This window comes from Ruegeria sp. AL3, assembly GCF_056536065.1.
The window spans coordinates 1,389,984-1,445,516 of sequence record NZ_JBQFJG010000001.1 but is presented as its reverse complement, the minus strand read 5'-3'; the positions used below and the strand labels follow the sequence as shown (position 1 = coordinate 1,445,516).

58 protein-coding genes (2 of these 58 running past the window's edge) are annotated in these 55,533 nt (G+C 58.8%); 25 read left to right on the top strand and 33 right to left on the bottom strand.

Going from position 1 to position 55,533, the window contains the following annotated elements; all coding sequences use genetic code 11:
• The 3 genes from ACR3E6_RS07270 to ACR3E6_RS07260 form a co-directional block, all read right to left on the bottom strand.
• On the bottom strand, positions 1 to 1,701 hold the 5' portion of the coding sequence (locus ACR3E6_RS07270; RefSeq protein WP_480486504.1) for a DNA translocase FtsK. Its footprint begins 1,221 nt before the window's first position; 1,701 of the gene's 2,922 nt are visible here — the first part of the coding sequence; it begins with the start codon at positions 1,699 to 1,701; its stop codon lies off the left edge, out of view.
• Between the two features lie 14 nt (positions 1,702 to 1,715).
• Positions 1,716 to 2,897: an aminotransferase class I/II-fold pyridoxal phosphate-dependent enzyme gene (locus ACR3E6_RS07265; protein WP_480486502.1), complete on the bottom strand. Its 1,182-nt coding sequence runs from the start codon at positions 2,895 to 2,897 to the stop codon at positions 1,716 to 1,718.
• A 108-nt stretch (positions 2,898 to 3,005) separates the two neighbouring features.
• On the bottom strand, positions 3,006 to 4,334 hold the full coding sequence (locus ACR3E6_RS07260) for an amidase (protein ID WP_480486500.1): 1,329 nt from the start codon (positions 4,332 to 4,334) through the stop codon (positions 3,006 to 3,008).
• An 89-nt stretch (positions 4,335 to 4,423) separates the two neighbouring features.
• Here ACR3E6_RS07260 and ACR3E6_RS07255 point away from each other — a divergent pair, with 89 nt between their 5' ends.
• Entirely contained in the window at positions 4,424 to 5,650 is a 1,227-nt protein-coding gene (locus ACR3E6_RS07255; RefSeq protein ID WP_171724944.1) for an FAD-dependent monooxygenase, read from the top strand.
• Here ACR3E6_RS07255 and ACR3E6_RS07250 read toward each other — a convergent pair.
• From ACR3E6_RS07250 to ACR3E6_RS07235, 4 genes are all read right to left on the bottom strand, one after another.
• Entirely contained in the window at positions 5,647 to 5,832 is a 186-nt protein-coding gene (locus ACR3E6_RS07250; RefSeq protein WP_171119907.1) for a Trm112 family protein, read from the bottom strand. The genes ACR3E6_RS07255 and ACR3E6_RS07250 overlap by 4 nt on opposite strands.
• A complete protein-coding gene (locus ACR3E6_RS07245; protein ID WP_209835452.1) occupies positions 5,829 to 6,470 on the bottom strand; it encodes an LON peptidase substrate-binding domain-containing protein in 642 nt (213 codons plus the stop codon). Before ACR3E6_RS07245 ends, ACR3E6_RS07250 begins: the two co-directional genes overlap by 4 nt.
• A 27-nt stretch (positions 6,471 to 6,497) precedes the next feature.
• Positions 6,498 to 7,412: a thioredoxin gene (trxA, locus tag ACR3E6_RS07240; protein ID WP_171637754.1), complete on the bottom strand. Its 915-nt coding sequence runs from the start codon at positions 7,410 to 7,412 to the stop codon at positions 6,498 to 6,500.
• A gap of 75 nt (positions 7,413 to 7,487) precedes the next feature.
• Complete coding sequence (locus ACR3E6_RS07235) at positions 7,488 to 8,276, bottom strand: exodeoxyribonuclease III (protein WP_480486497.1); 789 nt, start codon at positions 8,274 to 8,276, stop codon at positions 7,488 to 7,490.
• 243 nt (positions 8,277 to 8,519) lie between these two features.
• Between ACR3E6_RS07235 and ACR3E6_RS07230 the strand changes: the two genes are divergently transcribed.
• The gene (locus ACR3E6_RS07230) at positions 8,520 to 9,338 is read left to right on the top strand and encodes a DUF2189 domain-containing protein (RefSeq protein WP_171637758.1); all 819 of its coding nucleotides are present in this window, start codon (positions 8,520 to 8,522) and stop codon (positions 9,336 to 9,338) included.
• A gap of 217 nt (positions 9,339 to 9,555) precedes the next feature.
• On the opposite strand, the gene ACR3E6_RS07225 is transcribed toward ACR3E6_RS07230, so the two are convergent.
• Complete coding sequence (locus tag ACR3E6_RS07225; RefSeq protein WP_117872957.1) at positions 9,556 to 10,242, bottom strand: response regulator transcription factor; 687 nt, start codon at positions 10,240 to 10,242, stop codon at positions 9,556 to 9,558.
• 162 nt (positions 10,243 to 10,404) lie between these two features.
• Between ACR3E6_RS07225 and ribA the strand changes: the two genes are divergently transcribed.
• Positions 10,405 to 11,496 (top strand): GTP cyclohydrolase II, encoded by a 1,092-nt coding sequence (ribA, locus tag ACR3E6_RS07220; RefSeq protein ID WP_480486496.1) that lies wholly within the window; start codon positions 10,405 to 10,407, stop codon positions 11,494 to 11,496.
• Positions 11,493 to 11,993 carry a L,D-transpeptidase family protein gene (locus ACR3E6_RS07215; RefSeq protein WP_171637761.1) on the top strand — a complete coding sequence of 167 codons (501 nt, stop codon included), beginning with the start codon at positions 11,493 to 11,495 and terminating at the stop codon, positions 11,991 to 11,993. The genes ribA and ACR3E6_RS07215 overlap by 4 nt, the downstream gene beginning before the upstream one ends.
• On the opposite strand, the gene ACR3E6_RS07210 is transcribed toward ACR3E6_RS07215, so the two are convergent.
• Positions 11,977 to 12,636 (bottom strand): YggS family pyridoxal phosphate-dependent enzyme, encoded by a 660-nt coding sequence (locus ACR3E6_RS07210; protein ID WP_480486495.1) that lies wholly within the window; start codon positions 12,634 to 12,636, stop codon positions 11,977 to 11,979. The genes ACR3E6_RS07215 and ACR3E6_RS07210 overlap by 17 nt on opposite strands.
• Before the next feature lie 101 nt (positions 12,637 to 12,737).
• A complete protein-coding gene (locus ACR3E6_RS07205; protein WP_480486494.1) occupies positions 12,738 to 13,787 on the bottom strand; it encodes a porin in 1,050 nt (349 codons plus the stop codon).
• Between the two features lie 285 nt (positions 13,788 to 14,072).
• On the opposite strand from ACR3E6_RS07205, the gene ACR3E6_RS07200 reads away from it, so the two are divergent.
• The 4 genes from ACR3E6_RS07200 (at position 14,073) to holA (ending at position 18,668) form a co-directional block, all read left to right on the top strand.
• Complete coding sequence (locus ACR3E6_RS07200) at positions 14,073 to 14,555, top strand: DUF3576 domain-containing protein (RefSeq protein ID WP_152459265.1); 483 nt, start codon at positions 14,073 to 14,075, stop codon at positions 14,553 to 14,555.
• A gap of 72 nt (positions 14,556 to 14,627) precedes the next feature.
• A complete protein-coding gene (gene leuS, locus ACR3E6_RS07195) occupies positions 14,628 to 17,165 on the top strand; it encodes a leucine--tRNA ligase (RefSeq protein WP_480486492.1) in 2,538 nt (845 codons plus the stop codon).
• Positions 17,152 to 17,643, top strand: coding sequence for an LPS assembly lipoprotein LptE (gene lptE, locus ACR3E6_RS07190; RefSeq protein ID WP_480486490.1), 492 nt, complete (start codon positions 17,152 to 17,154; stop codon positions 17,641 to 17,643). Before leuS ends, lptE begins: the two co-directional genes overlap by 14 nt.
• On the top strand, positions 17,640 to 18,668 hold the full coding sequence (gene holA, locus ACR3E6_RS07185; protein ID WP_210093829.1) for a DNA polymerase III subunit delta: 1,029 nt from the start codon (positions 17,640 to 17,642) through the stop codon (positions 18,666 to 18,668). Before lptE ends, holA begins: the two co-directional genes overlap by 4 nt.
• A gap of 1 nt (position 18,669) precedes the next feature.
• Here the strand turns inward: holA and ACR3E6_RS07180 are convergent, their stop codons facing one another.
• A complete protein-coding gene (locus ACR3E6_RS07180) occupies positions 18,670 to 19,854 on the bottom strand; it encodes a TIGR03862 family flavoprotein (RefSeq protein WP_209835445.1) in 1,185 nt (394 codons plus the stop codon).
• A 48-nt stretch (positions 19,855 to 19,902) separates the two neighbouring features.
• On the opposite strand from ACR3E6_RS07180, the gene ACR3E6_RS07175 reads away from it, so the two are divergent.
• Positions 19,903 to 20,199 carry an HNH endonuclease gene (locus tag ACR3E6_RS07175; RefSeq protein WP_171637775.1) on the top strand — a complete coding sequence of 99 codons (297 nt, stop codon included), beginning with the start codon at positions 19,903 to 19,905 and terminating at the stop codon, positions 20,197 to 20,199.
• Here ACR3E6_RS07175 and ACR3E6_RS07170 read toward each other — a convergent pair whose 3' ends face one another.
• Genes ACR3E6_RS07170 through ACR3E6_RS07160 form a run of 3 tightly spaced genes read right to left on the bottom strand, consistent with a single transcriptional unit; the run spans position 20,200 to position 22,282 of the window.
• Entirely contained in the window at positions 20,200 to 20,937 is a 738-nt protein-coding gene (locus ACR3E6_RS07170; protein WP_480486488.1) for a VOC family protein, read from the bottom strand.
• The gene (locus ACR3E6_RS07165; protein ID WP_171637777.1) at positions 20,934 to 21,542 is read right to left on the bottom strand and encodes an enoyl-CoA hydratase/isomerase family protein; all 609 of its coding nucleotides are present in this window, start codon (positions 21,540 to 21,542) and stop codon (positions 20,934 to 20,936) included. The genes ACR3E6_RS07170 and ACR3E6_RS07165 overlap by 4 nt, the downstream gene beginning before the upstream one ends.
• On the bottom strand, positions 21,539 to 22,282 hold the full coding sequence (locus ACR3E6_RS07160) for an SDR family oxidoreductase (protein WP_480486486.1): 744 nt from the start codon (positions 22,280 to 22,282) through the stop codon (positions 21,539 to 21,541). Before ACR3E6_RS07160 ends, ACR3E6_RS07165 begins: the two co-directional genes overlap by 4 nt.
• A 107-nt stretch (positions 22,283 to 22,389) precedes the next feature.
• On the opposite strand from ACR3E6_RS07160, the gene ACR3E6_RS07155 reads away from it, so the two are divergent.
• The 5 genes from ACR3E6_RS07155 (at position 22,390) to lpxK (ending at position 28,466) form a co-directional block, all read left to right on the top strand.
• Entirely contained in the window at positions 22,390 to 23,937 is a 1,548-nt protein-coding gene (locus ACR3E6_RS07155) for a DUF2125 domain-containing protein (protein WP_480486484.1), read from the top strand.
• A gap of 172 nt (positions 23,938 to 24,109) precedes the next feature.
• Entirely contained in the window at positions 24,110 to 25,456 is a 1,347-nt protein-coding gene (locus ACR3E6_RS07150) for a TldD/PmbA family protein (RefSeq protein WP_210093833.1), read from the top strand.
• Positions 25,443 to 26,243, top strand: coding sequence for an inositol monophosphatase family protein (locus ACR3E6_RS07145; protein WP_480486482.1), 801 nt, complete (start codon positions 25,443 to 25,445; stop codon positions 26,241 to 26,243). The genes ACR3E6_RS07150 and ACR3E6_RS07145 overlap by 14 nt, the downstream gene beginning before the upstream one ends.
• Positions 26,240 to 27,478 (top strand): 3-deoxy-D-manno-octulosonic acid transferase, encoded by a 1,239-nt coding sequence (locus ACR3E6_RS07140; protein ID WP_480486480.1) that lies wholly within the window; start codon positions 26,240 to 26,242, stop codon positions 27,476 to 27,478. The genes ACR3E6_RS07145 and ACR3E6_RS07140 overlap by 4 nt, the downstream gene beginning before the upstream one ends.
• Positions 27,465 to 28,466: a tetraacyldisaccharide 4'-kinase gene (gene lpxK / locus ACR3E6_RS07135; protein ID WP_171637784.1), complete on the top strand. Its 1,002-nt coding sequence runs from the start codon at positions 27,465 to 27,467 to the stop codon at positions 28,464 to 28,466. The genes ACR3E6_RS07140 and lpxK overlap by 14 nt, the downstream gene beginning before the upstream one ends.
• Positions 28,467 to 28,505: 39 nt before the next feature.
• Here the strand turns inward: lpxK and ACR3E6_RS07130 are convergent, their stop codons facing one another.
• Positions 28,506 to 29,168: a DsbA family protein gene (locus ACR3E6_RS07130; RefSeq protein ID WP_171724901.1), complete on the bottom strand. Its 663-nt coding sequence runs from the start codon at positions 29,166 to 29,168 to the stop codon at positions 28,506 to 28,508.
• Between the two features lie 13 nt (positions 29,169 to 29,181).
• Positions 29,182 to 29,688, bottom strand: a complete 507-nt coding sequence (locus tag ACR3E6_RS07125) for a DUF721 domain-containing protein (protein ID WP_171637788.1) — start codon at positions 29,686 to 29,688, stop codon at positions 29,182 to 29,184.
• Between the two features lie 81 nt (positions 29,689 to 29,769).
• On the opposite strand from ACR3E6_RS07125, the gene mutY reads away from it, so the two are divergent.
• Both mutY and ACR3E6_RS07115 read left to right on the top strand, forming a co-directional pair.
• Positions 29,770 to 30,825: an A/G-specific adenine glycosylase gene (gene mutY, locus ACR3E6_RS07120; protein WP_480486478.1), complete on the top strand. Its 1,056-nt coding sequence runs from the start codon at positions 29,770 to 29,772 to the stop codon at positions 30,823 to 30,825.
• A gap of 61 nt (positions 30,826 to 30,886) precedes the next feature.
• Positions 30,887 to 32,023 carry an alkane 1-monooxygenase gene (locus ACR3E6_RS07115; protein WP_480486476.1) on the top strand — a complete coding sequence of 379 codons (1,137 nt, stop codon included), beginning with the start codon at positions 30,887 to 30,889 and terminating at the stop codon, positions 32,021 to 32,023.
• Between the two features lie 79 nt (positions 32,024 to 32,102).
• Here ACR3E6_RS07115 and ACR3E6_RS07110 read toward each other — a convergent pair whose 3' ends face one another.
• From ACR3E6_RS07110 to ACR3E6_RS07095, 4 genes are all read right to left on the bottom strand, one after another.
• Positions 32,103 to 33,485: an adenylate/guanylate cyclase domain-containing protein gene (locus tag ACR3E6_RS07110; RefSeq protein ID WP_171637795.1), complete on the bottom strand. Its 1,383-nt coding sequence runs from the start codon at positions 33,483 to 33,485 to the stop codon at positions 32,103 to 32,105.
• Between the two features lie 140 nt (positions 33,486 to 33,625).
• Positions 33,626 to 34,726 (bottom strand): site-specific DNA-methyltransferase, encoded by a 1,101-nt coding sequence (locus tag ACR3E6_RS07105; protein ID WP_170427508.1) that lies wholly within the window; start codon positions 34,724 to 34,726, stop codon positions 33,626 to 33,628.
• A gap of 107 nt (positions 34,727 to 34,833) precedes the next feature.
• A complete protein-coding gene (locus ACR3E6_RS07100) occupies positions 34,834 to 35,451 on the bottom strand; it encodes a ribonuclease HII (protein WP_480486474.1) in 618 nt (205 codons plus the stop codon).
• Between the two features lie 110 nt (positions 35,452 to 35,561).
• Complete coding sequence (locus tag ACR3E6_RS07095; RefSeq protein ID WP_480486472.1) at positions 35,562 to 36,020, bottom strand: hypothetical protein; 459 nt, start codon at positions 36,018 to 36,020, stop codon at positions 35,562 to 35,564.
• 176 nt (positions 36,021 to 36,196) lie between these two features.
• On the opposite strand from ACR3E6_RS07095, the gene ACR3E6_RS07090 reads away from it, so the two are divergent.
• From ACR3E6_RS07090 to ACR3E6_RS07080, 3 genes are all read left to right on the top strand, one after another.
• The gene (locus tag ACR3E6_RS07090) at positions 36,197 to 36,484 is read left to right on the top strand and encodes a hypothetical protein (protein WP_171637803.1); all 288 of its coding nucleotides are present in this window, start codon (positions 36,197 to 36,199) and stop codon (positions 36,482 to 36,484) included.
• Positions 36,456 to 37,157, top strand: coding sequence for a winged helix-turn-helix domain-containing protein (locus ACR3E6_RS07085; protein ID WP_171637805.1), 702 nt, complete (start codon positions 36,456 to 36,458; stop codon positions 37,155 to 37,157). The genes ACR3E6_RS07090 and ACR3E6_RS07085 overlap by 29 nt, the downstream gene beginning before the upstream one ends.
• A 106-nt stretch (positions 37,158 to 37,263) precedes the next feature.
• The gene (locus tag ACR3E6_RS07080) at positions 37,264 to 38,838 is read left to right on the top strand and encodes a DUF427 domain-containing protein (RefSeq protein ID WP_480486470.1); all 1,575 of its coding nucleotides are present in this window, start codon (positions 37,264 to 37,266) and stop codon (positions 38,836 to 38,838) included.
• A 101-nt stretch (positions 38,839 to 38,939) separates the two neighbouring features.
• On the opposite strand, the gene ACR3E6_RS07075 is transcribed toward ACR3E6_RS07080, so the two are convergent.
• From ACR3E6_RS07075 to ACR3E6_RS07050, 6 genes are all read right to left on the bottom strand, one after another.
• Positions 38,940 to 39,734 carry a DUF1217 domain-containing protein gene (locus ACR3E6_RS07075; protein WP_480486468.1) on the bottom strand — a complete coding sequence of 265 codons (795 nt, stop codon included), beginning with the start codon at positions 39,732 to 39,734 and terminating at the stop codon, positions 38,940 to 38,942.
• Entirely contained in the window at positions 39,731 to 40,132 is a 402-nt protein-coding gene (flbT, locus tag ACR3E6_RS07070; RefSeq protein ID WP_480486466.1) for a flagellar biosynthesis repressor FlbT, read from the bottom strand. The genes ACR3E6_RS07075 and flbT overlap by 4 nt, the downstream gene beginning before the upstream one ends.
• A complete protein-coding gene (flaF, locus tag ACR3E6_RS07065; RefSeq protein ID WP_480486464.1) occupies positions 40,132 to 40,506 on the bottom strand; it encodes a flagellar biosynthesis regulator FlaF in 375 nt (124 codons plus the stop codon). Before flaF ends, flbT begins: the two co-directional genes overlap by 1 nt.
• A gap of 77 nt (positions 40,507 to 40,583) precedes the next feature.
• Positions 40,584 to 41,795: a flagellin N-terminal helical domain-containing protein gene (locus ACR3E6_RS07060; RefSeq protein ID WP_480486462.1), complete on the bottom strand. Its 1,212-nt coding sequence runs from the start codon at positions 41,793 to 41,795 to the stop codon at positions 40,584 to 40,586.
• Positions 41,796 to 42,003: 208 nt separating this feature from the next.
• On the bottom strand, positions 42,004 to 42,363 hold the full coding sequence (locus ACR3E6_RS07055; protein ID WP_152459294.1) for a flagellar biosynthesis protein FlgN: 360 nt from the start codon (positions 42,361 to 42,363) through the stop codon (positions 42,004 to 42,006).
• On the bottom strand, positions 42,353 to 42,628 hold the full coding sequence (locus ACR3E6_RS07050) for a rod-binding protein (RefSeq protein WP_171637817.1): 276 nt from the start codon (positions 42,626 to 42,628) through the stop codon (positions 42,353 to 42,355). The genes ACR3E6_RS07055 and ACR3E6_RS07050 overlap by 11 nt, the downstream gene beginning before the upstream one ends.
• 110 nt (positions 42,629 to 42,738) lie before the next feature.
• Between ACR3E6_RS07050 and ACR3E6_RS07045 the strand changes: the two genes are divergently transcribed.
• From ACR3E6_RS07045 to ACR3E6_RS07035, 3 genes are read left to right on the top strand one after another with little or no spacing between them, the layout of a single operon-like run.
• Positions 42,739 to 43,962 (top strand): flagellar hook-length control protein FliK, encoded by a 1,224-nt coding sequence (locus tag ACR3E6_RS07045; RefSeq protein ID WP_209835433.1) that lies wholly within the window; start codon positions 42,739 to 42,741, stop codon positions 43,960 to 43,962.
• Positions 43,963 to 43,965: 3 nt separating this feature from the next.
• Complete coding sequence (locus ACR3E6_RS07040) at positions 43,966 to 44,628, top strand: flagellar hook capping FlgD N-terminal domain-containing protein (RefSeq protein WP_171637821.1); 663 nt, start codon at positions 43,966 to 43,968, stop codon at positions 44,626 to 44,628.
• 53 nt (positions 44,629 to 44,681) lie between these two features.
• Positions 44,682 to 45,548, top strand: coding sequence for a phosphotransferase (locus ACR3E6_RS07035; protein ID WP_480486459.1), 867 nt, complete (start codon positions 44,682 to 44,684; stop codon positions 45,546 to 45,548).
• A 9-nt stretch (positions 45,549 to 45,557) separates the two neighbouring features.
• Here ACR3E6_RS07035 and ACR3E6_RS07030 read toward each other — a convergent pair whose 3' ends face one another.
• From ACR3E6_RS07030 to ACR3E6_RS07010, 5 genes are all read right to left on the bottom strand, one after another.
• On the bottom strand, positions 45,558 to 46,859 hold the full coding sequence (locus tag ACR3E6_RS07030) for an NAD(P)/FAD-dependent oxidoreductase (RefSeq protein WP_210093843.1): 1,302 nt from the start codon (positions 46,857 to 46,859) through the stop codon (positions 45,558 to 45,560).
• A complete protein-coding gene (locus ACR3E6_RS07025) occupies positions 46,856 to 47,674 on the bottom strand; it encodes an ABC transporter permease (protein WP_152459300.1) in 819 nt (272 codons plus the stop codon). The genes ACR3E6_RS07030 and ACR3E6_RS07025 overlap by 4 nt, the downstream gene beginning before the upstream one ends.
• Entirely contained in the window at positions 47,671 to 48,561 is an 891-nt protein-coding gene (locus tag ACR3E6_RS07020) for an ABC transporter permease subunit (protein ID WP_480486457.1), read from the bottom strand. Before ACR3E6_RS07020 ends, ACR3E6_RS07025 begins: the two co-directional genes overlap by 4 nt.
• Complete coding sequence (locus ACR3E6_RS07015) at positions 48,561 to 49,688, bottom strand: ABC transporter ATP-binding protein (RefSeq protein WP_171205253.1); 1,128 nt, start codon at positions 49,686 to 49,688, stop codon at positions 48,561 to 48,563. The genes ACR3E6_RS07020 and ACR3E6_RS07015 overlap by 1 nt, the downstream gene beginning before the upstream one ends.
• Before the next feature lie 75 nt (positions 49,689 to 49,763).
• On the bottom strand, positions 49,764 to 50,849 hold the full coding sequence (locus tag ACR3E6_RS07010) for a polyamine ABC transporter substrate-binding protein (RefSeq protein WP_171724889.1): 1,086 nt from the start codon (positions 50,847 to 50,849) through the stop codon (positions 49,764 to 49,766).
• A gap of 140 nt (positions 50,850 to 50,989) precedes the next feature.
• On the opposite strand from ACR3E6_RS07010, the gene ACR3E6_RS07005 reads away from it, so the two are divergent.
• Positions 50,990 to 51,673, top strand: a complete 684-nt coding sequence (locus ACR3E6_RS07005) for a GntR family transcriptional regulator (RefSeq protein WP_480486455.1) — start codon at positions 50,990 to 50,992, stop codon at positions 51,671 to 51,673.
• A 77-nt stretch (positions 51,674 to 51,750) separates the two neighbouring features.
• A complete protein-coding gene (locus ACR3E6_RS07000; RefSeq protein ID WP_171724888.1) occupies positions 51,751 to 53,148 on the top strand; it encodes an aspartate aminotransferase family protein in 1,398 nt (465 codons plus the stop codon).
• A 53-nt stretch (positions 53,149 to 53,201) separates the two neighbouring features.
• On the opposite strand, the gene ACR3E6_RS06995 is transcribed toward ACR3E6_RS07000, so the two are convergent.
• On the bottom strand, positions 53,202 to 54,494 hold the full coding sequence (locus ACR3E6_RS06995) for a lytic murein transglycosylase (protein WP_480486453.1): 1,293 nt from the start codon (positions 54,492 to 54,494) through the stop codon (positions 53,202 to 53,204).
• An 86-nt stretch (positions 54,495 to 54,580) separates the two neighbouring features.
• Positions 54,581 to 55,294, bottom strand: coding sequence for a helix-turn-helix transcriptional regulator (locus ACR3E6_RS06990; protein WP_209835428.1), 714 nt, complete (start codon positions 55,292 to 55,294; stop codon positions 54,581 to 54,583).
• An 85-nt stretch (positions 55,295 to 55,379) separates the two neighbouring features.
• On the opposite strand from ACR3E6_RS06990, the gene ACR3E6_RS06985 reads away from it, so the two are divergent.
• Positions 55,380 to 55,533 carry the 5' portion of a glutathione S-transferase family protein gene (locus ACR3E6_RS06985; RefSeq protein ID WP_480486451.1) on the top strand. The gene runs 545 nt beyond the window's last position, so only the first 154 of its 699 coding nucleotides appear in the window; its start codon is at positions 55,380 to 55,382; its stop codon lies off the right edge, out of view.

Below are 55,533 nucleotides of genomic sequence, written 5' to 3'. Positions count from 1 at the left end.
GATAACCGAACGGCCCGGTAGGGTCGAAACCCGCGCCGACAGGGCCGACATCGAACGTGCGATGTCATCGGCCAGGCCGATCACGCGGCTTGCCTTCAGACCCGGAGCGGGCTCCAGTTCGTACATGGTGACGACCGGGCCCGGGCGAACGCTGACGATCTCACCCTTCACGCCATAATCATCCAGCACATTTTCCAGCATCCGCGCGTTTTCTTCCAAGGCTTCATCGCTCAGATGGTGGCGCTGAATGCTGGCCGGATTCGACAAAAGGCCCAGAGGTGGCAGTTCGAAATCCGAGTGCCGCTCTTCAAAGGATAGTGCAGGCTGTGCCTCGGCCTGTGCGCGGCGAGACGGTTGCGGTGTACGGCGTACCGGTTGCGCGACCACGGGCTTGCGCGGTTCGGCTACCGGGATTTTCATCGCCGGGCGCGGTTGCAAAACAGCTTCTTCGACATCCTCGAATACCTCGTCCTCCACATCCGGCTCGGGCGCATAGGGGGTCTGCATAGGCGCGGGCGCGTTTTCAACCGGCGTGGATTCTTGCCATTCTGGCTTATCACCCGCTGTTACGGGTGGCTCGGGCGGCAGTCCTGCTGCTGTCACCGGCGGTTCCGCCGGCAAGCCATCGGGCTGGCTTGTGTTCAGGATCAGCGGCCCCGGGCGGCGGCCACGGCCTTTGGTCAGCGGAAGGTTCGGGTCGGGTTCGGGCGTCAACTCACCTGTGGCCACTTTGCGATTGCGCACAGCAGCCGAGATTTTCGAACGGATGCGATCCTCGCCCGGCATTTCGTCGAAACCCGCGATTGGTTCCGGATCGACCAGCTCTGGCTCAGGCATGGGATCGGGGCGCCTGATAAGTGACGGCATGCGCGCCAACAGACCGGACTTGACCGGAGGTTCGGGGCTTTCCAGTTCGGGTTCTTCAAAGATTGGATCGGCATAAGCCAGATCATCCTCGAACACGGCTTCGGCCGCTGCGGTTCGCGCAAGTTTGCGCTCTTCCCATTGCGCGCGGCGATCTCGTGCTGCCTGCGCAGCCGAGGCTGCACCACGGCCCATCAGGGTCATCAGCATGTCATATGCCATCACCAGACCCAGCAAGAAGGCGCGGAAACCCCGCTTGACATCGGTTTTGGTGAAACCCAGCACAAAAATACCCAGCGCAATCATCCCGACCGCCATGGCCAGCGACATCAGCTTCACCAGAAAATGTGACGAAATCGGCAGCAGCGTCAGCAATGCGCCCATGACCGTATCGCCGAACAAACCGCCCAGACCATAACTGTGGGTCGCGCGCCAGTCTGCATCAGGAACGAGCGTCGCGGCATACACCGAGACGACGGCGATCCAGATCGGGGCAAAAATCAGACGCGCAATGGCGCGATCTTCCCCGAAATGGCCCGCAAACCGAAAACCCCAACCAATCAGAACCATTGCGATGCCCCAGCTTCCCCAGCCGACGATCATGAACAAGGGTGCGGCGATCGAGGCCCCAATCCGCCCCATCCAGTTCTGCACCGGCGCGTCAGTGGACACCATCCAGTTGGGATCATCGGGCGTGTAGGACCAGATCATCGCGGCCGCTGCCAAACCCAGCAGGATCAGGGCGATGCCAATCAACTCCTTGCTGCGTCGCTCCAGGGCTGCCTGCGTTGTGCTGTCCAGCAATGGATCGCGGTTGCGCGCGTTATATGATGCCATTTTGCCCTCGTACCTCACGAATAGATGCAGTCGCGGAGTGTGATCAGACCACGCTGCAACTCTGTTTTTGGGGCCACCAATGCAGCCCGGATAAATCCTTCGCCCGGGTTCTTTCCCGGATCGCCTTGTGAAAGATATGCGCCCGGCAGGACCCGGACACCGGTTTCCTTCCAGACTTTCAATGCGGTGTCTTCACCATTCTCGACCGGCAGCCACAGAAAGAATCCGGCCTCGGGCGCCATATAGCCCTGCACGCCTGCGAATACCTCATCCGCAATGGCGTATTTTTCCTGATACAGCGCGCGGTTTTCGCGAACGTGTTCCTCATCCGCCCAAACCTTTGCTGCGGCGGCTTGCAAGGGCAGAGGCAGAGGCGACCCGGCATAGGTGCGCAGCTGCTTGACCTGTTTGATCGTCTTTGGACCACCGGCGATAAGCCCCGACCGCAAGCCAGCCAGATTCGAACGTTTAGAAAGTGAGTTGAACAGCGTGATCCGTTCAGGATCAGCGCCCAGATCCTGCGCGACAGTCAGAATACCTGTCGGGGCTTCTTCACGGTAAATCTCGGAATAACACTCATCCGCAAAAATACGGAAATCGTACTGCTCGGCCAGACGGATCAGGTCGGCCCAATACTCGCGCGAGGCAACGGCCCCCTGCGGATTGGCGGGTGAACAGATATAGGCCACGGCGGTGCGGTTCAGCACGTCCGCAGGCAGGCCGGCATAGTCCGGCAGATGGCCCGTCGCGGCGGTGGCGGGCACAAAACAAGGCTGCGCGCCCACCGACAGCGAGGCGACCATGTAGACCTGATAAAACGGGTTCGGGCACAGGATGATCGGCTGCTGACCGTTCTTCTGTTCCGGGCACAAAGCCATGGCCGCGTTGTATAGCCCCTCGCGCGTGCCGTTCAGCGCCATCACGTTGGCATCAGGGTCCATCTGAACCCCATATCGCCGTTTGATCCAATCCGTGATCGCCGTGCGCAGGTCATCCGACCCTTCGTTCGGGGGATACCCTTGGAACCCGGCGGCGTTTTCCAAGATGACATCCGTCACCCAAGCCGGAAAATCATGTGTCGGCGCACCAATGGTCATGTGAACGACATCACCGCCCGGCTGGTGGTGATCCAACAGGGCGCGCAGACGCGGGAATGCATAAGCCGGTAGGTTCGAAAACCGCTCGGGGAAATCCATAATACTGCCTCAATATCGGGGTCATTGGCGCCCCGTTTTTTTGGCAGATTACAGCCCGGGTCCCTCTTCGTCCAGACAAAGAGGTTCCGAATCAGGGGATTGTGGCATTCAGGCCAGCACCGTTTCCGCTGCCGAACCCAGCCGCAACAACGCCTCTTCCGAGCCGGGATAGCCCAGCATCATCAACCCGCAGCCGGGAGTTCCGGTGGGCAGGCTCAGCGCCGCCAGCCCCATCAGGTTGCCAATCCGCGTGTTCCGCAGGGCCAGAAGATTCTCGGTTACGTAATAGTCATGATCGCTGAGCAAGCGCTCCAGATTGGGCGGCAAAATCGGCGCTGTCGGTGCCAGAACCGCATCAAACCCGGCGGTTGCCGCGTCCCAGGCGCTGCGGCATGCCTTGAGTTTGGCCCAGGCCGCCACATAGTCGGGGCCCGAATAACCCATGCCAATGCGGAAGCGTTCGAGAATCTCGGGATACATTGCCTCGGGATTGGCTTCGATGACATCGCGCCACAGCCCATAGGCCTCGGTCGTGTATACGATGCTGGTCAACGTCATGGCCTCGTTCAACTCGGGCACTTCCAACGGCACGATCTCGGCCCCCGCGTCGGCAAGTTTGGCCACGGCTTCGTCATATGCTTTGCGCGGTGTGTCGCGCAGGTCGTCCTTGGCAATGTTCTGCAAATCGGCAAAACGGCGCCCTTTCAGCGAAGCACCACGCAGATCGGCAGGTGTTCCCCCCTCGAGCAGAGCCAGCACATGCGCCGCGTCCTCGACCGAACGCGCCACAGGTCCAACCGTGTCGAAACGCAGGCACAGCGGCACCACACCTTCCAGGCTGAGCCGTCCCGCAGTGGTTTTCAGCCCCACCAGATCATTCCAAGCCGCCGGGATACGCACCGAACCACCCGTGTCCGAGCCGATGCCACACGCCGCCAACCCCCACGCGACCGAGGCCGCCGCCCCCGAAGACGACCCTCCGGGCACTGCTGCCTCGTCATGAATGCAGGGCGGGGTTTCGGTGATCGGATTCAACCCGAGGCCGGAAAAGGCCAGCTCGCTCATATGTGTTTTACCCAGGCAAACGGTGCCCATCTGAGTCGCATTGCGCAGCACCAGCGCATCCGCATCCGGCACGCGATCCTTCAACAAAGCCGAACCCGCCTCGGTCACGGTGCCGGTGGTGTCGAACAGGTCTTTCCAACTGATCGGGACGCCATCCAGCAGCGACCGGCGCAGGCCCAGTTGCGCGCGATGCCGAGCGGCTTCCGCTTCGGCCCGGGCGCGGTCGTGGGTGACGCGGGCATAGATGCGGTCCCGATGCGGATGAGCGTCAATAGCGGACAGGTAGGTTTCTGTCAGTTCGACCGGATCGATCTGCCCCATGCCAATGCCACGGCCCAAATCACACGCGGTCATTGTCAACCAATCCTGCATCTCATCCCTCCTGGTTTTTTCGGCTGTGGGTGACGGTAGCGACAGGACTGCACATGGACAATCCCGAAAGGGCGCGCATATTGCAGGGCATGACACAGGCTTCTGACATACTGATCGTGGGCGGCGGGTTGAACGGCCCTGCTTTGGCGCTGGCACTGGCACAGACCGGTCATTCGGTCACGGTGATCGACGCGCTGGTCGAAAAGGTACGCAAGAACGCGGCATTCGACGGGCGCGCCTATGCGCTGGCTCTGGCCTCACAGCGGTTGTTGGATGCCATCGGTATTTGGGACCGCGTCGCGCAGCACGCCCAACCGATGCTGGAAATCAAGGTCACAGATGGCCATGCCGGGACAGGGCCATCGCCGTTTTTCATGCATTTCGACCATGCCGAGATCGAAGAAGGCCCGATGGGGTATATGGTCGAGGATCGCCACCTGCGCCGTGCTTTTCTGGACGCGATGGCCGAAGAGCCGCGCATCACCCAGGTAAGCGGCAAATCCGTCGTTTCGCAACAGACCGACACGGCCAACGTGACCGTGACGTTGGATGACAGCAAAACCCTGGGCGGCAGCCTGCTGGTTGGTTGTGACGGTCGCCGCAGCGGAACCGCGTCACGGGCCGGCATCAAACGCACCGGTTGGGATTACGGCCAGACGGCATTGGTCTGCGCCATCGAACATGAGCTGCCACATAATGGCATCGCGCATCAGTTTTTCATGCCACCCGGTCCGCTGGCAATTCTGCCGTTAACTGGCAATCGCAGTTCCATCGTCTGGAGCGAACGCACCGACAGCGCACAGCACATCAACGCCCTGCCCGAGGATGACTACGTGCAAGTTCTGCGCCCGCGATTTGGCGATTTTCTTGGCAAAATCAGTCTGGCGGGAGATCGTTTCACTTATCCGCTGAACCTGACCATAGCCAATTCCTTCATCAGCGATCGCATGGCGCTGGTCGGAGATGCCGCGCACGGAATGCACCCCATTGCCGGTCAGGGCCTGAACGCTGGCCTCCGCGATGTCGGCGCTCTGGCTGAGGTCCTGACTTTGGCGGGACGGCGCGGCGAGGATATCGGCTCGTTGATGGTACTGGAGCGCTATCAGGAATGGCGCCGTTTCGACACGGCCTCGCTGGCGATGGCGACGGATGTCTTCAACAAGCTTTTTTCCAACGACAACCCGCTGCTGCGGCTTGGACGTGACATTGGCATGGGGGTTGTCGGCGCTTTGCCCGGCCTCCGTCGCGGTTTCGTTCGCGAAGCGGCCGGGCTGACCGGGGATCTGCCCAAGCTGTTGCAAGGGCGCCCGATTTAATCCAGCTGTCGGGCCTCGTCGACCAGCATGACCGGAATGCCGTTGCGGATGGGAAAAGCCAAACCCGCCGCTTTTGAAACAAGCTCTCGCTTTTCGGCGTCATAGTGCAGGGTCGTATGTGTCTGCGGGCAGATCATCGCCTCGAGCATGTGGCGATCAAAGGCGTGTTCAGGGTCGGTCATTGCAGTTTTTCCTCGTTTGATCCGCCGCGCATGGCGAATTCAATCAGCGTCACCAACGTTTCGCGCCGGGTGCGCAGGCAGGGGGCTTCCAGCAGGGCCTGTTTGTCCTCGGGGTCGAAATCCAGAAGCATCGACAGGGAATTCACCAAAAGTTCATCCTCTGCGTCCTTGAGCGAATCCCAGTCGGTAGACAATTGACGGGATGAAAAGAAACGCTCCAACAATGTCAGGAACGCATTGCGGTCAAACCCGTTGTCTTTCTCGGCCTTTCCCAGATCACGGTCGAACCCGTCCCACGAGACCGCGCACCTCCGGTAGGGCGTGAACGAATCCAGCTCTGACATGACCCTGAACCGGGATATACCGGTCAACGTGATCAGGTACCGGCCATCTTCGGTTTCCGAAAACTGCGTCACCCGCCCTGCGCATCCGATACGGTGCAGCTTGTCTTCGTCATTGACCGAAGGATTCGGCTGAACCATTGCGATCAACCGTTCCTTGGTTTTCAGCGCGTCGTCCAGCATCTGAAGATAGCGCGGCTCGAATATGTGAAGCGGCAAGCGCGAACGCGGGAGCAGCAGCGCCCCGGGCAATGGAAAAACAGATACCGTTTCCGGCAGGTCGGCGGGATGCATCATGTACCCGACTCTAGCTCTGATGAGAGATTAGGCAAATATCATCGAACTGAGTTTGCGACGTCCGTTCAGAACAATCGGGTCATTGGGCTTGAGCGCATCGAAGATGGTGAAAAGCTGTGTCTTGGCTGCACCTTCATTCCATTCACGATCCCGGTGGAACAGTTCCAGCAATTGTGCCACGGCTTCTTCCACATTGCCGTTCGCGTGCAGCGCCTGCGCCAGATCAAAGCGGGCTTGATGGTTGTCCGGATCCGCCTCAACCGCTGCCGTCAGCTCGGCGACGGGGCCGGCATCTGCTGCCTGCTTTGCAAGCTCCAGCTGCGCATGTGCAGCCTCCAGCTCGGCCGATGTGGAGATCTCGGCCGGAGCGCCGTTCAGGATCGCTTCTGCCTGCTCCAGATCACCGGTGGCGATATGCGCCCGCACCAGACCACCATATGCAGCGGCGTGGTTCGGATCTTCGCCCAGAATTGCGGCAAAGGTCTGAGCCGCGTCCGCAGCCGCGCCTTCGGCAAGCATTTCCTCGGCAGCCTGCACAGCATCATCCAGTTGGCCCCCGGGGCTTTCCCCCCCTGCGGCTTCGATCACGCGGTCCACGAAGGCCTTGATCTCGGATCCCGGCAACGCGCCTTGAAACCCGTCCACAGGCTGGCCCTTGAAAAAGGCATAGACGGTCGGGATCGACTGGATGCGCATTTGCGCAGCAATTGTCTGCGCCTCATCCACATTGATCTTGACCATCTTCACCGCGCCTTTCGCGGCTGTCACAGCCTCTTCCAGCATCGGTCCAAGGGTTTTGCACGGGCCACACCAAGGTGCCCAGAAATCGACGATCACAGGTGTTTCCTGCGAGGTTTCCACCACATCGGCCATGAAAGTGGCCTCGGTCCCGTCTTTGATCAGATCGGTTGCTGGGGCGTTTCCGCCGTTCAGAAGGTCCATGGCAATCACTCTTTCGTTCGAACTTGCGCCCTATATGCAGCCGCTTGTCGCGGAAACCAAGGGCTGAGTTGCGGATCAGATGTCGAAACTGGCAAAGACCGGAGCGTGATCGCTGGGTTTTTCCCATCCACGGGCGTCCCGCAGAATACGGCTGGAATGGCCCGCGTTCGAGATATCGGCAGTGGCCCAGATATGGTCCAGCCGGCGCCCCTTGTCCGCCGCATCCCAGTCCCGGGCGCGATAGGACCACCAGCTGTAAAGCTGCCCTTCCGGGATGTCCTGACGGGTGATATCAACCCAGCCACCTGCTTCCTGTGTCTCGGCCAGATGCTCGACTTCGATGGGCGTGTGCGAGACGATCTTCAGCAGTTGTTTGTGTGACCACACATCATCCTCACGCGGAGCGATGTTCAGGTCGCCGACAAGGATGGATTTAGCCGGCTTTTCCGCACGGAACCAATCGCGCATATCAGTGAGATAGTCGAGCTTCTGGCCGAATTTCTCATTCACCTCCCGGTCCGGCACGTCGCCGCCCGCCGGGACATAGAAATTGTGGATCGTGACACCATTTTCCAACCGCCCGGCAATATGGCGGGCATGTCCGAGACCGGCGAAATCCTTGTCGCCCACCTCTTCCATCGGCAGGCGCGACAGGATGGCGACGCCGTTGTAACCCTTCTGCCCCCGCGCGATCATGTGGGTGTAGCCCAGTTCGGAAAACCCTTCGGTCGGTATCTTCTCAACCGGTGATTTGCACTCTTGCAGGCACAATACATCAGGGGCTTCTTCTTGCAGCAATTTCAGCACGATAGGCTCGCGCAGGCGAACAGAATTGATGTTCCATGTGGCAAGGGTGAAAGGCATGTCGGGGATTCCTTTGTCGCGATTGGCGCAGGTTAACGTGGCACAACGCCAGTTGCCACGAGAAAAGGCAGCCCCGATGCCAGGACCACAGACCGGCAGTTAGGCGGGCGTCACATTCGTGCTTTCCCTTGCCCTGATTTCTCGCCTGATGCAGACTTGTCTGCGAATGAGGAATGTCTGTTTCACCGCTGGGTCTGTTCGCGAACAGACCGGCCCGGCACCATGCTTTGGGAGGAGTGTGTCATGGCATCCGAGACCGCAGGTTCCACGCCACCGGAAAACCTGACGCCGCAGCAGCGGGACATGCCGCAGGTCAACAAGATCACGACGGATGACATCAGGGCGTCGCTGAAAGCCGGGTTTTCCGACTTTCTGGCCCGCCCTGTCCTGAGCGGCTTTTTCGGTCTGTTCTATGCAGTATTCGGAATTCTGCTGGTTTGGGTCCTGATCTGGCTTGGCCAGATCTGGATGATCATTCCCGCCATTGTCGGCTTTCCGCTGGTCGCACCTTTCGCCGCCGCCGGGCTTTATGAAATGTCGCGCCGCTTGCAAAAAGGCGAAAGCTTTGGCTGGGCTGAAATCCTCAGCGTCATGGCCAATCAACGCAAACGCGAATTGGGCTGGATGGCCTTTGTCACACTTTTCATTTTCTGGGTGTGGATCTACCAGGTTCGGCTTTGGCTGGCGATCACCCTTCAGAACGCATCTTTCTCGGATTTCGACGGGTTTTTGAACACCGTTTTCTTCACGCCGCAGGGCTGGATCTTCCTTGCCATTGGCACCTGTGTCGGCGCGTTCCTGTCAGCCGTACTGTTTTCGGTGACCGTCGTCGCCATGCCCTTGCTGCTGGACCGGGAAACCAACTTCATCTCTGCCATGTTGACCTCTTTGCGCGTCGTATCCGAAAGCCCGGCGGTCATGCTCGGCTGGGCGGCGATCATCTCGGTCACCATACTGCTGTCGCTGGTTCCAGCGTTTCTGGGCCTGATCTTTACCCTTCCGATCCTTGGCCACACCACGTGGCACCTTTACCAGCGCGCCGTTGCCCCGGCGGAAGGGTGAACCGCGGCAGAGCTCACCTCCGTCATTGGGCGAATATCGGTCAGTGCTGCTGTCTGCCTTCGTGTGGAAACCGCCCCTCAGCAGCGAAAAAAAGCCGGGCCATTCGGCCCGGCAGTCCAACAGGGAGGTACATGTCATAACCCGGACATGCACGGGTTGGGAGTAACCTAATTATGAGTACAGAGTATCACTTTGATCCACATCAATCCACAACCAGTTAAGACACGAGCCTATATCCACCCGATTCTGTGACCAAAAGGCGCGCATTGGACGGATCGGGCTCGATCTTCTGACGCAGACGATAGATGTGGGTTTCCAGCGTGTGGGTCGTGACCCCGGCATTGTATCCCCACACTTCGTGCAACAGCACATCCCGCGCCACGACACCATCGGTTGATCGGTACAGGAACTTGAGGATGTTGGTTTCCTTCTCGGTCAGACGGATCTTGCGGTCTTCTTCCGTGATCAGCATCTTCATCGCCGGCTTGAACGTATAGGGGCCAAGAACAAATACCGCGTCCTCGGATTGTTCGTGCTGCCGCAGCTGAGCGCGGATACGGGCCAGCAATACCGGAAATTTGAAGGGTTTGGAGACATAATCGTTCGCGCCGGCGTCCAGGCCCAAGATCGTATCGGCATCGCTGTCATGACCGGTCAGCATCAGAATCGGGCTTTTCACGCCCTGTTTACGCATCAGGCGGCACAATTCCCGCCCGTCGGTATCCGGCAGACCCACATCAAGAATGACCAGATCATAGATCGCTTCGCGTGCGCGCTCCATTGCGGACTGGCCGTCTGACGCTTCGAAAACGTCAAAGTCTTCGGTCATGACAAGTTGCTCGCTGAGCGCCTCACGCAGATCCTCGTCATCGTCCACCAACAGGATTTTCTTGAGTTGAGCCATTTCCCGATCCTCCAAACGCTTTTCCATCACTTGCGCGCGGAATATGCAATCAACAAGATTTGCTGCAACGGTTTCACGCCATCGTGTCAGAGTTGGCAGAAATGTTTCACATTTCCTTTCGAAACAGCTAGGAGAAGGGCTGAGCGTTATAGGGTAACATAGATGAGCCTCATTCCCGATATCACCGAACTTCTTGCCCGGGCCCGGGCCGATCTGCGCATGGGCGTTCCAGTGGTTCTGACCGATGACAGTGGCTTTAGCGTTGTGGCGATCTCTGCGGAAACGCTCAACCCGCAGCGCCTGGCCGATCTGAAAAAGCTCGGAGACCCGGTGGTGGCCATTACCGGGCGGCGGGCCGAAACACTCAAGGCGCGGGCCTATGACGGCGATCTCGCGCGCGTTTCAATTCCCGCCGATGCAGACATCACTTGGGTGCAGGCGGTTGCTGATCCCTCTGACGATCTGAACGCGCCGATGAAAGGGCCGTTGATGACCGAGCGCCACGGTAACGCCAATTTGCACCGCATCGCGATTGCGTTGGCCAAGTCCGCGCGCATTCTTCCTGCCGCGGTCGTCGCGCCGGTCGAAGATGGCCGGGCCTTTGCGGTATCGCACGGCCTGACCTGCATTGACCACACGCGCGCCGCCCCGCATCTGGCGGACCGCAGCGCCCTGCACGAGGTGGTTGCCGCGCGTCTTCCGATGGAAGTATCCGAGGCCGGCCGTCTGCATGTTTTCCGCCCCGAAGATGGCGGAGAAGAACATTACGCAGTCGAAATAGGCCGCCCGGATCGGGACAAACCAGTGCTGGCCCGATTGCATTCCGCCTGTTTCACGGGCGATCTGATGGGCAGCCTGAAATGCGACTGCGGTCCGCAATTGCGGGGCGCACTGGCGCAAATGGGGGCCGAAGGGGCTGGCGTTCTTCTGTATCTGAACCAGGAAGGGCGTGGTATCGGGCTAGCCAACAAGATGCGTGCCTATTTTCTTCAAGATCAGGGTTTTGACACGGTAGAAGCAAACCACAGGCTGGGTTTCGAGGATGATGAGCGCGACTTCCGACTCGGGTCGGATATCCTGAAATCTCTGGGTTTCAACTCGGTGCGCCTGCTGACCAACAACCCTGCCAAGATCTCGATGATGGAACGCACAGGGATCGCCGTGACCGAGCGCGTTCCTTTGAAAGTGGGTGAAACCGCGCATAACCGGGGATACCTGGCCACGAAAGCCGCGAAATCCGGGCACCTGTTGTGACCCCAGACGATCTTGTGCTCACCCCGCGTGGTGTTCGCTTTCGTGGCAGGACGTTCCCCTGCTCGATTGGAAAAGGCGGATTGAGCAACACGAAACACGAGGGCGATGGGGCGACACCTACCGGATGCCATCGAATCGTCGGCATGCTCTACCGGCCCGACCGGCTGGTCGCCCCCAACTTCTGGGCGATCCCGATTGGGCCGCAGGACTTGTGGTCTGATGACGTCGAAGACAGCCACTATAATCACTTGGTGCTTGCCCCTTATGCGTTCAGTCATGAGAAACTGCGCCGGGCTGATCCGCTTTATGATCTGGTCCTGTTGACCGACTGGAACTGGCCGAATGCCGTTCCCGGCAAGGGATCGGCGATTTTTCTGCATCAGTGGCGCAGGCCCGGCTACCCCACCGAGGGCTGCATTGCCTTCCGTCGGGACCATCTGCACTGGATTGCAGGGCGAATTTCCCTTGGAACGCGCCTGATTATTCCTGAGGCTTGACCCGCTCGCCGAAAATGGCCGACCCGATACGAACATGGGTCGCGCCGAAGGCGATGGCCTGCTCGAAATCACCGCTCATCCCCATCGACAACCCCTCAAGCCCATTGCGGGCTGCGATCTTGGCCAAGAGGGCGAAATGCAAAGTGGGTTCTTCATCGACCGGCGGGATGCACATCAGCCCGCGTACCGGTAGATCCAGCGATCGGCATTCCGCGATAAACCCGTCCGCATCCGCAGGAAGAACGCCTGCCTTCTGGGCTTCTTCCCCCGTATTGACCTGAATGAAAAGGTCGGGGCAGTATCCCACCTCTTGCGCCAGCCGCGCCAGGGTTTTGGCCAGTTTGGGGCGATCGACCGAATGGATCGCATTGCACAGTTCCATCGCCTGCCTGGCCTTGTTGGTCTGCAACGGGCCGATGAGATGCAGATCGACGGCATCGAACTGCTCTTTGAAAGCGGGCCATTTGCTGGCCGCCTCCTGTACGCGATTCTCACCAAAACACCTGTGGCCCTGCTCCAGCACCGCCTGAACCCGCTCATTCGGTTGTACTTTGGATACAGCGATCAGTTTGACGGAACCGGCAGGGCGGTCCGATCTGGCTTCGGCATTTGCAATGCGTGCGGTGATTTCTTGCAACGACATGGGCCCCTCAATCTGTCTTTGGCGCAGAAAAACACCAAGTCGACGCAAAAGAAAAGGGCGAGTCCGAAGACCCGCCCTCAAACCTTGCGGTTCAGATCAGCTTAGAAGTTGAACTGAGCACCGAAGTCAGCAACGATTGTGTCGCTTGCGCAGCTGTCACAGTCGTTGCGGCCGATACCACCGCGCAGCGATGCACCGCCACCCAGGTCGTAGATCGCACCGATAGCAACCTGCTGAAGGTCAGCAGAGGCGTTACCGTCACCATAGGTGAACAGCAGGGTGGTTGCAGCGCCCAGGTTGTAGGCGGCCGACAGACCCCATGCAGTACCGTCGGTCGCTGCAACATTGGTTGCGTCGTCCGCGACAAACAGAGTACCCGAGAAGTCGCCCCATTCGCCACCCAGGGTCAGAACGGTCAGGCTCGGATCGCTGCCTGCACCTGCGTCGGTCTGACCATAGGCCAGAGCGGCAGTGATGTTGTTGAAGGTGTAGGTTGCGCTGATGTCCCAGCGGTCTGCGTCAGCGGTGGTCGAAGTGGTACCACCAGCTGCAACAGATGTAACCTGCGCTTGGTCATAAGATGCACCAAACGAGAAGTCACCAACCGAATACTGGAAGAACACAGCGTTCGAACCCGAACCGGTCGACGAGTAACCCAGGAAGCTGTAGTCAACGCCCGAGTACTGACCTGCGAACAGTTCCAGACCTACTTCGTTGCCGTAGTAGTTTGCCAGGTTGTCAAACGAACCTGCGACGTTACCCGCGTCAACACGCAGACCGCCGTAGATGACCGAGAAGCGTGCGCCGTTCAGGCCGGCCGAGTTTGCTTCACCGGTGCTGCTGTTTTCGTCGGCTTGCAGACGAACACGACCTTCAAAACGAACGCCGCCGTCGGTTTCTGCGATGCCGTCGATGTTCAGACGGAAGCGCGAGACCAGGATAGCGTCGTCAGACTGCGCGGTCGAAGTTGCGGAGACGTCATCGGCTGTACCCATCAGGCCGTCTGCACCAGGTCCGTTAACGGTTGTGGTTGCGGTACGGTCTTCAACGTAGCCGATACCAAAACGGCCGTAACCGCTGAAGTTAATCTCAGCTGCCGCAACGCCTGCGGTCGCGATCAGCGCCGTCGATGCGAAGAGAACTTTTTTCATCTTGTTTCCCTCGGTTTCATTCAAAAGAGTTATCTACTCGACACATGCCTCGGCATATGTCTCAGCACGGACACCGTTTCGCTCTTTTTGCCCCCATTGCGCAAGCTTGGCATAAACCCGGTCACGTCATTGGGGTCAGATTGGTGCAAGGATGCCACAGTTCGTTTTTGCCCGGATCAGGCTGACACGCTTACATTTCAGAAGAATAGGCTTGTTGCAGCGAGGGTCCTTGGCTAGGAGTATGCCCTGAATACTGCACAACAAGTGAAACAGGACCTGCTGACAATGCGCCTGCCTACGATTTTGGGATTAATCATGCTGACCACCACTATTGCGGCATGCGGGCAGAATCGAAGCACTTCGACATATTCCCCCAATCCCGCCAGCGGTAATTCCGATGAACGCGAGCTGAACGATCCTGAACGTACAACGCTGTGGGACATTTTCGATCGCAGCACGGCCGAGCAGACCACCAATGTAAACCGGTACTTGTGGGCAGCTTCGCTGGACATTTTGAACTTCTTGCCTGTGCAGGAGGTCGATCCGTTTACCGGAGTGATCGTAACAGGTTACGGCACTCCTCCGGGCGGAGGACGGTCATACAGGGCGACCGTACACATCAGTGATCCGGCGCTTGCGGCCCGGTCTTTGTCCGTCGCCCTGCAATCCAGCGGGGGCGCCCCGGTAAGCGCGGCAACAACCCGTGCGGTGGAGGATGCGATTCTGTCCCGCGCGCGTCAGCTGCGCATCGCGGACAACAAGTTCTAGCACTCCGCCGAAAATCACACTAATACCACGCCGGGTTCCTACCCGGCGTTTTCATTCACGAAGGACCGCACAATGTCGCGCTATTCGGCCACCGAAATCGAAGCAAAATGGCAAGAAGCCTGGGACAAGGCAGGAATCTTCACCGCCAACCACAAGGCGGACAAGCCGAAATACTATGTGCTTGAGATGTTCCCCTACCCGTCCGGCCGAATCCATATGGGGCATGTGCGAAACTATACGATGGGCGACGTCATCGCGCGGCACAAGCTGGCCACCGGGCACAATGTTCTGCACCCCATGGGCTGGGACGCGTTCGGGATGCCGGCGGAAAACGCTGCCATGGCGATCGGCGGCCACCCCAAAGAGTGGACTTACGGCAATATCGCCGACATGCGCGCCCAGATGAAGCCACTGGGCCTGTCGATCGACTGGTCCCGTGAATTCGCCACATGTGATCCGGAATACTATGGCCAGCAGCAGGCGCTGTTCCTCGACATGCTCGAGGCCGGGCTGGTCTATCGCAAGAATGCCGTGGTGAACTGGGATCCGGTCGACATGACCGTTCTGGCCAATGAACAGGTGGAAAACGGGCGCGGCTGGCGCTCGGGTGCGCTGGTGGAACGGCGCGAGCTGACGCAGTGGTTCTTCAAGATCTCGGATTATTCCGAAGAACTGCTGAACGCTCTGGACACGCTGGAAAACTGGCCCGCCAAGGTTCGACTGATGCAGGAAAACTGGATCGGCAAGTCGCGCGGCCTGCAATTCGGGTTCGAGCGCACGGATGGTGGGGAACCGATCACTGTCTACACGACGCGCCCCGACACGCTGCTGGGCGCGTCCTTCGTTGGGATCTCGCCCGATCACCCGATCGCCAAACAGCTTGAGACCGAAAACCCGGAAGTCGCTGAATTCATTGCCGAATGCCGCAAGGGCGGCACCACGGAAGAGGCCATCGAAACCGGCGAAAAGCTGGGTTTCGACACCGGCATCCGCGTCAAGCACCCGTTGGACCCGAACTGGGAGCTGCCGGTCTGGATCGCCAATTTCATCCTGATGGATTACGGCACCGGCGCGATCTTCGCCTGCCCGGCCCATGACCAGCGCGACCTTGATTTCTGCCGCAAATACGATCTGCCGGTGATCGATACGTTCTTTGCGCTGGACGACGACACACCGGTCGACAAGATCGCCTTTGTCCCGCCAAAAGAGCAGAAAGTCCGCTGGGTGAACCATTTCGCAGGCCTGACCGAAGCAACCGGAGAAGAGGCGATCAACACCACCATCGATTTCGCCGAAAAAGCCGGTTGGGGCGAAGGGGTCACGAAATATCGCCTGCGCGACTGGGGCTTGAGCCGTCAGCGCTATTGGGGGTGTCCGATTCCGGTCGTTCACTGCGAAAGCTGTGGTGTGGTCCCTGAAAAGAAAGAGAACCTTCCGGTTCGCCTGCCCGATGATGTCACCTTCGACAAACCGGGCAACCCGCTGGACCGTCACCCGACCTGGCGCGACTGCGCCTGCCCGAATTGTGGCGCCCCTGCCAAGCGCGAGACCGACACGATGGACACGTTCGTGGATTCGTCATGGTATTTCGCCCGATTCACCGCTCCGCGCGCGGAAACACCCACCGATCTGGCCGAGGCGGAATACTGGATGAATGTAGACCAGTATATCGGCGGGATCGAACACGCGATTCTGCACTTGCTGTATTCGCGGTTCTTCGCCCGCGCGATGAACATCACCGGGCATTTGCCGGACAAAGCCATCGAACCCTTCGACGCGCTGTTCACCCAAGGCATGGTGACGCACGAGATCTACCAGACCCGCGATGCCAACGGTCGTCCGGTCTATCACCTGCCCGAAGAGGTCACGGACGGAAAACTGGCTGACGGCACACAGGTCGAGATCATCCCATCGGCCAAGATGTCAAAGTCCAAGAAGAACGTTGTCGATCCGGTCAGCATCATCTCGGCGTTCGGCGCAGATACCGCGCGCTGGTTCGTGCTGTCCGATTCGCCACCCGAACGGGACGTGGAATGGACGGCTGCGGGGGCCGAGGCCGCGTACAAGCATCTCAACCGTGTCTGGAACCTCTGCGACAAGATCGGCGCCATGGACCCGAATGCCACGGGTGAAGGCGATGAGGAACTGCTGCGCGAGATGCACAAAACCATCCGCGACGTGACATTGGGTGTTGAAAGCTTTGGCTTCAACGCGGCCATCGCCAAGCTTTATGCCTTCACCAACACCCTGGCGAAATCCAAGGCAGGTGCTGCGGCCCAAAAGCAGGCCATCAAAACGCTGGCACAGCTGATGTCGCCGATGACACCGCATCTGGCGGAAGATATTTGGGCCCATCAGGGCGGCGAAGGCCTTGTGGCCGTTGCGCCATGGCCCGTCGCCGACGAGGCGATGCTGGTTGATGACACCGTCACCTTGCCGATCCAGATCAACGGCAAGCGTCGCGCGGAAATCAGCGTGGCCAAGGATCTGGACAAAGCCGAGGTTGAAAAAATTGCGCTCAGCACCGAAGCTGTTCAAAAGGCGCTGGAAGGGAATGCGCCGAAGAAAGTGATCGTCGTTCCAGGCCGGATTGTGAATGTTGTCGTTTGATCGCAGAACGTTTTTGCTGATGCCGCTGGCGCTGGCCGCCTGCGGCTTTGAGCCCGTCTATGCACCTGGCGGATCGGGTTCGGCCTTGTATGGCCGCGTCGAGGTGTCGGCGCCCAACACCGTGGAAAGCTATTTGCTGGTGCAAGATCTGGAACAGCAACTGGGGCGAAGCGCCGGGTCGGTGAACGATTTCAAGCTGGACGTTCAGGTTTCGACCGTAACGCGTGGCGCAGCAATCACCACCACGAACGAAACGCAACGCTACACCATCGACGGACGCGCGCAATACACGCTGCGGTCCAACGCAACCGGTCAGATCATCGCCTCGGGCTCGGTGGCGGATTTTGTGTCTTATTCCGCCGCAGGATCAACTGTTTCCACCTTGGCGGATGAGCGCGATGCCAAGAGACGGCTGATGATGATTCTGTCGGGTCAGATCATGAACCGTCTTTACGCCACACCGGATCTGGCCGCATGAAGTTGAGCCCGCGCGAGGCTGAGGGGTATTTTGCCAAGCCGGACGCGGACAAGACCGGGCTGCTTATCTATGGCGCGGATGCGATGCGGGTTGCGCTCAAGCGGCAACAGGTGCTGGCCGCTCTGCTTGGCGCCCAAGCCGAAGAAGAAATGCGCCTGACCCGCATGCCCGGTGGCGATCTGCGTGGTGATCCCGCCCTGCTGCTGGACGCGGTCAAGGCGGTCGGCTTCTTTCCCGGCCCACGTGCCGTTTTCGTGGAAGACGCAACCGAAACCGCCGCGCCGGCAATTCTGGCCGCACTCGAAGATTGGGCCCCCGGAGACGCCCAGATCATCGTGACCTCGGGGCAATTGAAACCCAGCTCGAAAATCCGCAAGGCGTTCGAAGGCCACCCTGCCGCCTACGCAGTCGGCATTTATGACGACCCGCCCTCACGCGCCGAAGTGGAACGGGTTCTTGCCGAGTCGGGTATGAAAAACGTGCCCCGAGATGTCATGTCTGCAATCAGTGAATTGGCCGTCAGCCTCAGCCCCGGTGATTTCGCCCAAACGATTGAAAAACTGTCTCTTTACAAGCGCGGTGACAGCGCTGATTTGACGATCGAAGATATTGAGGCCTGCGCCCCGCGCTCGACCGAGGCGGCGCTGGATGATGTTCTCAACGTCGTTGCCGAAGGCCGCGCCGGTGAGATCGGGCCGCTGATCCGGAGGTTGCAGGCGCAGGGCACCAACGGCGTGACTCTGTGCATCGGAGCGATGCGGCATTTTCGGACACTCTATGCCTGCGCGTCCGATCCCGGCGGTGCTGCGCAGGGCATCGGTAAGCTGCGTCCACCGGTTTACGGCAAACGGCGTGACCGTATCCTGCGGCAGGCACAAGGTTGGGGCGCGACCAAGCTGCAAACCGCGCTGACGGTTCTGACCGATACAGATTTGGCGCTGCGGTCGGCCGGTCAGACAGCCCCTGCCATGGCGCTGGTGGAACGCGCGATGATCCGATTGGCGATGTTGGCACGATCCCGCTAGGTCACTCAGCCTTTTCCAGCCAGTCGGCGGCAGACCGACCGGCCCAGCGCCCGGTCGCAAGGCAAGCCGTGAGCAGATAGCCCCCGGTCGGGGCCTCCCAGTCCAGCATTTCCCCAGCGCAGAACACACCCGGCAGGGCCGTCAGCATCAGCCCGTCATCCAGCGCTGCCTGTTTGACACCACCTGCGGTCGAAATGGCTTCGTCCATCGGGCGAAGGCCGACATGCCGGACAGGCAGCTTTTTCAACATGCTCACTTGCACGGATTGAGGGTGGCCACCGCGTTTTGCCATTTCATGAAACAGGGCGATTTTCTGAGCAGACAGGTTCAGCGATTTCCTCATCCACTGGGACAGCGTTGTTTTCGACCGTTTCGCGGACAACCGCGCCAGCAGAGCCTGTTGGTCCAGATCAGGCGTCAGATCAGCAAACAACGGTGTCCCCGCGCGCAAAGCCGGTGTCAGCTTATACAGCCCTCCGCCTTCCAGACCGGTTCTGGAAATCGCAGCCTCTCCTCGGCTCTCCAAATCGCCTGCCATCCATCGGATCGATTTCAATGCGGCCCCGAAATGGGGCTGCATATGTGGGCTCCAATCAACGGAAATGGCTGAGTTTGCGGGTTCAAAGGGTGCCAAAGCCACGTCTTTTCCGGCCAATATCTGCGCCCAGTGACCGTCCGAGCCTAGGCGGGCCCAGCTTGCACCGCCCAGTGCCAGCACGGTGACATCCGTCGAAACACTGCGCCGCCCGTCCGGAGTGTCAAACACCGGCGCATCACCGTCCCAGCCTGTCCAACGCCAGCGGGTCCTGATTTCGACCCCGGCCTTGCCCAATCGTGCCAACCAGGCCCGCAATAAGGGCGAGGCCTTCATTGCTTGGGGAAACACGCGCCCCGTCGAGCCGACAAACAGCGTCTGCCCCAACCCGCGCGCCCAGTGCTGAACAGCTTCGGCATCAAAGTCAGACATGATCGGACGCAACCAATCTGCCGCTTCACCATAGGCGCGGATCAGGTCATCACGCGGCTCGTCCTTGGTCAGGTTCAGCCCCGATTTCCCGGCCATCAGGAACTTGCGCGCGACCGAAGGTTTGGCCTCGGCCACCAACACGGAATGCCCGGCTGCGGCGAGCTGTTCGGCCGCCATCAACCCGGCGGGGCCTGCTCCGATCACCACTGCCTGCGCCATTCGCACCCTCTTGCCTTCGCCCGTCACAGGCGCAAGTTTCACATCATCATGACGAACAGCGATCCAATCTGCCCGCTTTGCGACCGCCCGATCCCCGACGGGGGTGGCAGCCTGCATCATCTGATCCCAAAACTCAAAGGAGGCAAGGGCGGACCTACCGTTCTGCTGCATCAGATCTGCCACAAAGAGGTGCACGCCACCCTGACCGAAGCCGAACTGGCACGCAGTTTCAACACGGTCGAGGCCCTGCGTGCGCATCCAAGGCTCGAGAAATTTCTGACTTGGGTTCGCAAACGCCCACCCGGATTTCGTTCGAAAGTTCCGGGCAAGCGGCGCGGGCGCTGATCAACCTGGCAGGATCTGGTCCCCGACAATATCTGTAAGAGGTTCGGACAGGCCTTCGATCTCGATACCCCGAAAGTCCGGTACATGCACGAATTGTGCGCCCGCAACATGTTGGAATTCCAACGTCGTACAGGCGCGCTTCCACAGCCATTCGCGGTTTTCAACAGCCCAAAGGTCAGGATTGGGCGGGGTTTCGTCGGTAAAGGCATAAAAATGCAGGTCAAAGCCGTAAGGGGCGACCTCCTGCATCGACAACAACGACATGCCCTGGGCGCGCCAGAACGCGTCTTCGGCGGCAATATCGCCGGTTCGAAGGGTAATCTGACCGATCCGAGCCTGCGCAAAAGGCGCGTCAGGGTCCGCTGCATGCGGCGGTCGGTTGCCTTCGAAATCATGTTGCAGCAGCTCGATGACGAACCCTTCGGGATCCGCAAGATGGCACATGTAGCCGATGTCCAGAAACTGATTCGGCGTGCTCACTGGAACGTCAAACCTGCGCAGATGAGCCGCAGCAAGATCGACATCCGGCACGGTGATTCCTATCTTCCAGTAGCGCTGCCCCTTGTCATGGGTGTACCCTCCTCCACCCGGCAGCAACAAAAAATCTGCGTCTGCACCGTCATAACCGACACGGTGGCCGGTTTCTGTTCGGCCAACGGACATGCCCAGAATGTCGCGATAAAACGCGGCCAGCCGATCCGGGTCAGCGACCCGCAGGCGCAGTGCAGACAACCTCATGAACACAACCTTGCGATTCCCGCCGCGATCTCGGGGTCGGCGTTCACGCTGTCGGCCACCAGATCGCGTGCGGTTTGCATCAGGTGATCGGGATCGACAATCCGGTCCACCAGGCCAAATTCATACGCCTCTTGCGCGGTGATCTTCTGACCCGCCATAAAGATCAACTTGGCCCTTGCCGGTCCGACCAGAGCCGCCAGCCGCGCGGGGTCGGACGGTTGTGGCAGAAACCCCAGCTTCATCACCGGATAGAAGAACTTGGCCGACGGCACGGCAATGCGCAGATCGCAGGCCAGTGCCATACCGTTGGCCCCGCCTGCCAAAGTGCCGTTCAGTGCGGCAACGGTCAGACAGGGCAACGCAGCAATGGCGCCGGACAGCCTTTCCCAGACATCCGATTTGGCCAGTCCGGCGCGCGCTTCGTCCAGATCTGCCCCGGCGCTGAACACTTTGCCCGCGCCCGTCAGGATCAACGCCTTGGCCTCTGTCGCGGATTCGGCGATCTCGGCCAGTTCCGCCAGCATAGCCCCCGTCAGGGCGTTCGCCTTGCCGGGATTGTTGATCGTGACGGTCCACAGGCCACCTTCTTTGGTCAAATCGATCATATCAGCCCGGCCCGTTTGCGAATGTCTTCAAGCCGCAGCGAAATTTCAGTGCCAAGAAACTCATCGGCATCATCCGAGCACATCCACAACAGCGCCCGTGCGGGCCAGTCCGCAGGGATATGCACATCCCAGTCCAGCTGACTGACGGGATTTATGCCGCTGGCCTTGATCGACCGCTGCATATCGGTGGCCACCGTCCCCGGTGACAGGCCCATGGCGCGAATACCATTATGGGCTTCTTCCAGATGCAGACATTCCGTGAGCATCTTGGCCCCGGCCTTCGAGGCGCAATAATGGCTCCAGGCTTCGACCGGGTTCGACGCTGCACCGGACGAGATCGTCAGAATGCTCCCTCCTCCCGCAGCCCGCATCACCGGCAACGCCGCGCGCATCCCGTAGAAAATACCTTTCAGGTTGATGTCGATGGCCTTGCTCCACGCCTCGGTGTCAGCATTCGAGAGATGAAAGATCGGATCGATCACACCCGCGTTGCCGATCAGAACATCCAACCCACCGAACCGGTCCACGCATGTGGCCACGGCTTGTTCCACCTGCACGAAATCGCTGACGTCACAGGCCAATGCGATGGCCTGATCGCCCAATGCGGCCGCCAGAGCGTCAATCTGATCCTGACTGCGAGCCACCAATGCGACATTGGCGCCGGCTGCGGCAAAAACGCGCCCTGCCTCGGCCCCAATTCCTCGGCTGGCCCCGGTTATGAGAACAGTTTTTCCCTGCATTTGCCCTTCCTCACGCATTGCAATCTCTGTCGGCTACAGCCGTAACGCGTAAACGGGGAAAGGGTCCAGCCCTTGCCCCCTTGACGATACCCGCCACAAAACCGACCATGCGCCACAAATTGATCAAGAAGGGTTACCTTATGTCCGTTTTCCTTCGCCGCAGCTGCGGCGCTGCCTTGGCTTATGCCGTTGCCACCCAAGGGGCGTTTGCCGATCTGTCGGCCGATGACGTCTGGTCCGATTGGCAGAGCTATTTCACCTCGATGGGTTACACCGTCACAGGAGACGAAAGCACTTCGGGCGACGTCACCACGATTTCCAACATGACACTTTCAGTGGCCCTTCCCGAAGAGGACGGACAGTTTCAGATGGTCATGCCGGAAATGACATTGACCGAAAATGGTGACGGGACCGTTACCATTGACCTGCCGGAAAGCTTTCCCATGGAAATCACCGGTCAGGCCGAAGACGAAAACTTCGCAGCCACTGTCACCTATTCCCACAGCCAACTGAACATGGTCGTGTCGGGCACACCGGACGACATGACCTATGACTACAAGGCTGACAATCTGGGCGTGAAACTGGATTCGATTGAGGTCGATGGTGAGGCGCTGCCCAATGATGTGTTTGGCATCGATGTCCAAGCAAGCGATCTGTCCGGCAGCTCGCGGATGCAGATCGGCGACAATCGGAACATCAGCCAGACGTTCAACGCAGCCACGTTAACTTATGATCTGAACTTTCAGGATCCTGAAAGCGGCGAAAACGGGTTGATCAACGGTCAACTCGATCAACTGGCATTTGAGGGCAACAACGTCGTCCCGCCGGATTTTGACTTTTCGGACCCAGAAGCCTTTTACAAGGCTGGTTTTTCGTTTGACGGCACCTTCACCTATGCCGCAGGCAGCACGGATCTGAGCGGGACCAGCGAAGGTCAGGCGTTCTCGATGAACAGCACGTCCGAAGGCGGGCGTTTTGCAGCCAGCATCGATGCAGAGCGTATCGTCTATGACATTGACCAGAACAGCACGAAGATGGCCGTTACCACGGCGGGCCTGCCGTTCCCGATCGAACTTTCGATGGCCAAGGCGGGCCTGAACTTCGAATTCCCCATCCAGCAATCGGACGAGGTTCAACCCTTCGGCTTTGGGCTGAACCTGACCGATTTCACCATGTCGGACGTATTGTGGGGCATTTTCGATCCTGCGGGCGCGCTGCCGCGTGATCCGGCGACGATTGCGCTGGATGCGACGGGAACCGCGAAAGTGCTGATGAATATCTTCGATCCTGAAATCGACGTCGAATCCGACGAAGCGCCGGGGGAACTGCACTCGCTGAAGATCAACGAACTGCTGGTTTCGCTGGTTGGCGCCAAACTGACCGGTACCGGTGATTTTGCTTTCGACAACACCAATACCGAAGAGTTTGATGGCCTGCCCAGCCCAAGCGGCGTGGCGAACCTTCAGCTGGTTGGCGCCAACCAGTTGATCGACACCCTGATCGGCATGGGAATCATCTCGGACGAAGACGCGCTGGGTGCCCGCATGATGATGGGTCTGATGGCAGTTCCGGGCGCAGAACCGGACACACTGAACTCGAAGATCGAGTTCACCGAAGACGGCCAGATCCTGGCGAATGGTCAGCGTATCAAGTGACAATCAACGGAAAGGGCCGCGCAACATGCGGCCCTTTCTCTGCCCTGCCAACCCTTGCCCAAACCTCTGAAACGGCACGGGTTCACCGCGATCCTCAACGCACAATCTGGTCACAGGTCTTGCGAGACGGGCGGTCCAAGGCTAGGTCCTTGGCAATCAACCCGGAGGCCTCATGACCTGCTCACCAGAAGAAATCAGCCATCACTTGCTTGACGTGGCCCGCAAGGCAGGCGCGGACGCGGCGGATGCCATCGTTATCGACGGATCCTCTGTTTCCGTCGAAGTGCGGGGCGGCGCGCTGGAACATGCCGAGCGCTCGGAAGGGACTGATTTGGGATTGCGGGTGTTTCTGGGCAAACGATCCGCCATTGTGTCCAGTTCCGACAGCCGCCCTGAAACCCTGCGCGCCATGGCGGAACGAGCTGTCGCAATGGCCAGGGAGGCCCCCGAAGATCCGTTTTCCGGGCTGGCTGACAAGGACCAGCTGGTCACAGACTGGAACATAGAGTCACTGGAATTGTCAGACCCCGCCCCGGCCCCGTCTGCCGAAGCCCTGATGCAGGATGCCCTGACGGCCGAGGCCGCAGCGCTGGCCGTCGCCGGCGTCACCCAGGTGTCGGATGCGGCCGCAAGCTATGGAACCCACCATGTGCATCTGGCCGCGACAAACGGGTTCACCGGCGGGTACGCGCGCAGCAGCCGGTCGGTTTCCTGTGTTGCGATCTCGGGCGAAGGCACCGGGATGGAACGGGACTATGACGGTGACAGCCGGACGTTCCAATCCGACCTGCGCAGCGCGGAAGAAATCGGGCGCACAGCAGGTGAACGCGCCACGCAACAGGTTGGTGCGCGCAAACCTGAGACGGGAAGTTTTCCGGTTCTCTTCGACGAACGGATCTCGTCTTCGCTCATCGGCCACCTTCTGGCCGCCAGCAATGGCGCGGCGATCGCACGGGGCGCATCTTGGATCAAGGATTGTTTGGGGCAGGACGTTCTGCCTGCGCATCTGTCCCTGATCGAAGACCCGCACCGCCCGCGCATTTCGGGCTCGCGTCCCTTTGATGCCGAGGGTCTGCCGACACGACGCCGGGCAATCGTGGAAAACGGCGTTCTGACCGGCTGGACGCTGGACCTGTCAAGCGGGCGAAAACTGGACATGGCGTCCACGGGAAATGCCGCGCGTGGGGTCTCGGGCCCGCCATCGCCCAGCAACTGGAACCTGAGCCTGACACAAGGTGACCAAAGCCGCGCCGACCTGCTGCGCGATATGGGAACCGGGTTGCTGGTCACGTCCATGATCGGTTCAACGATCAACCCCAATACCGGTGACTATTCAAGGGGTGCATCGGGCTTCTGGGTCGAGAATGGCGAGATCACGCATCCGGTCAATGAATGCACCATCGCAGGCAATCTGCGGGACATGCTGCGCCGGATCATCCCGGCGAACGATGCCCGCCCATACCTGTCGCGCGTGGTTCCGTCGCTTCTGATCGAAGGAATGACACTTGCCGGCAACTGATCTGCCCCTGCTGATCGAGGCGGCGCTGGAGGCCGGCAAGATCGCCACGCGCTATTCCGGCACGCAAGCACAGCGCTGGGACAAACCCGATGGCGCCGGCCCAGTGACCGAGGCGGACCTTGCCGTGAACACGATGCTGGAGGAGCGGTTGTGTTCGGCGCGACCGGGCTATGGCTGGCTCAGTGAGGAATCCGAGGATTCCACCGACCGGCTGGACCGCAACAGCACTTTCATCATCGACCCGATCGACGGCACCCGGAGCTTTGCAGAAGGCGCGCGCACCTGGGCACATTCCATAGCCGTCGCCGATAACGGCGTGGTGACGGCGGCGGTCATTTACCTGCCGATGCGGGATTTGCTGTACACGGCGGCCCAAGGTCAGGGCGCGTCTCTCAATGGTAAGACGATCACGACCTCGGACACCGCAGAGCTTTTGCAATCAGAAATTCTGGCCGCCAAGCCGAACCTTGACGCACGGCATTGGCGCGACGCGCAGGCGCCAGAATTCGAACGCGCGTATCGTCCGTCACTTGCCTATCGCATGGCTTTGGTTGCGCAGGGGCGGTTCGACGGCATGCTGACCCTGCGCCCCAGTTGGGAATGGGACATTGCCGCCGGCGACCTGATCATCCGAGAGGCCGGCGGCGTGTGTTCCGACCGTACGGGTCAACGGCTGATCTTCAACAACATGCATCCCAGGTTGAACGGCGTGATCGCCGCCAGCGCCTCGATTCATCAGCAACTGTCGGCACTGCTGGATCCGGCCGGGCCGGGAATTGGAACATGAGCAAACCGCGCTCACTCAGCTTGGCCGCCTACAGGGTGTTGTCATGGGGGTTGCGCAACGGGGTTGCGCCGCAATCCAACCTGCCGCGCCCCAAAGGTGAGTTGCTATGGATCCATGTTGCCACACCGGATCGGCTGCGGGCTGTGACCGACTTCTGCCGTCGGCTGTCGCAGGTCAGGGCCAAGCTGAATTTCCTGCTGACAGCCCCCCCGGATGAGGATCTGTCCAACTGGCCGGACAGCAGGTTCCCTTTGATCAACCTGCCACAGGAACAGAGTGGCGCCGCCCGCGAGTTTATCGAATACTGGCGTCCGAACATGGGGTTGTGGGTCGGTGGCGATCTGATGCCCAACATTGTCACGCGCGCTGACGAACAGGCGATCCCGCTGGTCCTGTTCGACGCCCAATTCAGCGTCACTCTGTCCCGGAACGCCCGTTGGCTGCCGGACATCACACGGGTGACCTTTGACTGTTTCCGCAAGATTCTCACGCCATCCGCCGAGACGGCTCGACAGATCCGCCGCCTCGGAATCCAATCCGGAAAAGTTGCGGAATCACCGCCTTTGCGGATCAGCCCCAACCCTCGGCCCTGGCCAGAAGACGAACTTATCGAGACCACTCATACACTTGCCGGGCGCCCGGTTTGGCTGGCGGCATGGGTTCAGGACAAGGAGTTCATCTCGGTTCTGACAGCCCACCGTCAGGCACTGCGGATGCTGCATCGGCTGGTTCTGGTGTTGCACGTGGCAAACGAGCCGGAAGTCTCGCCGCTGAGACGGCGGCTGGAATCGATGGACCTGCGCTGCGTCAACTGGGATGAAGGGGACATGATTGAAGATACCACGCAGGTCGTCCTGACATCGGACCCCGAAAACCTGGGCCTGTGGCATCGCATGGCACCAGTGACCTTCATGGGCAGTTCACTGGAACGCGGCGCGGGCGGTCAGGATCCGTCCGAAGCAATCGCGCTGGGGTCTGCGATCATGTTCGGACCATATGTGCATCGCCATCAGGAATTCTATTCCAGCCTGCAACAGGTGAACGCCGCCAAAGAGGTTAAAACGGCAACCGAACTGGGCGACGCCGTTGTGCAGCTTCTGGCGCCGGATCAAGCTGCCGACATGGCGTTGGCGGGATGGCAATTGTTGACCGAAGGCGCACCGCAGGCTGACGCCCTGATCGAAATGGTGCAGGATATTCTGGATCAGCGGAGTGCGGATCATGCGGGCACCTGATTTCTGGAACACGACCCCGGACCAACCGGATCTTAGGGCGCGTATGCTGGCACCGTTGGGGCGCCTGTATGCAGCGGCAACCGCCCGTAGGATCGCCTCGGAATCCGGCGAAAAGCCGGGTGTGCCCGTGATCTGTATCGGCAACCTCAATGCTGGTGGAACCGGTAAGACACCAACGGTGATCTGGACCCTTGAACAGCTTCGAGGCGCCTGGCACGAACCACATGTCGTCACGCGGGGGCACGGAGGCTCTTTGGACGGGCCGGTGCAGGTTGATCCGGCCCGGCACACGGCTGCCGAAGTAGGAGACGAGCCGCTGCTTCTGGCGATGTTTGCCGAAGTCTGGGTTGCCAAGGACAGGGCGGCGGGCGCACGGGCCGCCGCAGCGGCGGGCGCCACGGCAATCGTGCTGGATGACGGTTTTCAAAACCCCTCGGTGGCCAAGGATTTCTCGATCATCGTTGTCGATGCTCAACGCGGGTTCGGAAACGGTTTGTGCCTGCCTGCCGGGCCACTGCGGGAACCGGTCGACATCGGGTTGAAACGGGCCGACCTTGTGTTATCTCTGGGCGATGAGGCCGCGCAAATGGCTTTCACCGGTCAGTGGGGCGACAAGTTGTCTGTTCCCCATGTCACCGGAGCAATCGAGCCCCTGCAAACCGGCATGGACTGGACCGGCACACGCGCTTTGGCATTTGCCGGTATCGGCCACCCCGAGAAGTTCTTCAAAACCCTGCGACAGCTGGGCGTAGACCTGGTCCGCGCCGAAGCCCTGGACGACCACCAGCCTCTGACTCAGGCACTGATGGCCCGTCTGGAAAACGAGGCGCGCCAACTGGGTATTCAGATGATAACGACCGAGAAAGACGCCGTACGTCTGCCCCCGGCTTTTCGGAGCAAAGTGATCACTCTGCCGGTTCGTCTGCGAGTGGGCGAAACTGACAAGGTCCGCGACATGCTATTGAATGCAGCACCGGCACCAAAATAGGCCCGGTCGGCCCCTACAGGGCCAACCGGAAAAGGGTTTTTAGCCGCCCAGTTCGTCTTCGATCAGCTTTTTGAAGTCAGCGTAGGACTGGTTGTCGACTTTCTTGCCGTTCACAAGGAACGACGGGGTCGACTGAATACCATCTCGTTCGGCGTTTTCCTGATACCACGCAGCCAATGTCCGCGCCTTGGTACCGTCTTGCAGGCAAGCCTCAAGCTGGTCGCCATCGATGCCGGCCAAACGACCGATCTTGCGCAGCTCGTCCACGATCTCGGCCGGACCACCTGCGCGTGTCCATTCTGCCTGCCCTTCATAGATCAGGTCTGTGATACCGAAGAACTTTTCGGGGCCAGCGCAGCGTGCAACCATCGATGCCCAAAGGCCGTAGCGGTCAAAATACACCTCACGATAGGTAAACTTGACCTTGCCGGTGTCGATGAAGTCTTTCTTGAGCTGCTTATACGCGCCTGTGTGGAAGTTTGCGCAGTGCGGGCAGGTATATGATGCATATTCGATGATTTCGACAGGTGCATCCTCGGCGCCCTGCACCATCTCGACGATCGTCGAAGTATCCAGGTCTGCCTCCTGCGCTTCGGCGGCACTGACCAGTGGAATGGTGACATTGGTGTTCGACCCTGTCAGCCAATAGCCGCCAGCGGCCACGGCGACGGCCGCACAGATTACGGTTGCAATACGGCTCATTTTCAGCCCTTTCTCAGCGTTTCTGTTTGGATAAAACGTTGCGCCCGAGACGTTCAAGAGCCGCGCGCAAATCTACATCATGTACATCGCGTGACATTTTGTCGGCCTCAGCGGCAATGTCAGGCGCAATCTGGGGTTTGGCTTGCTTCGGCTTGTGGTCGAAACTGGCCTGCCCCTCGGCAAATCCGGTCGGAGCGGTCTGGGTGATACGGACACGGCTGATGGCGTTATAGCCATAGACCGCGTTTACCTTGCCGCGCAGCTGTTCCTTCTGCATTTCCAGCATCGGAGCCTGTGGCCCGGTCGTTAACACAGTTAGGGTGGCACCAAATCCGCCCTTGCCATAACCCACTTTGACCGGGCGCGCGATGGCGGCGGTTTCCTGGCCGACAATCTCGGCCCAGTGGGTCAAAAGCCGCGACACGGCAAACCCCCGGCTTTCCCCGGCGCGCCGGATCTGATCGTTCAGCAAGGATGCGGTGCGTTTGAACCCGCGGGTCGAAGAACGTCTGCGTTGCATCTGGTTTCCTGCTCCTACACCTCTATTGTACTGGGCAGGCCACCATGTGCCAGCGAAACCCGACCGGGAGTTGAATAAAACTTGCGTGACTCTGTTGAATTCACCGTCAGTGATGCGTTGCTGGAATGGTACGACCGGCACGCCCGCGAAATGCCATGGCGCATCGGTCCGGCAGATCGCGCCGCCGGGATGCGCCCCGACCCCTATCGGGTCTGGCTGTCCGAAGTGATGTTGCAGCAGACAACAGTTGCCGCCGTTCGCGACTATTTCCTGCGCTTCACCACCCGATGGCCTACGGTTCAGGCTCTGGCCGCCGCACCGGACGATCAGGTCATGGGGGAATGGGCCGGGCTTGGCTATTACGCCCGCGCCCGCAATCTTTTGAAATGCGCCCGGGCCGTCACGCAAGACTACGATGGCCGGTTTCCCGACAGCTTTGAAGCGCTGCTGAACCTACCCGGCATAGGCCCCTATACCGCCGCTGCGATCTCGGCCATCGCGTTTGATCGGCCTGAAACCGTGCTGGACGGAAACGTCGAGCGTGTCATGGCCCGGCTCCATGACATTCACGATCCGCTGCCCGGCTCCAAACCCCTGCTGAAGGAAAAGGCGTCGGCCCTGACCCCGGCCACACGTCCTGGCGATTACGCGCAGGCGGTCATGGATTTGGGGGCAACCATCTGCACGCCAAAGTCGCCGGCATGTGGCATTTGCCCCCTGCGTGACCCCTGTCAGAGCCGCGTCGCAGGCACCCAGGCCGACCTGCCACGAAAAACACCCAAAAAGCCCAAATCCACGCGCTATGGGCACGTGTATGTTGCGCAAAGCGCAGACGGGGCCATGGTGCTGGAACGCCGGCCTGACAAAGGTTTGCTGGGCGGAATGCTGGGCTGGCCCGGATCAGAGTGGAACGATGCCCCGGCCGAACGGCCTCCGTTCCCGGCGAATTGGAAGATGTTGCCGGGCGAAGTCCGCCATACATTTACGCATTTCCACCTGATTTTGCGGATCTGGACCACGGATGCCGCCGATCACGACGTACCCGAACATCTGACAGTTGTAGACAAACAAAGCTTCAGGCCCGGCGACCTGCCAACCGTGATGCGCAAGGCCTATGATCTTTGGCGAGGACAATAAGTCCGCTGTGCAAATCTTCGGGCCATGGCTAGGATATCTCCGTAAAGTCGGAGCAGAAAAGATGATCGCAACAGGCACATTGTCCCGCTGGCAATCTGCATCCCCTTTCTGGGTGTCGCTGCTGCTGATTCCGCTGGTCTGGTTTTCAGCTGCCACCGGTGGATGGTCACTGCTGCTGGTTCCTGCCGCAACCTGGTGGGCTTTTGCAGTGCTGGACCGGATCACCGGGCTCAACACGCAAAACGCCGACCCCGATACGCCGGACACGGCGCTGCAATGGTACATATTACTGACAAAACTCTGGGCCCCGATCCAGTTCGTCACCCTTTTTGGTCTGATCTGGTACGCAACCCACGGCACCCATCTGTCAACGCTTGAGAAAATCGGCCTCTTCTTTGGCATGGGCGTCATTTCGGGCACGATTGGGATCAATTACAGCCACGAGTTGATGCACCAGAAAAGCCGTATGGAACGCTGGCTGGGGGACATCCTTCTTGCCATGGTGCTGTATTCTCATTTTCGGTCCGAGCACCTGTTGGTCCATCACCGCCATGTTGGCACCCCACGCGATCCGGTAACGGCGCGCTACAACGAAGGTTTCCATCGCTTCTATCCCCGCGTTCTGTGGCAATGCTGGGTTTCGGCCTTCAACGCCGAGCGCAACAAGCTGGCCCGCATCGGCAGACCGTGGACAGATCGTTTTAACCCGTTCTGGCGGTACTGGGCGTTGCAAGGTGGGATGCTGGCACTGGCCGGCCTGATCGGAGGATGGTCCGGCGTGGCGTTGTTTCTGCTTCAGGCTGGTGTCGCGATCTGGCAGCTCGAGCTGGTCAATTACGTCGAGCATTACGGCCTGACCCGAAAACACCTGGGCGACGGACGGTACGAGCATGTCCTGCCACGCCATTCCTGGAATGCCTCGCAGAAAGCTTCGAACTGGTTGCTGATCAATCTTCAGCGCCATTCGGACCACCATTACAAACCCAATCGCCGGTTTCCGCTGCTGCAACATCACGCGTCGGACGCAGCCCCACAATTGCCCTATGGCTATCCCGTCATGACCGTGTTCGCTATGATCCCTCCGCTTTGGCGGCGGGTCATGAACCCGCGCGTTCGCGCGTGGCGACGCCACTATTATCCCGAGATCACCGACTGGCACCCCTACAACAAATCTTTGAACCCCATGCCCAAAGCGTGACCGCAGCGCGCACTGGCGCGCTGCTTGACCCAACTGTCAGCACTGCATCTGCGATCCTGTTCTGACGGGCGGGAGGCCCTCAGCTTTTCATCACCCAGACATCCATCGGCGCCTCGACCCCTCGCACGGTTTGGTCGCGGCAGGCACCAAAACCGGCCATGACCTCCGGCGCCTGCGGGTTTTCTTCCTCAACCCGCAAACGCACGGCATCGCTGACAACGATACGCGCCTTGAAATCACGCGTCAGTGCCTCAAGCTTGGCCGCCACATTGACCGCATCGCCAATCACCGCGAATTCCAACCGGTTGGCGCCGATATCCCCAAGTACGACCGAGCCGTAATGCACCCCAACGCCGACATGGATTTCGGGCTCTCCCACCCTGCGACGTTCCAGATTCCAACGGTCGATCACACCCACCATCGCACGCGCGCAGTCCAGGGCATTGCTCGCGTCCAGGGGCGTCGGCACCGGAGTGCCGAAGGTCGCCATCAAACCGTCGCCCAGATACTTGTCCAAGGTCCCGTGGTGCCGGAATACCTCGGTTTCCATACGGGCATGAAACCCGCGCAGAACCTCGATCACTTCATAGGGATCCCGCCCGGCGGCGTATTTGGTGAACCCGACGATATCGATGAAAAGAACGGCCACATCTTCTTTGCGGACCTGTTTCAGCGGTTCATCGTTCTGGCTCAGCTCATCCACCACATTGGGCGAGAAATACCGCGACAGGTTGGCCCGTTCACGTTCCAATCCTGCGTTGTTCATCAACAATTGATTGAGACGCCGCATCGAAATGCCCAGCGTTACCGCGACCATTATGAATACGATCACTTGCTGGATACGTTGAGGGACCATGAAACTGTTGGGGTCCAACAGCTCGGCAACATCCGGATAGCCCTGCAAGGCCTCTGCAACCTTTTCGCTGATCCCCGGAATCGGCGTTGCCACCCACGAGGCAACGATCCAACCGATCGTCCACATCAATGCCGTCCACGAACCGATGGCAATGACCGTTCGCCAGGAATAAGCCAGGGTTCCAGCCGCCAGGATGACGAAAAAGTACTGAAAATTGTCGAACCGGTATTGCATGGCCAGAGGGCGAACATCGTCACTGAACGGGTTGGGCACGATCATTCCAAGGGTCATGATCAGCAGATCCACGAAGATCAAAAGAAGCTCGACCCGCGATTGCCCCACCCGACCGGAACGGCGGATCAGCCAACCGTTGGCGCAGATCAGCAGCAGAATGAAGTGATACCAAAGCACCTCCCATTGCGGGTTCAGGAAAACCAGAAGAACCCCGGTCAGTGCCATCGCCACCCAGCGCGCGCGGACGGCCAGTTCCAACCCTTCTCGCTTGTGCCGCTCCAACGCGGCCTCGGTGTATTTGTTGTCCAGATCGAACGTGTCAGGTTCCGTGAAAAACAGACTGCGGCGGGGCTGCGCGGTTGTCTCGGTCATGGCCGTGATCTTTCTTGCAGTGTCAGGGTCAACAACATGCAATCACTGTTGATCCGAAAACAAAAGACCCCGCCGTAGGATCGGCGGGGCAAGGCGTAGTGCCTTGTGTCAGGCCACAGGCACCGGCGGTGTTCTTTGTATCAGTTCATCTCGGCCCGGATCTGCTGGCGCAGAACGTCGATCGGAACCGTTTTGCCGTCACGCTTGAAGCACCAATAGGTCCAGCCATTGCAGGACGGCGCATTTTCCAGATGGGCGCCCACCTGATGGATCGAGCCTTTGACGTTGTCACCGACCAATGTGCCATCGGCCCTGACCTTGGCTTTGTGGCGCTGGTTCATGGAATACAACTCTTCGCCCGGGCGCAGCATGCCACGTTCGACCAATTGCCCGAAGGGCACGCGCGGTTCGGCGCGTTTGCTGGCACTGACTTCCAGAGCCTCACGATCGAACTTGCGGACCTTGGCAATACGCTTCTCGGCCACCTTGCGGTAGCTTTCCTCGCGCTCGATCCCGATGAACTCGCGACCCAGCATTTTGGCGACTGCACCGGTTGTACCTGTGCCAAAGAACGGATCCAAAATCACATCGCCCGGATTGGTCGAGCCAATCAACACGCGGTGCAGCAGCGATTCCGGCTTTTGTGTCGGGTGTGCCTTGTCGCCGTTTTCATCTTTTAGACGCTCATGCCCGGTGCAGATCGGCAGCACCCAATCGCTGCGCATCTGCACGCCTTCGTTCAGAGCCTTTAGCGCCTCATAGTTGAAGGTGTATTTCGCGCCTTCGCGTTTGCTGGCCCAGATCATCGTCTCATGCGCGTTGGTAAAGCGCTTGCCCCGGAAATTCGGCATCGGGTTCGACTTGCGCCAGACCACATCGTTGAGGATCCAATATCCTGCGTCCTGCAAAGCCGAGCCTACACGGAAAATATTGTGGTAAGAACCGATCACCCAGATCGCGCCGTTGGGCTTCAGCAGACGGTGTGCTGCCTTCAACCATTCGCGCGTGAACTGGTCATAGGCACCAAAGCTGGAAAACTGGTCCCAGTGATCATCAACCGCATCCACCTGAGAGTTATCCGGGCGGTGCAACTGGCCTTTCAGCTGTAAGTTATAGGGAGGATCGGCGAAAATCAGGTCAACCGACGCCTCGGGCAGACTGTTCATCACTTCGATGCAGTCACCGGATAGAATCGTGTTTAAAGGGAGCGCTTTTGCGCCCTTTTTGGTGGTCGTTGTCATATCACTGCCTCAAGTATCCACGGCGCTTTTGCGCTCATTTGGTTGAGACAAGGATGAGTCAAAGACGATTCGCCGTCAATTTCTTTTTTGAATCAGCGACTTACGATTTACTCTTGATACAAGATATTGTGCACTGGCTTGAACGAACGTCTATGGTGTGGGGTCACGCCAAGATTTTGCAGCGCTTCCTTGTGTTGTTTTGACGGATAACCGGCGTTGGTTTCCCATCCATATCCCGGATGCTGTTGCGCCAAATCCACCATCACCTGATCGCGCCAGTTTTTCGCAAGGATCGAGGCGGCTGCAATCGACACCGATCGGGCATCCCCCTTCACGACGGCCTGCGACGGGATTTTCAGGCCGCGTGGAATCATATTCCCGTCGATCAGCAGGAAATCGGGGGCCGGCGACAGTGCCTCAACCGCGCGCAGCATCGCCAGATGCGATGCCCTGAGGATGTTGATCTCGTCAATCTCGGCGACCGAGGCTTCGGCCACGGCAAACTCGGCGCTGTGCCGGATCTCGGCATCCAGGGCGGCCCGACGTCTGGCCGTCAGCTTCTTGGAATCATTCAACCCTTCGGGGATGGCCTGTGGGTTCAGGATCACCGCTGCCGCGACGACCGGGCCGGCCAAGGGGCCGCGCCCGACCTCATCCACGCCCGCGATGCGGCAATGGCCCCGGCCCAGCAGCGTCTGTTCAAGTTCGAAATCTGGTTTTGTCATGCCTTTGGAAAACCGTGTTTCACACAGCGCCGCAAGAAAAAAAGAGAGGGCAGCCCACACCGCCCTCTCTCACACGGCGCTTCTTTGGCGCCGCTCCTGCTCAACCGGTGTTACTGGTAAACGACACGGTATCCTTTCTGGCGCAGGCACGCGGGTTCGTATGCCCGCTTGACCTTTTGCCCATTCCAGAAACCGACTTTGCACTCTTGCGGCAGGCTATTGGCATGTTTGTAGTGCTTCTTGAGGCATTTCGGCCCAAGCAGCGGATGATCCTGTGAATACCCGTTGAATGTGCGCAGGCAGCGCTGGGGCAGATCATAACGCGCCACGCGCGGCGGCAGAGGGCGCACCGGCTGCGGCGTGTAAGGTGCCGGGGTATAGGTTTGGTGGCGAGTCGCCCGATCCTTTTTCTTTTCCTTGTTGTAATAGTGAACCCCGGCCCCGATGATCGCGATGGCGGCCAGCCCGCCAAGAATGTCCTTTGCGTCCGCAGCCCGTGCCTGAGACGCAGACACCCCGGTTATTGCAACCGCGGTCGCAACGATGAATGCGATGAATTTCCTGTGCATGATGCGTGTCCTTCATAGTGTTTGGGCGACCGTGTGACGGAGCGCGTCCTGATTGCCCTGACACTGGGGGCGACCGGCCCAGACAAGCAATAACGGCCCGGTGTTATCGGATATCAGAACCCGCAAACCCCTTGGGTTATTGAATATCGCGGCGACTCGTGCGCAGGATGCGGCCTATGAAACAGATCCTCTCTTCTCTGACCTTTGCGGTCCTGATATCGCTTGGCTCTGCTGCGTCTGCGGCGGATTGCTATGCGGATTACAAGGCAAAGAAAGACAACCCGCTGCGTTTGCATTATGGGGTTATCCAGGTCTCGAACTGCGACAAGGGCCAGGCCCAAGCAGAAATCGCCCAGCGCCTGAGCGCGTCAGGCTGGACCTTGCTTGAAGTGCAGTCCGTTTTCGGGCCGGAAGGGTTGGATCAGAGGAAAGGCAATGCCGGACAATTCTATCTCCGTTTCTGACGCACGCCGGTCGGGGGTCCGTCTGGTTGTGCTGGGCGTCGCAGCCATTATCGCCATTCTGATCACCGCTGCCGTTTTCCTGTTCTGGACCCTGCCGGACGCGAACGCATTCAACGCGCGGGTCGAGCGATTGTTCATCGAGACCGATCTGACCTCGCAAACCGAAATCCGGTTGCTTGAAATTCTGGCTCAGTCCGGCACCGCCTTCGCCGACACCCTGTCCAGCTATCGGATGGTGATCTATGTGCTGCTGGTTTTTGCCTGCGCCATGATGGCCTCGGCATTGGTCTTTCTGGTGATGCTGGTACTGCTGAACCGACGCATGGCGCAGATCGAACGCACCGGCATTCAGGTGACCTCGTTGCTGATCAGCCGCGAGGAAAACACCGTCTACCTCAACAACATGGATTTCAAACTCACGCCTGCCGCCATGGAAACCTTGTCGGTTCTGGCTGAATCGCGACTGGATGATGAGGTTTTGTCCGGCGCCCAGATCGAGGCGATGATTTCCGGCCGTAATGAAGCCGATTGCGACGAAGCCGCAGGCGCGACGCGGATCAAACGGTTGCGGGATGCGCTTGGCAATCAGATGGTCAGTGAACTTCTGGTCAAAAACATCGCCAAAAAAGGGTACATGCTGTCCATCGAAAAAGACGTCATACAAATGGTCTGAACCTTGCTGCATGACCGTATGCGTTGGCACTTTTCCCTTCTGCGCCTCTTGGAATGTGGGATGCAAAGCCCCATTCTAGAAAAAACCCAGGCAAGGGAGGTCGCATATGAACGTCCACGCCGCACCAAAAATCAATGGGTATGGAATATCGGTTGAATCGCTGAATGGCACAATTGCCATTTATCGCAATGATGTGCTTTTGGCTGAAAGCACAGATGCCAAGGTGATGTATGAAACGCGCCTGCCGCCCACGATCTATGTTCCCCGCGCGGATGTCTGTGTTGATTTGAGCGAAGAAACAGACCTGCAAACATTCTGCCCGTTCAAAGGCACTGCCACGTATCACGACATCAATCTGGGGTCCGAAAACCTGGCCAATTCTGTCTGGGCCTATGAGGAAGCCCTGCCCGAAAGCGCGGCCATTCAAGGCTGTATCGGCTTTGTGCCCGGCGCCTATACGAAGATCGATCTGGGCGACAACCGCCTTCGCGAACCTGAAGACGGCAACATCAGCGGGCCCCTGATTGATTGGTTGATGCGTGGTGCTTCGACCGCGGCAACGCCCGAAAGCTTTACCGAAGCGCTGGCCGAAAAGATGCTGGAGCACGGCATCGCAATACAAAGGCTGAGCATTCTGGCCTGGTCCCTTCACCCCCTGATCGCGGGAAAGCACTATATCTGGGAAAAAGATGAAGAAGAGATTCTGACCCGGGCTCCGACATACGAAATCTATGATCACCCAGCTTTCATCAACAGCCCCTTGCGGCATGTCTCGAACGGCCTGGGTGGCGTGCGGCAAAGGTTGAATGATGAAAACCCGCATAACAGCTTCCCGATCATGGAGGACCTGCGGGCCAAGGGCGCAACAGATTACGTGGCCATGCCCTTGCCGTTTTCCGACGGGCGCACCAATGTTCTGACGCTGACCTGCGATCACCCGGACGGGTTTACCACCGAAAATCTGGGCCTTGTCTTTGAATGTTCCTCGGTAATCGCCCGTTTCTACGAAGTGTTCATGCAGCGCGAAAACGCGCAGGTCCTGCTGGAAACCTATGTCGGCAAACGCACCGGCGCGCGCGTATTGGGCGGCGAAATCAGGCGGGGTGACGGGGATGAGATCGACGCCGCCATCATGTTCTGCGACCTCCGTAATTCAACGAGCCTGGAAGAGAAGCTGGGCCGGGGCGAGTATATCAATCTGCTGAACGAGTTCTTTGAAACGGTCTCGGGCATTGTTCATGACAACAACGGAGAAGTCCTGAAGTTCATTGGCGACGCTGTGCTTGCCGTCTTCCCGGCAACGGACGAGGATGCCAGTACGGCCCGCACCAATGCCCAGCGCTCGGCGATCAAAATCGTCGAAACTTTGGGAGAGCTGCGCAAAGAAGGTACGGACAGGCATTGCGACTGTTCGATCGGCGTCGCGTATGGGCGTGTCACCTACGGCAATGTGGGATCTCGCGAACGGCTTGATTTCACAGTTATCGGTCAGGCCGCAAACATCGCCGCACGTTTGGGCGAGTTCGGCAAGTCGCAAGGGCACCGCATTGTCGTTTCAGAAGACATCGAACCGGCCTGTTCCAATGCTGTACCGCTGGGAGACGTCAATCTGCACAATGTGTCCCGTCCCGTCAGATCATACGCTTTACGAACCGCAGCCGATGAGATTCTGAACGGTTGAGGCCTGTCGTTTGCAGTTCTGAAGAAACCCGCATTGCCTTGATCAACGTGACGCCCTTGCGATCATGCTTCACCGATCACTTCGATCCGGAGGCGTTCTGCTCAAACGGCCCCCAACAAGATCAATGCGGTCTGCGCCGGCGAGATCGTGTTCTGAAGTTGCGCAATCTGACTTCTGGCCAAATAGGTGTCGGTCAGTTTCTCAACAGACTTTGGGTTCGAAAACTGTGCCAGGTCATCCGAGCCGGTCAGTTTGAGCAACCTGGCCTTGAACTCGACCAGTTGTTTGTCAATGTCCAGCTGCGCAAAGGATGACGGCAGTCCAAGTGCCGTTTCCATCATGCTGCGCAAAGGGGGCAACCCCATAAGATCAAACCACTTTGTGTCTGCGCTTGAGGTCCTGTTGGCAAGATCCGAAAGCTCTCGTTGTGCATAGAGCGAAATTCGCATCGTTTCATCCGACTCGCCAACGGCGATTTCAAACCTGGCCGTCAAATTGGCCTGGGCGATTTGCTCCATGTCGGACGTCCGCGCGGTTTTTCGGACAGCTCCGGGACCAAACCCAAAGGCGTCAGAAAATGCCCGGTATCGCTTGTCGGCCAAACGATTGGACAACGCGTCATCCGCCTGTGTCCCATCCTCGAGGATTTTGCGTATGAAGAACCGGTTGTCCAAATCTCCTTCCAAGCCGAACGCACCCAAAGCGACCTGCAACAACCTGCGATCCGAAACCAGCTCTTCAGCGGATTGGATTTTCCCGATGTTGTCCAGAAAATACTTTGTCTCTCTTTCATTTGCAGCTGACGACGAAAAACTCTGAAACTGACTGTCATAGGTACGTTGCAGGAACCGCCAGCCCACGACTCCGCCGCTTGGGATGACGGGTTGGAATGTCATTGCTGGTAAGTCATCAGCCGCTCTTCGCGCGGCAGAAGCGAGCGAAGCGATTTGAGGCACTTGTAATAATGCTCTGCAACCAGGGCATCCGTGGCTTCGGCCAAGACCCGACGGCTATCTGCATCCGTAAAAACCTGGCTCAGCTCTTCCACGCGGCGCAACAGTTGCTGACGTGCTTGGCAAGGTTCGATGTCCCCTGACAATACAAGCTGCGCGGCATAACAGACGCGGCGCACCGGCGTATTCACCTCATCCGGATGAATCGCGTCCCGCAATCGAAGTACATTTGCCTGGGGCGTCATAATAGAAAACCGGCCGCGGCGATCGCCGTTCTCAATTACGACCCCGTTGATCAGAACCCTTTCTTTCGGGGCAAGCTTTAGGACCAGACCGCTCATCAAGTTGCCCTCATTTGGCGCAACCCGCGCAGTACGGCCGTGTTGATTTCCACCAACGGCTCAACGGTTGCGCCGTCTCCCAGAACGCGGCTGCTGTGTTGTTCGGTGAATTCGGCAAGGTAGAAGATCCTGGCTCTCAGGTCGTTGGGCAGGGCATTCTCGAAATCGGCAACGCCGGTTGCGAGCACCCCCCATAGCCGCCGGTTTTCGTGCACGGCCTGAACAAAACCCGAAAAATCCGTTGCCTTTTGTGCTGTTGCTGCCTTCAGGCGCCGTGTGATCCTTGAAATCGCTTCGTATTCTGTGTCTCGAGGCGTCCGAGTCGGCGCGGTGGTTTGCGCATAAGTTTGATGGGCTAGGGTTTGCGGTGTCACTTGAAATCCTTCCAAAGGGCCGTCATCAGGCAGTCATTGATGGGGCGCGAAGAACGCGCCCCAACCGATTTCGCGAATTAGCGGAACAGCGACAGAATCGACTGCGGTGCCTGATTGGCGATCGAAAGCGACTGTGTTGCCAACTGTTGCTGAACCTGAAGCGCCTGTAGCCGCGCCGAAGTCTCTTCCATGTCCGCGTCGACCAGAGACCCGATACCTGACTTGAACGAGTCGGACAGGTTCGAGATGAACTCTTTCTGAGTTTCGATCCGGCCTTGGGAGGAACCGAAAGCAGCTGATGCATCGATCGAAGTATCGATCAGCGATTCAACGGCGGCCAGGGCAGCGGTCGCACCCGCACCGGTCGATACATCAATGCCGGCCAGCGCGGCAAGACCACCTGCGCCGGCGTTCACGAATTGAGCCGAGAATGAAATGTCAGAGCCCGTACCGTTGGTGATGGACAGGGTTCCTGCTGTACCCGAGTCATAGTCGACGGTCAGACCGGTAATCCCAAGCTCTTCAATCTTCGATTTCAATCCAACGGCAACCAGATCACCGGTTGTTGTCGCGGCGGCGTCTTCGGCAGACACGGTATAGGACACGACCTGATCGTTGATCGCGACGACAACCTTGTCGCCGGCGGCAAATGCACCGCTGGATTCGTCGGTGACCAGCGCGGTCGCAGCAGTCGCGCCGTTGTCGATGGTTGCGCCGACGCGATCGTTGCCTGCCGATGCGCCGGTCGAACCGTCAAAAACCTGCTTGGTGACATAACCGCCGGTTGACAGGTTCTGCCCTGCAACGGTGATCGACGATGCGGTCACGGCCCCGGTATTGTCACGATCCAACGACGCCAGAACCGAAGCGGAACCAGCAGAGCCGTCAACCAGGTTCAGGCCATTGAACTGCGCTGCGCTGACAACGGACGCAATCTGATCTTTCAGAGCAGTCACATCATCATTGATTTTGCCTCGATCAACGTTGTCTTCCTGCGCGGCGACGATCTTGCCTTTCATCTGGGTCAGCAGATCAGTGACGGTTTCCGCGGCATTCCGGGCAACGGCGACGGTCGATTCGCCAAGCGCGAGGCTGTCCTTGATGGCGTTGAAACCTTTGACGTCCGACTCCATCACTTTGGAAATCGCCCATACTGCCGAGTTGTCCTTGGCCGTTGCGACATCCTTGCCGGTCGAGATCGCGTTCTGGGTCATCGCCAGGTTTTTGTTGACCGACTTGAGAGTTTGCAGCGCAACCATCGCGCCATTGTTTGTCAGAATGCTGGACATAGCTTTCATCCTTTTCGTTCGGGCCATTTTGCCCATGTTCACCCCGCACTATTTGCGGGCATTGGTGTCTTTCTGACCTGTGCGACGCGCCGCGTGGCCGTTCGCGCCACCTGTTGATCTCAGGTGCAACACCACTTTTGAACTCGATCCCCTAACGGAGTGCTAAAGCGCCCGGCCCAGAAATTTCGGATTTGAATCAAACTTCTGCCTATGCCCGCTTTTCCAGCTTTGCCGTGCTGCGCACCGCGAATTCACTTCGCTGTCCGTCTGCACCATAGGTGCTGAATTCCTGCCGAACGCGCCGCAATTCAGCCATTCGGCTGGCGACCGCCCGGATGCCTTCAGCCGCGCTGTTCAGCAGCGCCTGATTGCGCTCGGCTTTCTGTTGAACGCGAATCAGTGCCTCACTTTCCAGCACCTGAAGATCATTGATTGCCCCGATCAGCTTTTCTTTTTCAGGCACCATGCTGGACAAACGATCCAGATCCCCCTGCACAAGTGCTGCACGTTCCAAATCCAGGACTTCTTCCAAAGACTTGATCAACGCTTTATCGGCCTTAGAAGTCATCGGTTTTCTCCATCAGTGACTTGAACAGAATTTCGGAAAGGCCCACGCCGCCGGACCGGGCCAGTTGCTGCGCCTGATGTTGAACAAGCATCGAAGAAAACTGATCCTCACCGGCGCCACCGCCAAAGGACTGACGGGTCTTTCCCAACCCGGCAGATTTCAGCGTTTCGGCCAGAAACGCGGCCTCCAGCTCTATGGCGGCGTTTTTCAGCCGGGTCTGGGGTGACTGTAATTGAGATACGTGAGGAAGGGTGGAAACCTTCATGGCATTCTCCGAATTTGCTTCGAACTTTCTCGATCAAAGGTGAAAGCGGTTAAAATAAACGTAACTTCCTACAGGCAGTGTTCCGACCAGTCACACGGAGCCGGAGCAAAATGCCCAACCCCCTAACGCTGGCGAACGCAACGCCGACCACAACCGAGAAAGCCGTCACATCTCGTAAGGCTCCGGGCCAAAACACTGGCTCGGAGAGCTTTCAGGATATCCTCGGGCAAGAGGTTGGTGCCACCGGCCGCCCTGAAGGCGAAAACGCTGCCATCAATGCCGAGCTGAAAATTGTCGAATCAAAGCCCGAACCTGTGCCGGAGACAACGGCCGAGGCATCTGAAACGGCCCATCCCACCCCGATTTCAGAACACATCGGCGAACAGCAACCCCCTTCTGCATTCCTGGAAACCCCGGACCTGGACGAGGTAAAGGTGGTGCCGGTTCAGTTGGCGGAGGTAAATCAAGCACCCTCGGAAACACTGAAACAACCACCGGTATCAGTACCAAAAGGTTTGCCCACACAAAGCGACACGCCTTCCCCGGTTCCGGCGCTCTCGCAGAAGGCGCTGGGTCCGACGTCCCAACCTGTGCAAGTGACAGCCATGACCGAAATCGGCCAGATGTTTGATCAGCTTGCAAAGCCCACAGGCACGGTCGAACAAACGGGGGCCGTCCCCTTTCCGCTGGACCCTGAAAAGAAGCCGTTGCCCGAAGTGAACATTCCGACGCCCAAACCGTCAGCGCCTGACCGGGCGCCCTCGGTGGCGCAGCTTCAGCTGATGGCAACTGCCGTTGAAGCCGAACCCGTGGCACCCGTTATCGAAGCTGAGGCCCTGCCGGCCGCCAGAGAGGAACCTTTGCCGCTGACCTCGCGTGAGTCCGCGCCTCAAATTACGGTTCCGTCCACTGCTGCCCGAACGGAAATCGCCCGGTCGATTGCTGGTCAGCTGTCAGCAGCTGTCCAGACTCGTATCGGATCAGGAGCAACGGAAATAGCGCTGAATCCGGAAGAGCTTGGGCGTGTGTCGATTGTTCTGAACGGTCGGGAGGACGGCCTGCAAATCACCATTGCGACCGAGCGCCCGGAAACCCTCGAATTAATGCGGCGTCATTTGTCCGTTCTGACAGAAGAGTTTCAGAAGCTGGGTTATGGGGATCTGAGCTTTGACCTGGGAACCTCTTGGGGTTCTAGCGCACATCAAAAGGATGCAAACGACGCTGACACACAATCCCCTTCACATTCTGAAGCTGCGCCGCATGAACGGATCGATCACACAACTTCCCAAACACAGTATCTGGCCTCGGGCCAAGGCATCGACATGAGGTTTTGACCAATGATTACGCCTGTCAACACCGCGCAGCCCTTTGCGGATCAACAAAAGGCCGGGGCATCTCAGAAATCCGCGATTACGTCCGACTTTGAGACTTTCTTGCTGATGCTAACGGCGCAGGCAAAGAATCAGGATCCGCTGGAGCCGATGGATTCGACCGAATATGCATCTCAGTTGGCGCAGTTCTCGATGGTCGAGCAACAAGTCCAGACCAATGACCTCTTGTCCAACCTGGCCAACGCATTGGGCGGCACAAAACTGAACGAGCTTGCAAGCTGGGTGGGCATGGACGTCCGTTCGACATCAGCCTTTCACTTTGCCGGCCAGCCCGTGACATTGTTTGCCCAGGCCGACCCTGATGCGGACGCGACGAAATTGGTGATCCGCGACAGTGACGGCACGGTGATCGATAATGTCACCGTGCCCACGACAACTGAGGAGTTTGTTTGGGCCGGAGTGGATTCTTCAGGCAATCCATTGGCATCAGGCAACTACACCGCAACTCTGGAAAGCTACAAGGGCGACAAGTTGCTCTCCGAAAAACCTGTTGCCGCCTACAATCGCGTCGTCGAAGCACAGGTTGGCGACGATGCTGTTTTGCTGACCTTGCAGGGCGGTCAGGTGGTTCCCGCAACTCAGGTCACCGCCGTCCGAACTGGTGCTTGATCTGTCGGGCGGGACGGGCCAAACCTTGGCAAATCGACTCGCCATAAGAAGTGATGGAACCTCTGCCCGACCTGCCTGCCCCCCCTCGTGATCTGGTTGACCATCTCCACGCGCAAGGATTGGTCAACGCGCATCCCCGGTTCGAGACCTTGTACGGCGGGCGCACCAACAGGGTGTGGAAGGTCAAGGGCCGCGACAGTGACAAAGTCCTGAAACTCTACAGCACAGCGTTGCGCAATCCTTTGTTTCGCAATGATGCAGAGTTGGAGGCCCAATGTCTGAAGGCGCTTGGCACCACGGGCTTCGTGCCAAGGCTGCGGGCCACAGGGCAATACAAAGAAGCCCGTTGGGTGTTTTACGACCACGCCCCCGGAGCCCCCTGGCGGCAGGATTCAGCCCAGGTTGGCGCCTTGCTGCGCAAGCTTCATACCCTGCCCATTGCCGTCCAGGCGCCAGCCGGATGCAATGGCAGCGCAGACTTGCGCGCTCATGGAAAAAGAATTCTGCAAGGCTGCACGTCAAACGGGCGCGACGAACTCGCTGATTTGCAACCTTCAAATTCGGTCGCACCCTCGCAACAGACGTGCCTGATCCATGGCGACCCCGTGGCAGGCAATATCCTGGTGGCGACCGGTGGTCTGACCTTGATCGACTGGCAATGCCCGGCCCAGGGCGATCCCTGCGAAGACCTTGCGCTGTTTTTGTCGCCTGCTATGCAGCAGCTTTACCGAGGCTCACCGCTGTCGAAGAAAGAGGAAGACCAGTTTCTTTCGGCCTACGGCAGGCCCGAAATCGTCGCGCGCTATGAACAGCTCAGGCCATGGTATGCGTGGCGCATGGCGACGTATTGCCTCTGGCGCGCTGAAAATGGTGCGCCCGATTACGCGACAGGTTTGAACTTGGAAACCGCAATTCTGTAAAGCCCCGCCTCATCGCAGGTCGGCCAGTGCCAGCATGGCGTAGGCTGGCGGCATGAGCACACGGCGCCAGCGACCCAAAGGAAACCGACCCGGTGTTTGCGTCATCACGGCCGGCAGCCTGGAGTCCTGCCCCAGAACCAACCGCGCCAATGCTCGACCGCAATACGTGCCCATGGCGACGCCGTTGCCGTGATATGCAAAACCGGCGAACATCCCCGGTTGATCCGGAACGGGGCCGACAAAAGGTGTCAGGGCCCGCGACAGGCACACCAAACCGGACCAGATATGAGTGACCTCGACCGTCGACCAAGCAGGAAACATATGTTTGAAATCCTGCTGAACCTTTCGCCGAATGGCTGCTTCAGCCTCGGCCGATGACCGCAGGCCGCCCCTCATACCAAACAGAAAGCGCCCGTCCGGCATCAGGCGGAAATAGTGCAACAGATTGCGCGTGTCATAGCACATCTGATCCGATGTCCATCCCTGTGCCATCTGTTCGGTTTGGCCAAGGGGTCGCGTTACCATGACGGTCGACTGGGCAGGCATGTATCGTCCGCACATCCAGGCCGGGATATCCTCGCTGGAGTAGCCGTTGGTACACACCAACACCGCCTGCGCTTTGACTGGCCCGCTCTGCGTTTGCAACACAAAGCCGGACGCCGTTTTTTCAACGCTCAGAACTGGGGAATTCCGGAACAGATGCGCGCCCATTGCTTCGGCGGCTCGGGCAATCCCGAACAGGTATTTGCGGGGATTCAACCCGAAACCAACCGGCGAAGTGTATCCACCATGAAACGCGCCACCCATGCCCTTCGCGGGCAGGTCTCTGGCTTCGTGCAGGGTTCCCGCCTCGTCGGCATTGCGGCGCAGCATGTCCATCGCCCGCCTGGAATGCGCCAGCTGGGTTTCCCCGCTGGAGTGGGTATCCGCATCGATCTGATGCTGTGCCAACAGATCAGCGACCAGTCGGACCGCTTCCTGTTCCGCTGCCGCATAGTCCAAAGCAGCATCGCGGCCAAATCGGCGCTGCATGGATGCGTGGCCAAGTTTTGAGCCGCCAAGACAGCAAAACCCGCCATTTCGGCCCGAGGCACCCCACCCCGGTGCGCCGGCTTCGAAAACCGCAACCGAAGCATCTTCAGCCAAATGCAGAGCAGCCGAAACGCCTGTAAATCCACCGCCAATAATGGCCACATCCACATGCATGTCGCCCTGGAAGTTCGGCCAATCCGGGCTGGCAACAGTTTCGTCCCACCAACAGCCGTCGCGAGGTTCGCTGCCATAGGCGTAGTCTGGAAAAATCCGCTTCATTCGGTGCGCGCTGCGGCCATTTCGTCCTGCTGCTGACGTACCATCGCGCGTTTGGTCACAAGCGAGGCCGTGATTACCCCGACCGTCACCACAGCGATCATGATCGTCGACAACGCGTTGATTTCCGGGCTGACACCAAGGCGCACGGCCGAGAATATCTTGATCGGCAATGTCGTCGCCGACGGCCCCGAAGTGAAGGATGCAATCACCAGATCATCAAGTGACAAGGTGAAGGCCAGCAACCAGCCCGAGATTACCGCAGGTGCGATGATCGGCAGGGTAACAAGACGGAAGGCTTGCGCGGGCGAACACCCAAGGTCCAGCGCAGCCTCTTCCAGCGACCGGTCAAAGGTGATGAGGCGCGAGGATACAACAACGGAAACGAAACACATCGAAAAGGTCGTATGCGCCAGAACGATGGTCAGAATACCCCGATCCAGGCCGATGCCAATAAACAGCAAAAGCAGCGACAGGCCGGTGATCACTTCGGGCATGACCAGCGGTGCATAGATCATGCCGGAAAACAGTGTCCGGCCAAAGAAACGCCCGCTGCGGACCAGTACATAAGCGGCGGCCGTTCCAAGAATTGTCGCCAGCGTCGACGAAAAGACCGCGACCCGGATCGTGACCCAGGCGGCATCAAGGAACGCTTCGTTCCGCAGCAGCTCTCCGTACCATTTCGTCGAAAACCCGGCCCAGACCGTGACCAGCTTGCTTTCGTTGAAGCTGAAGACGATCAGGATGATCATCGGGATGTACAGAAACGCAAAACCCAGCGTCAGCGAAACCGTGTTGAACCAGCTCAATCTGTTCATCCCTCGGCCTCCGCCTGTTTCTGCTGGTTGCGCTGGAACAGCACGATGGGAATGACAAGGATCAGCAGCAGCACGATGGCCACCGCACTTGCCACCGGCCAGTCACGGTTCGAAAAGAACTCTTCCCACAGAACCTTGCCGATCATCAGCGTACCGGAACCACCCAGAAGGGATGGGATCACGAATTCACCGATCACAGGGATCATCACCAGGAAACACCCTGCAATGATACCGGGTTTGGATAGCGGGATGGTCACCAACCAGAAGGCCTGCAAACGGGAACACCCCAGATCCTCGGCCGCTTCGATCAATGATCCGTCCAACCGTTCCAACGCAGAATAGATCGGCAGGATCATGAAAGGCAGGTAGGTGTAGACAATGCCGATATAGACGGCAGTTGACGTGTTCAGGATCGTCAGCGGCGTCGAGATGATACCGGTCCACAGCAAGATCTGGTTGAGGTACCCTTCGTTCGACAGAATGCCCATCCAAGCGTAAACCCGGATCAGGAACGAAGTCCAGAAGGGCAGGATGACCAGCATCATCAGTGTCGGTCGCCATTCCTGAGGCGCGCGGGCCATGCCGTAGGCAATGGGATAGCCCACCAGCAGTGTCAGGAAGGTCGAAATCAAAGCGATCTTGACGCTGGACAGGTAGGCTTTCCAATACAGGTCGTCCTCGGTCAGCCAGACATAATTCTCCAGATCAAGCTTGCTGAAAAACTCCTTTATCCCCGCCCAACCGGCAGACAGGTCCAAAGTCGGAGCATAAGGCGGGATGGCAAGCGCGGTATCCGACAGCGAAATCTTCAGAACGATGAAGAACGGCACCAGAAACAGGGCCAACAGCCAGACGTAAGGAATGGCGATCAGAACGGCGCGGCGCATCAGTTGGCCAACAGAACCGCAGCCGTGGCTGTCCAGGACAGCCAGACCGGGTCTTCCCAGGTGAAAGAACGGCGCGAGATGCGGCGGGTGTTGGCCGTCTGCGCCTTGATGATTGTGCCGTTTGCCAATTCAACGTGATAGGTGGACAGATTGCCCAGATAGGCAATGTCGTGAACCTTGCCCTGCACGGCGTTGACCGCATCGACGGGCCGTTCGGCAGAGATTGTCACTTTCTCGGGGCGGATCGCCAGATGGCAGGGCTGGCCGTCTGAGAAACCGGCAGGCGAAGATGCCGTGAACGGGGCCTGACCTTCGGCCCAATCGATCTGATAGGCGTCCTCTCCGGATGGAGTCGCGCGGCCTTCGATTATGTTCACATCTCCGATGAAGTCAGCGACATAAACAGATTCAGGGTTTTCATAGATGCGATCCGGGGTGGCCACTTGCTTTAACTGGCCCTGATCCATCACCGCGACTCGGGTGGCAACTGTCATCGCCTCTTCCTGATCATGAGTGACGATGACAAAGGTGGTGCCGGTCTTTTCCTGGATATCCATCAATTCGAACTGGGTATCCTGACGCAGCTTCTTGTCCAACGCGCCCAGCGGTTCATCCAGCAGCAGAAGCTTGGGCGCTTTGGCCAACGAGCGCGCCAGCGCGACGCGCTGCCTCTGACCGCCCGAGATCTGATGCGGTTTGCGACGGGCGAACTGTTCCAGCCGGGTCAGGCGCAGCATCTCTTCGACCCGATCTTCCAGATCGTGCTTGGGCATGTTGTCTCGGCGCAGACCGAAAGCGATGTTTTCCCAGACACTCAGATGCGGGAACAGGGCATAGGACTGGAACATCATGTTCACGGCCCGTTTGTTCGGCGGGATGGGATCGATATCCTGCCCGCCCAGCAGGATATGGCCTTCGGTCGGGGTCTCGAACCCGGCCAGCATCCGCATCATCGTTGTTTTGCCGCACCCAGAAGGGCCTAGCAGGGCAAAAAACTCACGTTCGAAAATATCCAGAGACAGGTTGTCGATCGCCGTGAACTCGCCAAAGCGCTTGGTCACGTTCTGGAACTGGATCAAGGGTTTCGCCTGTGGGTCATTCCACGGCGCAAAAACGTCAGAACTCAAAGCAGCCCCCGCATGGTCAGTTTGGACAATGGTGCGGCGGGGCGATCGCCAGACCGCCCCGCGCTTTTGACCGGATCAGGTGCCTGACTTGATCTTGGTCCAAAGACGGGTCACGACCCGCTGTGTTTTCGCGGGGTACGGAGTCGTGATGTACAGGTTCTGCATCGTGGCTTCATCCGGATAAATTGCCGGATCGCCGATCACGTCTTCCTCAAGAAACTCCTGAGACGCCTTGTTGCCGTTGGCGTAGTATACGTAGTTGGACGCAGCAGCCATGTTGTTGGCATCCAGAATGAAATTCAGGAACTTGTGCGCACCTTCCGGATTCGGCGCGTCGGCAGGAATTGCCATCTGGTCGAACCACATCAACGACCCTTCTGCGAACGGGTGGTATTCGATGTTCACACCGTTGTCGGCTTCGGCCGCTCGGTCCCGCGCCTGCAAAATATCACCGGACCAACCCACGGCTACGCAAATATCGCCATTGGCCAGCGCGTTGATGTATTCCGAACTGTGAAACTTCTGGATGTAGGGGCGAACGCTTGTCAGAACGTCTTCGACCTTCTTGATCACTTCCGGGTCATGGCTGTCGGGGTCTTCACCGATGTACTGCAAGGTCATCGGTATCATTTCGGCTGGCGCATCAAGTAAGTGAACGCCACACGAGGCCAGCTTTTCCATATTTTCTGGCTTCAGAACCAAATCCATGCTGTTCAGGGCCACGTCGTCACCCAAGACTTCCCTGACCTTGTCGACGTTCACGCCGATGCCCGTCGTTCCCCACATGTAGTTGATCGAGTAGGCATTGTTCGGATCATATCCTGCGGTACGCTTCTGAATCACGTCCCACAAATTTTCCGCATTCGGCAACTTGGCCATGTCCAGTTCCTGAAACGCGCCCGCCTGAATCTGGCGTTGCAGGAATGTGCCCGACGGCACCACCACATCGTATCCCGAACCACCGGCCAGCATCTTGGTTTCCAAAACCTCATTGCTGTCGAACACATCGTAAATCAGGGTCAGACCGGTTTCTTCCTCGAATTTGCTTAGCAATTCTTCGTCGATATAGTCGGACCAGTTATAAACACGCACCTCTTCGGCGAATGCCGCCGAAGTCCCCAATGCGATGACCGCTGTCATGGTCAGCGTTTTGATTGTCATATTCTTCTCCCTGCAAGTGTACGGCTATTTTCCCGTTTTTTTGGATTTGATCAAGTTTTGCGTTTTCCCTCGATCCAGCGTATGGTTTCACGAGGTCTGTCACCTGACAAGTCAGGGTTAGTCGAAATGGGAAGAACCAATTGGATTTGATCAAAAATAAGGCATCTGCGTCGATAGTCGACAAAGGGAAACAGCCCGCGCATGAGCAGGTTTATCAAACGCTCAGATCACAGATCCTGTTCGGCGAATTGGTTCCGGGCCAGCCTGTCACGATCCAGGGCCTGACTGATTCGCTGGGTGTTGGCATGACACCGGTGCGCGAAGCCATCCGCCGGTTGATCTCGGACGGGGCATTGGTGTTCCAAGGCAATCGGCGTGTAAGTGTGCCGCTGCTGTCCCCGGGCGATATCCAGGAAATGATCTTTGCAAGAACCTCAATAGAATCAGAGCTTTCAAGGCGCGCGACGTCGAATTTGCAGGCCGAGGATATCGATCATCTTGAGCGGCTTGATACGCATTTGGACCGTATGATCGCCGACGGGGATGTGGGCGGATATCTGCGTCTGAACCAAGCGTTCCACGAAACGCTGTACTCTCATGCAAACGCACCGATTCTCAGTGATCTCGCCGAAAGGCTTTGGTTGCGGTTCGGCCCTTCGCTGCGTGTCGTGTGTGGTCGATTCGGGACTCAAAGCCTGCCGGATCGGCACAAGGATATCATTTCCGCCTTGCGCGAATGCGACGCCGAAAAAGCGGCAAAGGCAACGGCTCAGGACATCGAACAAGGCATGGAATTGATGTCGGACGCCCTGACTTCCGCTTAACTCAGCCTGATTCGATTGACAGCGATGAATTTGATCATATTGTGATCCGCAACTGCGTTCTTGTAGGAGATTCTCCGATGTCCACCATAACCAACCATATGCCGACCGCCGAATTGCAGGCGCTGGATGCGGCGCATCACATCCATCCTTTCTCGGCCAATGGTGCGCTGGGGCAGGAAGGGGCCCGCGTGATTACACGCGCCAGCGGCGTTTACCTGACCGACAGCGAAGGTGAGGAAATTCTGGACGCAATGGCAGGTCTTTGGTGCGTCAATATCGGTTATGGCCGCGATGAGCTGGCCGATGTCGCGGCGCGTCAGATGCGCGAACTGCCCTACTACAACACCTTCTTCAAGACGACCCATGTGCCCGCAATCGCACTGGCGGCCAAAATCGCCGAACTGGCACCAGGTGATCTGAACCATGTCTTTTTCGCAGCTGGCGGGTCCGAGGCAAACGACACCAACATCCGCCTCGTGCGCACATACTGGGCCGAGAAGGGGCAGCCGGACAAAAATATCATCATCAGCAGGAAAAACGCGTATCACGGGTCTTCTGTCGGGTCGGCTTCGCTGGGCGGCATGGCAGGTATGCATGCGCAGGGCGGCATTCCGATCCCGAACATTCACCACATCAACCAACCGAACTGGTGGGCCGAAGGCGGCGACATGTCGCCCGAGGAATTCGGCCTGGCCCGCGCGCGCGAGCTGGAAGAGGCCATACAGGAGCTGGGCGAGGACCGTGTCGCGGCCTTTATCGCCGAGCCGGTTCAGGGTGCAGGCGGCGTGATCGTGGCGCCCGATACCTACTGGCCGGAAATTCAGCGCATCTGCGACAAATACGATATCCTGTTGATTGCAGACGAGGTGATCTGTGGGTTCGGCCGAACCGGCAACTGGTTCGGATCGCAAACCGTGGGCATCAAACCGCATATCATGACCATCGCCAAGGGGCTCAGCTCGGGCTATGCGCCGATCGGCGGGTCCATCGTGAATGATGAGATCGCCGAAGTGATCGGCGGGACGGAATTTAACCACGGGTACACCTATTCCGGCCACCCCGTCGCCGCCGCCGTGGCGCTTGAAAACCTACGCATTTTGGAAGAAGAGAAGATCGTCGAGCATGTGCGCGACGTTGCAGCCCCCTATCTGAAACAGAAATGGGAGGCCCTGGTCGATCACCCGCTTGTGGGTGAGGCGAAGATCGTCGGAATGATGGCCTCCATCGCTCTGACACCCGACAAAGCCAGCCGCGCCAAATTCGCGTCCGAGCCCGGAACGGTCGGCTATATCTGCCGTGACCGTTGCTTTGCCAACAATCTGATCATGCGTCATGTGGGCGACCGCATGATCATCTCGCCGCCGCTGATCCTGACCCCGGCAGATATCGACGAGATGTTTGTGCGGATTTACAAATCTCTGGACGAAGCACAGGCGGAAATCATCGCTCAGGGGCTGATGAAAGCCGCATCCTGAGATCAGAAAAAGGTTCTATTAAGGGGCGGCCCGTCTGGGTCGCCTCTTATCGTTCACCGCAACCGCTCCAAAAGTGTCGCAGTTGGATAGCCGTCCGGCACCAAGCCCTGCGCCAGTTGGTAGGCGCGAACCGCATTGATGGTATTCGGCCCTGTACGCCCATCGATACCCTTTGTATCGAACCCCGCATTGGTCAGGCGGGTTTGCAGTTCTTTCTTCTCGGTGAAGCTTAGCGCCCGCTCCCCTCGGGGCCAGTCGGACTGAAACGGTGCGCCACCCGCAAGCCGGTCGGACAGGTGTCCGATACCGATCACGTAAGCGTCGGCCCCGTTATAGGCCTCGATCACGCTGAAATTGTCGAAAATCATCAGCGCCACGCCATGCCTCCCGGCGGGCAAAAGGATTGCGGCTTGCCCGTGATCCAGGACCGGTTTGCCGTCACGCCCGACCACGCCACGCGCCGCCCAATCTGACGGCAGCAGGGTGAAGTCCCGTTTGGCGGTGGCATAGTCGAACCCTTCGGGCAAGCGCACCTCGACGCCCCAGGGCTGCCCCTTTTTCCAACCGTGTCGCGCCAGATAGGACGCGGCCGAGGCCAGCGCATCCGTCGGATCATCCGACCAGATGTCTCGCCGACCATCGCCATCGAAATCAACTGCGTGATCCAGATACGAAGTTGGCATGAATTGCGTGTGCCCCATCGCACCTGCCCAGCTGCCCAGCATGTTTTTGGCGCTGACATCGCCTGCCTGCACGATCCTCAGCGCGGCGATCAACTGCGTTTCAAAGAACTGCGCCCGCCGTGCATCAAAGGCCAGCGTCGCCAAGGAACTCAGCGTCCGGTTGCTGCCACGATAAGAGCCGAATGATGTTTCCAACCCCCAGATCGCCGTGACCACTTCCTTTTCTACGCCATATACCGCCTCGATTTGCTGCAACACCTGCCGATGTCGTTGCATCGCGGCACGACCATTGGAAACGCGCGTGTCCGAGACGGCGGAATCCAGATACGCCCAGATCGGTTTCGAAAATTCAGCCTGATTGCGGTCTCGTTTCAGGATGTCCTCGTCAAAGATCATGTCCGGGAACACCCTGTTCAATGTTCTTTCCGATATACCCTGCAGCTTCGCGCGCTCGTGAAACGCGCCGAGCCAGGCCTGAAACCGTGCGGTCACGGCCGCGGACACCCGCAAAGCCTCAACCGTCGGGCGCGGGACCGGACGGATCGAAACCGCCACATCCGCCGAGGCCAGCTGTATCGTTTTGCCGGACACTGCACTGTCTGGCCAAGTCGTATTTTCTGATATGTCCGCCTGCACCATGGATGCCCACAATGCGACGGTCATGACGCCGCCTACGCATTTTTGCATTCCGATTTTTCCTGATTACTGCTCGACCTCAGGGTAGCGCAAAATCGGCGAATCACAAAGTCTCAGGCGTCCTCATCGCGTTCTTGCGCGTCGCGCGCTGCGCGGATTTGCGCCAAAACTTCGCGCAGCATGGGCACCCGGTAAGGTCTAAAGCTTTGATCTGTCACGGACATGTCCTGCATGCGATCCAACCGGAAGACGCGAAAATCCTGTCTCAGGTGGCACCAGCCGAGCAACACATTTGATCGATCCATATAGACGATGCTCAGCGGGTTGACCCGTCTTTGTGTGGCATCGCCCTTTGCATCCGTATAGGAGAACTCGATCGCGCGTTCGTCCCACGTCGCCTGCCGTAAAATGGCCACGTCGATTGTCGGCGCGGGCGGGCGATTGAACCGCGTTGCCGCCAGAACCGCGTGGCTCAGCCGATGAGACTGACGCTGTGGCAATCGCCCCTGCAATTTCCGCAGGGCGGCGCTGGCTGCATCTGACAAGGCCGGGTCACCAATCACCTGAACTTCGCGCAGGCCAAGAACCAGGGCCTCAAGCTCGTCATCGGTGAAACCCAATGGCGGCAAAGTGGCATCTTCGATCAGGGTGAATCCAAACCCTGCCTCACCGTCGATAACGGCCCCCAGACCACGCAGCGCGTCAATATCCCTGTGTATCGTTCTGGCAGAAACACCCAGATCCTGCGCCAGTTGTTCAGACGTTCTGGGCGATGGGCCAGAACGCAGGGCTTGCATCAGTTGGAACAATCGGGCGGTGCGGGACATGATGAACACTAGCCTATCCCTAATGACAAAAACTGTCATCAGCTCGGTTTACTCATCCGGCACGTCAAATATACGGAGCCACGCGATGCTGACCCTTCTCACCTATCCTTCCGCCTTCGGACTGTTCAGCGCCAGTCCGTTCTGCGTCAAGACAGCCTTGATGCTTCAGCACTCCGGTCAGGTCTGGCAGCGTTCGGACATGCTTGACCCGCGCAGGATGCCGCATCAAAAACTGCCAG

Bases quoted from the DNA above. Each gene is read 5' to 3' on its own strand.
- ACR3E6_RS07265 (WP_480486502.1), bottom strand. From the start codon at position 2,897: ATGGATTTCCCCGAGCGGTTTTCGAACCTACCGGCTTATGCATTCCCG.
- ACR3E6_RS07260 (WP_480486500.1), bottom strand. From the start codon at position 4,334: ATGCAGGATTGGTTGACAATGACCGCGTGTGATTTGGGCCGTGGCATT.
- ACR3E6_RS07255 (WP_171724944.1), top strand. From the start codon at position 4,424: ATGACACAGGCTTCTGACATACTGATCGTGGGCGGCGGGTTGAACGGC.
- ACR3E6_RS07250 (WP_171119907.1), bottom strand. From the start codon at position 5,832: ATGACCGACCCTGAACACGCCTTTGATCGCCACATGCTCGAGGCGATG.
- ACR3E6_RS07245 (WP_209835452.1), bottom strand. From the start codon at position 6,470: ATGATGCATCCCGCCGACCTGCCGGAAACGGTATCTGTTTTTCCATTG.
- trxA (WP_171637754.1), bottom strand. From the start codon at position 7,412: ATGGACCTTCTGAACGGCGGAAACGCCCCAGCAACCGATCTGATCAAA.
- ACR3E6_RS07235 (WP_480486497.1), bottom strand. From the start codon at position 8,276: ATGCCTTTCACCCTTGCCACATGGAACATCAATTCTGTTCGCCTGCGC.
- ACR3E6_RS07230 (WP_171637758.1), top strand. From the start codon at position 8,520: ATGGCATCCGAGACCGCAGGTTCCACGCCACCGGAAAACCTGACGCCG.
- ACR3E6_RS07225 (WP_117872957.1), bottom strand. From the start codon at position 10,242: ATGGCTCAACTCAAGAAAATCCTGTTGGTGGACGATGACGAGGATCTG.
- ribA (WP_480486496.1), top strand. From the start codon at position 10,405: ATGAGCCTCATTCCCGATATCACCGAACTTCTTGCCCGGGCCCGGGCC.
- ACR3E6_RS07210 (WP_480486495.1), bottom strand. From the start codon at position 12,636: ATGTCGTTGCAAGAAATCACCGCACGCATTGCAAATGCCGAAGCCAGA.
- ACR3E6_RS07205 (WP_480486494.1), bottom strand. From the start codon at position 13,787: ATGAAAAAAGTTCTCTTCGCATCGACGGCGCTGATCGCGACCGCAGGC.
- ACR3E6_RS07200 (WP_152459265.1), top strand. From the start codon at position 14,073: ATGCGCCTGCCTACGATTTTGGGATTAATCATGCTGACCACCACTATT.
- leuS (WP_480486492.1), top strand. From the start codon at position 14,628: ATGTCGCGCTATTCGGCCACCGAAATCGAAGCAAAATGGCAAGAAGCC.
- lptE (WP_480486490.1), top strand. From the start codon at position 17,152: ATGTTGTCGTTTGATCGCAGAACGTTTTTGCTGATGCCGCTGGCGCTG.
- holA (WP_210093829.1), top strand. From the start codon at position 17,640: ATGAAGTTGAGCCCGCGCGAGGCTGAGGGGTATTTTGCCAAGCCGGAC.
- ACR3E6_RS07180 (WP_209835445.1), bottom strand. From the start codon at position 19,854: ATGGCGCAGGCAGTGGTGATCGGAGCAGGCCCCGCCGGGTTGATGGCG.
- ACR3E6_RS07175 (WP_171637775.1), top strand. From the start codon at position 19,903: ATGACGAACAGCGATCCAATCTGCCCGCTTTGCGACCGCCCGATCCCC.
- ACR3E6_RS07170 (WP_480486488.1), bottom strand. From the start codon at position 20,937: ATGAGGTTGTCTGCACTGCGCCTGCGGGTCGCTGACCCGGATCGGCTG.
- ACR3E6_RS07165 (WP_171637777.1), bottom strand. From the start codon at position 21,542: ATGATCGATTTGACCAAAGAAGGTGGCCTGTGGACCGTCACGATCAAC.
- ACR3E6_RS07160 (WP_480486486.1), bottom strand. From the start codon at position 22,282: ATGCAGGGAAAAACTGTTCTCATAACCGGGGCCAGCCGAGGAATTGGG.
- ACR3E6_RS07155 (WP_480486484.1), top strand. From the start codon at position 22,390: ATGCGCCACAAATTGATCAAGAAGGGTTACCTTATGTCCGTTTTCCTT.
- ACR3E6_RS07150 (WP_210093833.1), top strand. From the start codon at position 24,110: ATGACCTGCTCACCAGAAGAAATCAGCCATCACTTGCTTGACGTGGCC.
- ACR3E6_RS07140 (WP_480486480.1), top strand. From the start codon at position 26,240: ATGAGCAAACCGCGCTCACTCAGCTTGGCCGCCTACAGGGTGTTGTCA.
- lpxK (WP_171637784.1), top strand. From the start codon at position 27,465: ATGCGGGCACCTGATTTCTGGAACACGACCCCGGACCAACCGGATCTT.
- ACR3E6_RS07130 (WP_171724901.1), bottom strand. From the start codon at position 29,168: ATGAGCCGTATTGCAACCGTAATCTGTGCGGCCGTCGCCGTGGCCGCT.
- ACR3E6_RS07125 (WP_171637788.1), bottom strand. From the start codon at position 29,688: ATGCAACGCAGACGTTCTTCGACCCGCGGGTTCAAACGCACCGCATCC.
- ACR3E6_RS07115 (WP_480486476.1), top strand. From the start codon at position 30,887: ATGATCGCAACAGGCACATTGTCCCGCTGGCAATCTGCATCCCCTTTC.
- ACR3E6_RS07110 (WP_171637795.1), bottom strand. From the start codon at position 33,485: ATGACCGAGACAACCGCGCAGCCCCGCCGCAGTCTGTTTTTCACGGAA.
- ACR3E6_RS07105 (WP_170427508.1), bottom strand. From the start codon at position 34,726: ATGACAACGACCACCAAAAAGGGCGCAAAAGCGCTCCCTTTAAACACG.
- ACR3E6_RS07100 (WP_480486474.1), bottom strand. From the start codon at position 35,451: ATGACAAAACCAGATTTCGAACTTGAACAGACGCTGCTGGGCCGGGGC.
- ACR3E6_RS07095 (WP_480486472.1), bottom strand. From the start codon at position 36,020: ATGCACAGGAAATTCATCGCATTCATCGTTGCGACCGCGGTTGCAATA.
- ACR3E6_RS07090 (WP_171637803.1), top strand. From the start codon at position 36,197: ATGAAACAGATCCTCTCTTCTCTGACCTTTGCGGTCCTGATATCGCTT.
- ACR3E6_RS07085 (WP_171637805.1), top strand. From the start codon at position 36,456: ATGCCGGACAATTCTATCTCCGTTTCTGACGCACGCCGGTCGGGGGTC.
- ACR3E6_RS07080 (WP_480486470.1), top strand. From the start codon at position 37,264: ATGAACGTCCACGCCGCACCAAAAATCAATGGGTATGGAATATCGGTT.
- ACR3E6_RS07075 (WP_480486468.1), bottom strand. From the start codon at position 39,734: ATGACATTCCAACCCGTCATCCCAAGCGGCGGAGTCGTGGGCTGGCGG.
- flbT (WP_480486466.1), bottom strand. From the start codon at position 40,132: ATGAGCGGTCTGGTCCTAAAGCTTGCCCCGAAAGAAAGGGTTCTGATC.
- ACR3E6_RS07060 (WP_480486462.1), bottom strand. From the start codon at position 41,795: ATGTCCAGCATTCTGACAAACAATGGCGCGATGGTTGCGCTGCAAACT.
- ACR3E6_RS07055 (WP_152459294.1), bottom strand. From the start codon at position 42,363: ATGACTTCTAAGGCCGATAAAGCGTTGATCAAGTCTTTGGAAGAAGTC.
- ACR3E6_RS07050 (WP_171637817.1), bottom strand. From the start codon at position 42,628: ATGAAGGTTTCCACCCTTCCTCACGTATCTCAATTACAGTCACCCCAG.
- ACR3E6_RS07045 (WP_209835433.1), top strand. From the start codon at position 42,739: ATGCCCAACCCCCTAACGCTGGCGAACGCAACGCCGACCACAACCGAG.
- ACR3E6_RS07040 (WP_171637821.1), top strand. From the start codon at position 43,966: ATGATTACGCCTGTCAACACCGCGCAGCCCTTTGCGGATCAACAAAAG.
- ACR3E6_RS07035 (WP_480486459.1), top strand. From the start codon at position 44,682: ATGGAACCTCTGCCCGACCTGCCTGCCCCCCCTCGTGATCTGGTTGAC.
- ACR3E6_RS07030 (WP_210093843.1), bottom strand. From the start codon at position 46,859: ATGAAGCGGATTTTTCCAGACTACGCCTATGGCAGCGAACCTCGCGAC.
- ACR3E6_RS07025 (WP_152459300.1), bottom strand. From the start codon at position 47,674: ATGAACAGATTGAGCTGGTTCAACACGGTTTCGCTGACGCTGGGTTTT.
- ACR3E6_RS07020 (WP_480486457.1), bottom strand. From the start codon at position 48,561: ATGCGCCGCGCCGTTCTGATCGCCATTCCTTACGTCTGGCTGTTGGCC.
- ACR3E6_RS07010 (WP_171724889.1), bottom strand. From the start codon at position 50,849: ATGACAATCAAAACGCTGACCATGACAGCGGTCATCGCATTGGGGACT.
- ACR3E6_RS07000 (WP_171724888.1), top strand. From the start codon at position 51,751: ATGTCCACCATAACCAACCATATGCCGACCGCCGAATTGCAGGCGCTG.
- ACR3E6_RS06995 (WP_480486453.1), bottom strand. From the start codon at position 54,494: ATGACCGTCGCATTGTGGGCATCCATGGTGCAGGCGGACATATCAGAA.
- ACR3E6_RS06990 (WP_209835428.1), bottom strand. From the start codon at position 55,294: ATGTCCCGCACCGCCCGATTGTTCCAACTGATGCAAGCCCTGCGTTCT.